The 56,414-nt window shown below is 60.9% G+C and carries 52 protein-coding genes, 1 tRNA gene and 3 pseudogenes (2 of these 56 cut by a window edge); 20 read left to right on the top strand and 36 right to left on the bottom strand.

The window, feature by feature from the left end; all coding sequences use genetic code 11:
* The 3 genes from NKH91_RS24945 to NKH91_RS24935 all read right to left on the bottom strand — a co-directional run.
* Window positions 1-166: the 5' portion of an MFS transporter gene (locus NKH91_RS24945; RefSeq protein WP_352848103.1), read on the bottom strand. Its footprint begins 1,016 nt before the window's first position; the window shows 166 of its 1,182 coding nt (coding positions 1-166); it begins with the start codon at window positions 164-166; the stop codon falls past the left edge of the window.
* A gap of 128 nt (window positions 167-294) precedes the next feature.
* Entirely contained in the window at window positions 295-504 is a 210-nt protein-coding gene (locus tag NKH91_RS24940) for a DUF2061 domain-containing protein (protein WP_023678301.1), read from the bottom strand.
* 123 nt (window positions 505-627) lie between these two features.
* Window positions 628-2,292: a Na/Pi cotransporter family protein gene (locus tag NKH91_RS24935; protein WP_023719342.1), complete on the bottom strand. Its 1,665-nt coding sequence runs from the start codon at window positions 2,290-2,292 to the stop codon at window positions 628-630.
* A gap of 378 nt (window positions 2,293-2,670) precedes the next feature.
* Here NKH91_RS24935 and NKH91_RS24930 point away from each other — a divergent pair, with 378 nt between their 5' ends.
* The 5 genes from NKH91_RS24930 (at window position 2,671) to NKH91_RS24910 (ending at window position 8,706) form a co-directional block, all read left to right on the top strand.
* Complete coding sequence (locus tag NKH91_RS24930; protein ID WP_023719341.1) at window positions 2,671-3,060, top strand: RcnB family protein; 390 nt, start codon at window positions 2,671-2,673, stop codon at window positions 3,058-3,060.
* A gap of 158 nt (window positions 3,061-3,218) precedes the next feature.
* Entirely contained in the window at window positions 3,219-5,195 is a 1,977-nt protein-coding gene (dnaG, locus tag NKH91_RS24925) for a DNA primase (RefSeq protein ID WP_352848106.1), read from the top strand.
* 373 nt (window positions 5,196-5,568) lie between these two features.
* Window positions 5,569-7,590 (top strand): RNA polymerase sigma factor RpoD, encoded by a 2,022-nt coding sequence (rpoD, locus tag NKH91_RS24920; RefSeq protein ID WP_023719339.1) that lies wholly within the window; start codon window positions 5,569-5,571, stop codon window positions 7,588-7,590.
* A 205-nt stretch (window positions 7,591-7,795) separates the two neighbouring features.
* Window positions 7,796-8,089 (top strand): GYD domain-containing protein, encoded by a 294-nt coding sequence (locus tag NKH91_RS24915; RefSeq protein ID WP_023719338.1) that lies wholly within the window; start codon window positions 7,796-7,798, stop codon window positions 8,087-8,089.
* A 236-nt stretch (window positions 8,090-8,325) separates the two neighbouring features.
* Complete coding sequence (locus tag NKH91_RS24910) at window positions 8,326-8,706, top strand: thiol-disulfide oxidoreductase DCC family protein (protein WP_352494943.1); 381 nt, start codon at window positions 8,326-8,328, stop codon at window positions 8,704-8,706.
* A 62-nt stretch (window positions 8,707-8,768) separates the two neighbouring features.
* Here the strand turns inward: NKH91_RS24910 and NKH91_RS24905 are convergent, their stop codons facing one another.
* Complete coding sequence (locus NKH91_RS24905; RefSeq protein ID WP_023719336.1) at window positions 8,769-9,026, bottom strand: DUF2798 domain-containing protein; 258 nt, start codon at window positions 9,024-9,026, stop codon at window positions 8,769-8,771.
* Between the two features lie 272 nt (window positions 9,027-9,298).
* Here NKH91_RS24905 and NKH91_RS24900 point away from each other — a divergent pair, with 272 nt between their 5' ends.
* Both NKH91_RS24900 and NKH91_RS24895 read left to right on the top strand, forming a co-directional pair.
* The gene (locus NKH91_RS24900) at window positions 9,299-9,982 is read left to right on the top strand and encodes a PadR family transcriptional regulator (protein WP_023719335.1); all 684 of its coding nucleotides are present in this window, start codon (window positions 9,299-9,301) and stop codon (window positions 9,980-9,982) included.
* 113 nt (window positions 9,983-10,095) lie between these two features.
* Complete coding sequence (locus NKH91_RS24895; RefSeq protein ID WP_023719334.1) at window positions 10,096-10,386, top strand: HlyU family transcriptional regulator; 291 nt, start codon at window positions 10,096-10,098, stop codon at window positions 10,384-10,386.
* A gap of 7 nt (window positions 10,387-10,393) precedes the next feature.
* Here NKH91_RS24895 and NKH91_RS24890 read toward each other — a convergent pair whose 3' ends face one another.
* From NKH91_RS24890 to NKH91_RS24880, 3 genes are all read right to left on the bottom strand, one after another.
* On the bottom strand, window positions 10,394-12,970 hold the full coding sequence (locus NKH91_RS24890) for a polynucleotide kinase-phosphatase (RefSeq protein ID WP_352848108.1): 2,577 nt from the start codon (window positions 12,968-12,970) through the stop codon (window positions 10,394-10,396).
* A complete protein-coding gene (locus tag NKH91_RS24885; protein WP_352848111.1) occupies window positions 12,967-14,349 on the bottom strand; it encodes a 3' terminal RNA ribose 2'-O-methyltransferase Hen1 in 1,383 nt (460 codons plus the stop codon). The genes NKH91_RS24890 and NKH91_RS24885 overlap by 4 nt, the downstream gene beginning before the upstream one ends.
* A gap of 129 nt (window positions 14,350-14,478) precedes the next feature.
* On the bottom strand, window positions 14,479-15,123 hold the full coding sequence (locus tag NKH91_RS24880) for an FMN-dependent NADH-azoreductase (RefSeq protein WP_023719333.1): 645 nt from the start codon (window positions 15,121-15,123) through the stop codon (window positions 14,479-14,481).
* Window positions 15,124-15,232: 109 nt separating this feature from the next.
* Here NKH91_RS24880 and NKH91_RS24875 point away from each other — a divergent pair, with 109 nt between their 5' ends.
* Window positions 15,233-16,189 (top strand): LysR family transcriptional regulator, encoded by a 957-nt coding sequence (locus NKH91_RS24875; protein WP_352639934.1) that lies wholly within the window; start codon window positions 15,233-15,235, stop codon window positions 16,187-16,189.
* On the opposite strand, the gene NKH91_RS24870 is transcribed toward NKH91_RS24875, so the two are convergent.
* Window positions 16,149-16,748: a TetR/AcrR family transcriptional regulator gene (locus NKH91_RS24870; RefSeq protein WP_352848113.1), complete on the bottom strand. Its 600-nt coding sequence runs from the start codon at window positions 16,746-16,748 to the stop codon at window positions 16,149-16,151. The two genes, NKH91_RS24875 and NKH91_RS24870, sit on opposite strands and share 41 nt — an antisense overlap.
* Before the next feature lie 66 nt (window positions 16,749-16,814).
* On the opposite strand from NKH91_RS24870, the gene NKH91_RS24865 reads away from it, so the two are divergent.
* Window positions 16,815-17,240 (top strand): VOC family protein, encoded by a 426-nt coding sequence (locus NKH91_RS24865; RefSeq protein ID WP_352483190.1) that lies wholly within the window; start codon window positions 16,815-16,817, stop codon window positions 17,238-17,240.
* Here the strand turns inward: NKH91_RS24865 and NKH91_RS24860 are convergent.
* Window positions 17,237-18,187 carry a S1C family serine protease gene (locus tag NKH91_RS24860; protein ID WP_352591321.1) on the bottom strand — a complete coding sequence of 317 codons (951 nt, stop codon included), beginning with the start codon at window positions 18,185-18,187 and terminating at the stop codon, window positions 17,237-17,239. The genes NKH91_RS24865 and NKH91_RS24860 overlap by 4 nt on opposite strands.
* A 175-nt stretch (window positions 18,188-18,362) precedes the next feature.
* Between NKH91_RS24860 and NKH91_RS24855 the strand changes: the two genes are divergently transcribed.
* The gene (locus tag NKH91_RS24855; RefSeq protein WP_023719328.1) at window positions 18,363-19,235 is read left to right on the top strand and encodes a S1C family serine protease; all 873 of its coding nucleotides are present in this window, start codon (window positions 18,363-18,365) and stop codon (window positions 19,233-19,235) included.
* A 7-nt stretch (window positions 19,236-19,242) separates the two neighbouring features.
* Window positions 19,243-19,875, top strand: a complete 633-nt coding sequence (locus tag NKH91_RS24850) for a helix-turn-helix transcriptional regulator (protein ID WP_023719327.1) — start codon at window positions 19,243-19,245, stop codon at window positions 19,873-19,875.
* Between the two features lie 7 nt (window positions 19,876-19,882).
* On the opposite strand, the gene NKH91_RS24845 is transcribed toward NKH91_RS24850, so the two are convergent.
* The gene (locus tag NKH91_RS24845) at window positions 19,883-20,272 is read right to left on the bottom strand and encodes a type II toxin-antitoxin system VapC family toxin (RefSeq protein ID WP_023719326.1); all 390 of its coding nucleotides are present in this window, start codon (window positions 20,270-20,272) and stop codon (window positions 19,883-19,885) included.
* The gene (locus NKH91_RS24840) at window positions 20,269-20,535 is read right to left on the bottom strand and encodes a type II toxin-antitoxin system VapB family antitoxin (protein ID WP_023719325.1); all 267 of its coding nucleotides are present in this window, start codon (window positions 20,533-20,535) and stop codon (window positions 20,269-20,271) included. Before NKH91_RS24840 ends, NKH91_RS24845 begins: the two co-directional genes overlap by 4 nt.
* A 198-nt stretch (window positions 20,536-20,733) precedes the next feature.
* Here NKH91_RS24840 and NKH91_RS24835 point away from each other — a divergent pair, with 198 nt between their 5' ends.
* Window positions 20,734-21,600 carry an SDR family oxidoreductase gene (locus NKH91_RS24835; protein ID WP_352494950.1) on the top strand — a complete coding sequence of 289 codons (867 nt, stop codon included), beginning with the start codon at window positions 20,734-20,736 and terminating at the stop codon, window positions 21,598-21,600.
* Window positions 21,601-21,702: 102 nt separating this feature from the next.
* Here NKH91_RS24835 and NKH91_RS24830 read toward each other — a convergent pair whose 3' ends face one another.
* Window positions 21,703-22,170, bottom strand: a complete 468-nt coding sequence (locus NKH91_RS24830) for a TIGR00645 family protein (RefSeq protein WP_352848116.1) — start codon at window positions 22,168-22,170, stop codon at window positions 21,703-21,705.
* A gap of 237 nt (window positions 22,171-22,407) precedes the next feature.
* Window positions 22,408-24,606 carry an OmpA family protein gene (locus NKH91_RS32425; protein ID WP_502895938.1) on the bottom strand — a complete coding sequence of 733 codons (2,199 nt, stop codon included), beginning with the start codon at window positions 24,604-24,606 and terminating at the stop codon, window positions 22,408-22,410.
* A 224-nt stretch (window positions 24,607-24,830) separates the two neighbouring features.
* Here NKH91_RS32425 and NKH91_RS24815 point away from each other — a divergent pair, with 224 nt between their 5' ends.
* Together NKH91_RS24815 and NKH91_RS24810 are read left to right on the top strand one after the other, a co-directional pair.
* The gene (locus tag NKH91_RS24815) at window positions 24,831-25,277 is read left to right on the top strand and encodes a YcgN family cysteine cluster protein (RefSeq protein ID WP_023719321.1); all 447 of its coding nucleotides are present in this window, start codon (window positions 24,831-24,833) and stop codon (window positions 25,275-25,277) included.
* A gap of 247 nt (window positions 25,278-25,524) precedes the next feature.
* Entirely contained in the window at window positions 25,525-25,884 is a 360-nt protein-coding gene (locus NKH91_RS24810; RefSeq protein WP_023719320.1) for a hypothetical protein, read from the top strand.
* A gap of 135 nt (window positions 25,885-26,019) precedes the next feature.
* On the opposite strand, the gene NKH91_RS24805 is transcribed toward NKH91_RS24810, so the two are convergent.
* Window positions 26,020-26,730: an SIMPL domain-containing protein gene (locus tag NKH91_RS24805; RefSeq protein ID WP_023719319.1), complete on the bottom strand. Its 711-nt coding sequence runs from the start codon at window positions 26,728-26,730 to the stop codon at window positions 26,020-26,022.
* 171 nt (window positions 26,731-26,901) lie between these two features.
* Between NKH91_RS24805 and NKH91_RS24800 the strand changes: the two genes are divergently transcribed.
* Window positions 26,902-26,977 (top strand) — tRNA-Ile (locus NKH91_RS24800).
* A 21-nt stretch (window positions 26,978-26,998) separates the two neighbouring features.
* Here NKH91_RS24800 and NKH91_RS24795 read toward each other — a convergent pair.
* The 5 genes from NKH91_RS24795 to NKH91_RS24775 form a co-directional block, all read right to left on the bottom strand.
* On the bottom strand, window positions 26,999-28,216 hold the full coding sequence (locus tag NKH91_RS24795) for a tyrosine-type recombinase/integrase (protein ID WP_352715572.1): 1,218 nt from the start codon (window positions 28,214-28,216) through the stop codon (window positions 26,999-27,001).
* A 669-nt stretch (window positions 28,217-28,885) separates the two neighbouring features.
* Window positions 28,886-30,199, bottom strand: a complete 1,314-nt coding sequence (locus NKH91_RS24790) for an HlyD family type I secretion periplasmic adaptor subunit (protein ID WP_352811371.1) — start codon at window positions 30,197-30,199, stop codon at window positions 28,886-28,888.
* A complete protein-coding gene (locus tag NKH91_RS24785) occupies window positions 30,174-31,943 on the bottom strand; it encodes a type I secretion system permease/ATPase (RefSeq protein ID WP_352715648.1) in 1,770 nt (589 codons plus the stop codon). Before NKH91_RS24785 ends, NKH91_RS24790 begins: the two co-directional genes overlap by 26 nt.
* A 397-nt stretch (window positions 31,944-32,340) precedes the next feature.
* A complete protein-coding gene (locus NKH91_RS24780; protein ID WP_352483785.1) occupies window positions 32,341-33,132 on the bottom strand; it encodes a calcium-binding protein in 792 nt (263 codons plus the stop codon).
* Between the two features lie 469 nt (window positions 33,133-33,601).
* The gene (locus tag NKH91_RS24775; protein WP_352811373.1) at window positions 33,602-33,811 is read right to left on the bottom strand and encodes a hypothetical protein; all 210 of its coding nucleotides are present in this window, start codon (window positions 33,809-33,811) and stop codon (window positions 33,602-33,604) included.
* A gap of 32 nt (window positions 33,812-33,843) precedes the next feature.
* Here NKH91_RS24775 and NKH91_RS24770 point away from each other — a divergent pair.
* Window positions 33,844-34,002: pseudogene (locus NKH91_RS24770) on the top strand (IS66 family transposase); the annotation flags it as partial.
* Between the two features lie 29 nt (window positions 34,003-34,031).
* Here NKH91_RS24770 and NKH91_RS24765 read toward each other — a convergent pair.
* From NKH91_RS24765 to NKH91_RS24725, 9 genes and pseudogenes are all read right to left on the bottom strand, one after another.
* Window positions 34,032-34,298 (bottom strand): annotated as a pseudogene (locus NKH91_RS24765) (hypothetical protein); the annotation flags it as partial.
* 8 nt (window positions 34,299-34,306) lie between these two features.
* Entirely contained in the window at window positions 34,307-35,269 is a 963-nt protein-coding gene (locus NKH91_RS24760) for a LysR family transcriptional regulator (RefSeq protein WP_352516375.1), read from the bottom strand.
* Between the two features lie 67 nt (window positions 35,270-35,336).
* The gene (locus tag NKH91_RS24755) at window positions 35,337-36,125 is read right to left on the bottom strand and encodes an ABC transporter permease (protein WP_023719312.1); all 789 of its coding nucleotides are present in this window, start codon (window positions 36,123-36,125) and stop codon (window positions 35,337-35,339) included.
* Between the two features lie 3 nt (window positions 36,126-36,128).
* Window positions 36,129-37,040, bottom strand: a complete 912-nt coding sequence (nodI, locus tag NKH91_RS24750; RefSeq protein WP_352710397.1) for a nodulation factor ABC transporter ATP-binding protein NodI — start codon at window positions 37,038-37,040, stop codon at window positions 36,129-36,131.
* A gap of 43 nt (window positions 37,041-37,083) precedes the next feature.
* Window positions 37,084-37,329 (bottom strand): annotated as a pseudogene (locus NKH91_RS24745) (carbamoyltransferase N-terminal domain-containing protein); the annotation flags it as partial.
* Between the two features lie 35 nt (window positions 37,330-37,364).
* Window positions 37,365-37,961: a nodulation methyltransferase NodS gene (gene nodS / locus NKH91_RS24740; protein WP_031194123.1), complete on the bottom strand. Its 597-nt coding sequence runs from the start codon at window positions 37,959-37,961 to the stop codon at window positions 37,365-37,367.
* An 80-nt stretch (window positions 37,962-38,041) separates the two neighbouring features.
* Window positions 38,042-39,367, bottom strand: a complete 1,326-nt coding sequence (gene nodC, locus NKH91_RS24735; RefSeq protein WP_352450740.1) for a chitooligosaccharide synthase NodC — start codon at window positions 39,365-39,367, stop codon at window positions 38,042-38,044.
* A gap of 14 nt (window positions 39,368-39,381) precedes the next feature.
* Entirely contained in the window at window positions 39,382-40,041 is a 660-nt protein-coding gene (gene nodB / locus NKH91_RS24730) for a chitooligosaccharide deacetylase NodB (RefSeq protein ID WP_352615317.1), read from the bottom strand.
* Complete coding sequence (locus tag NKH91_RS24725; RefSeq protein WP_352615318.1) at window positions 40,038-40,631, bottom strand: NodA family N-acyltransferase; 594 nt, start codon at window positions 40,629-40,631, stop codon at window positions 40,038-40,040. Before NKH91_RS24725 ends, nodB begins: the two co-directional genes overlap by 4 nt.
* 266 nt (window positions 40,632-40,897) lie before the next feature.
* On the opposite strand from NKH91_RS24725, the gene NKH91_RS24720 reads away from it, so the two are divergent.
* On the top strand, window positions 40,898-41,827 hold the full coding sequence (locus NKH91_RS24720; protein ID WP_352457033.1) for a LysR family transcriptional regulator: 930 nt from the start codon (window positions 40,898-40,900) through the stop codon (window positions 41,825-41,827).
* Between the two features lie 555 nt (window positions 41,828-42,382).
* On the opposite strand, the gene NKH91_RS24715 is transcribed toward NKH91_RS24720, so the two are convergent.
* The gene (locus NKH91_RS24715) at window positions 42,383-43,414 is read right to left on the bottom strand and encodes a LacI family DNA-binding transcriptional regulator (protein ID WP_352687758.1); all 1,032 of its coding nucleotides are present in this window, start codon (window positions 43,412-43,414) and stop codon (window positions 42,383-42,385) included.
* Between the two features lie 302 nt (window positions 43,415-43,716).
* Window positions 43,717-45,045: a dicarboxylate/amino acid:cation symporter gene (locus tag NKH91_RS24710; RefSeq protein ID WP_352715594.1), complete on the bottom strand. Its 1,329-nt coding sequence runs from the start codon at window positions 45,043-45,045 to the stop codon at window positions 43,717-43,719.
* A gap of 996 nt (window positions 45,046-46,041) precedes the next feature.
* Here NKH91_RS24710 and nifA point away from each other — a divergent pair.
* From nifA to NKH91_RS24695, 3 genes are all read left to right on the top strand, one after another.
* A complete protein-coding gene (nifA, locus tag NKH91_RS24705) occupies window positions 46,042-47,814 on the top strand; it encodes a nif-specific transcriptional activator NifA (RefSeq protein ID WP_352811380.1) in 1,773 nt (590 codons plus the stop codon).
* A gap of 235 nt (window positions 47,815-48,049) precedes the next feature.
* The gene (gene hisC / locus NKH91_RS24700; RefSeq protein ID WP_352705412.1) at window positions 48,050-49,189 is read left to right on the top strand and encodes a histidinol-phosphate transaminase; all 1,140 of its coding nucleotides are present in this window, start codon (window positions 48,050-48,052) and stop codon (window positions 49,187-49,189) included.
* 91 nt (window positions 49,190-49,280) lie between these two features.
* The gene (locus NKH91_RS24695; RefSeq protein WP_352811383.1) at window positions 49,281-50,321 is read left to right on the top strand and encodes an LLM class flavin-dependent oxidoreductase; all 1,041 of its coding nucleotides are present in this window, start codon (window positions 49,281-49,283) and stop codon (window positions 50,319-50,321) included.
* 600 nt (window positions 50,322-50,921) lie between these two features.
* Here the strand turns inward: NKH91_RS24695 and NKH91_RS24690 are convergent.
* The 6 genes from NKH91_RS24690 to NKH91_RS32420 all read right to left on the bottom strand — a co-directional run.
* Window positions 50,922-52,817, bottom strand: a complete 1,896-nt coding sequence (locus NKH91_RS24690; RefSeq protein ID WP_352811385.1) for an ABC transporter ATP-binding protein — start codon at window positions 52,815-52,817, stop codon at window positions 50,922-50,924.
* Window positions 52,817-54,685 carry an ABC transporter ATP-binding protein gene (locus NKH91_RS24685; protein ID WP_352811387.1) on the bottom strand — a complete coding sequence of 623 codons (1,869 nt, stop codon included), beginning with the start codon at window positions 54,683-54,685 and terminating at the stop codon, window positions 52,817-52,819. Before NKH91_RS24685 ends, NKH91_RS24690 begins: the two co-directional genes overlap by 1 nt.
* A 72-nt stretch (window positions 54,686-54,757) precedes the next feature.
* A complete protein-coding gene (locus tag NKH91_RS24680; RefSeq protein ID WP_352811389.1) occupies window positions 54,758-55,663 on the bottom strand; it encodes an SIR2 family NAD-dependent protein deacylase in 906 nt (301 codons plus the stop codon).
* 38 nt (window positions 55,664-55,701) lie between these two features.
* Entirely contained in the window at window positions 55,702-55,914 is a 213-nt protein-coding gene (nifT, locus tag NKH91_RS24675) for a putative nitrogen fixation protein NifT (protein WP_023678250.1), read from the bottom strand.
* Entirely contained in the window at window positions 55,911-56,231 is a 321-nt protein-coding gene (locus NKH91_RS24670; protein ID WP_352450751.1) for a nitrogen fixation protein NifZ, read from the bottom strand. The genes nifT and NKH91_RS24670 overlap by 4 nt, the downstream gene beginning before the upstream one ends.
* A gap of 99 nt (window positions 56,232-56,330) precedes the next feature.
* Window positions 56,331-56,414, bottom strand: the end of a protein-coding gene (locus tag NKH91_RS32420; RefSeq protein WP_023678248.1) for a 4Fe-4S dicluster domain-containing protein. 111 nt of this gene lie beyond the right edge of the window; only the last 84 of its 195 coding nucleotides appear in the window; its start codon lies off the right edge, out of view; its stop codon occupies window positions 56,331-56,333.

Below are 56,414 nucleotides of genomic sequence, written 5' to 3'. Positions count from 1 at the left end.
GCGGGCCGCCGACTGCAATGCCGCCGGCATAGCCGGAAACGAGATAGCCGGCGGTCGGGATCGCGACGCCAAGGCCATCCGCCACCTGCGGCAGCACGCCGGCGATGACGAATTCGGTGGTGCCGAAGGCGAAGGCGGCAATGAACAGGGCAATGAGGGGAAGCATGGCGGGAAGGCGATCCTCGGATAAGGTGACCTCAAACCACGGATAAGGGCACTGGGCAATTCAGAAATTGGCGACGCCGCTTTAGATTTTCTTTGTCACCGGTCAGGTGCCGGCCGCGGCGGCAAGAGCTACGCGGCCGCCTTCCTTCCGTAAGGAATTTTCAGCCACGCCCGCTCATGAAGGTAGTAGAGCAGCGACTTGGTGACGACCTCGGTCAGGCCGATGGCCGCGGCGAGCTTGATGCTTCCCGTCACGACGAGCGAAATGATCATCGTGTCGATGGTACCGGTGACACGCCAGGAAAGCGCCTTGGCGAAGCTGCGAGAATGGGTGTCCATCGACTTTCCTTCCGGTAGATCTGGCGATCTTTAGCCGACAGACAGGAGGTGGCGCAAAGGTAATTTTGCGCATTGGCTCACAGCATAGGCGAGCTTCTGAAGCTACCGGCCTGTGGACGCAATCTATCCGGCCTTCAGCCGCGAACCGGTTAGCAGGCCGCGTTCCTCAAGCACGGGATAGGCCATCGAGGCGAGCAGCGAGTTGATCTGCTTGAGGTCGCGAATGGTGTCGAGATGGATGGAGCTGGTCTCGACGCTCTTGGCGGTGCCGTCGCGCAGCCGCACGAAATGGCTCTGGCTGGTTTCCTTCTCGCGGTCGCGCAGCCGGTCCTTTTCCAGCACCAACTGGCGAGCGGTCTCCGGATCGCGGGACACCAGGACGTTGAAGGCTAGCCTGGCATTGGCAAGCACCAAGGCGTGGAAGGCGCAAAGCTCGCGCCAGCCTTCCGGCGTGAACTCCAGTCCGCGCTCGAATTTCTTCTTCACATGGACCAGCATGTTGCGCACGATGATGTCGCCGACCTGCTCCAGCTTGACGCAGGCGCCGATCAACTCCTGGCAACGCAGGGCCTCGTCCTCGCTCAGCGGGTTCTTGGTGACCTTGGCGAGATAGAGCTTGATCGCCGCGTGCTTCCTGTCGACACGGTCGTCGAGCGCGGCCAGCGCACTGATCTTGTCGGCGTCGGCGCTCTCATAGAGTTCGATGATCCGTTTCAGCATGATCTCGACCGTCTCGCAGACCCGCACTACCTCGCGGGTGGCATTGGCGAGTGCTTGGCTCGGCACGTCGAGCGCACTTTCGTTGAGCGCCGAAAGCTCGATGACGTCGAGCGCGTTGGCGGGCTGGGGCCTGGTGCCCAGCGCCACGATCTTTTCCGAGGCACGATAGACCAGGCGCGCCAGCGGCAGGCCGGCGATCAGGATCAGGATGTTGAAGACGATGTGGGCATTGACGATCTGCTCGGGCACGGTGCTGCCCAAGAAGGCGACTGGCGGCTTGAACGTCAGGAACAGGATCAGCATGATCAGAGAGCCCATGCCGCGCATCAGGAGATTGCCGATCGGCACGATGCGAACGCCGGGTTCTGCGTTGCGGGTTAGAAGCGGCGCGATGATCGAAGAGCCGAGATTGACACCGAGCACCAGCACGATGCCGAGTTCGGGCGGGATGAAACCGCGGCCGGCGAGCGTCACCATAAGCAGCACCGCGGCGATCGAGGAATGGAACAGCCAGGTGACCAACGCCGCCAGAAGGTAGGCGGTGACCGGATCGCCGGAGAAGTAATCGACGATGAGCGGCATCAGCGTGCTCTGGCGCAGCGGCTCCGACGCCTGGCCGATCATCTCCAGCGACAGAAGCAGCAGGCCGATGCCGACCAGGATGCGGCCGAACTGGCGCCAGTCGCGCCGCTCGGTGGCCATGAACATGACGGTGCCGGCGACCAGGCAGACCGGTACCAGCAGCGACAGATCGAAGGTAAGCAGCTTGACCACCAGCGCCGAGCCGATCTCGGCACCGCGCACCGCAAGCTGGCCCGACATGCCGCTGACAATGCCGGAGCCGGCGAATGAGCCGACCAGCAAGGTAACGGCGGTCGAGCTTTGCAGCGCGACCGCCAGGCCGCAGCCGGCCAGAACCGCCATGAAGGGATTGCGCATGGTGGCGCGCAGTTTGTGGCGCAGCACATCGCCATAGGCGCGCTCGACGCCGGTCTTCACCAAACGGGTGGCAAACAGCATCAGTGCGACTGCACCGGCAAGGTGCAGCAAAACGACCGAGCCGCTCATGCCCGACCCCGCAACGCGACAGGTGCCAGCGACGCGGGCGCCGTGACGTCACGAGGGCAAAAGTGGGCGCGAATCGTGGACATTGCAGAGGTTGATATTACTCCGATTTATTTTAGCCGAATAATAAATTTTGCCCGGTTCGGACGAGTGTTGCCCCGCGACGGGGCGTGTCGGAAATGGATGGCCGGCAAAATGGTTGCATTGCCCGCGGAGTTGCGGAGGGTCATGCGTCCGTGCTCGGACAGCCGCTTTAAAGGTAGTGCTGAATTAGGCGTGCTAAATGTAGGAAATCATTACGAAAACGTAATCTCTGCGTTCAGTTTCGGTTCATCCTTCCGGCTCTATTCCAGAGGCATCGACAACCAAGGAGTACCCGCTATGAAACGCATCGTTCTTTCCGCCATTGCCTTCTCGATGCTGGCTGCAACGGCCTTGCAGGGCCAGGCTGCACCATTGAACCCACCAAACGCACCGCAATCGAGTTATAGCCAGGTCGACTGGCAAAAGCCCGGCAGGCATGTCGACGTGAACAAGCATGTCGAGGTGAACAAGCGCGTCGTAGTGACGAAAAAGATCGTGGTGAAGCGCAGCCATTGGCGCAACGGCCAGAGATATTCCAGCTGGAAGCGTCACCAGCCGATCCGCGACTATCGCCACTACGGCTTGCGCCGTCCCGGTCCCGGCCAGGAGTGGATCCGGGTCGGCAACGACTATCTGCTGGTCAGCAACCTCTCGGGCCTGATCTTCGGCGCTATCGCCGCGCAGTAGGTGCGGAACGGCTGACCGGCGCTGCGCCGGATTAGATCGAGAAGGCGGCCCGCAGGCCGCCTTCTCTTTTTGGCCTGTGAAAACCGGGTATGGTTCCGCATTAGGAGTCGTCGGGCTTGGCCCGTGTGATTATATGGAGGCCAAACGAGCTGTCCCTCATGCGCTTTCCGCCTGCTTTCCTCGACGAGATCCGCGACCGCGTGCCGATTTCTTCGGTGATCGGCCAGCGCGTCGCGTGGGACAGGAAAAAGACAAACGCGCCGCGCGGTGATTATTGGGCGTGCTGTCCGTTCCATGGCGAGAAGAGCCCGTCCTTCCATTGCGAGGACAAGAAGGGCCGCTATCACTGTTTCGGCTGCTCGGTTTCGGGCGACCATTTCAAGTTCTTGACCGAACTCGACGGGATGAGCTTTCCCGAGGCCGTCGAGAAGATCGCCGACATGGCCGGCGTGCCGATGCCGGTTCGCGACGCCGATGAGGAACGGCGCGAAAAGGAACGCGCCAGCCTGACCGATGTCATGGAGATGGCGACGGTGTTCTTCCAGGGACGGCTGCAGGGACCGGAAGGCGCAAAGGCCCGCGCCTATCTGCGCGACCGGGGACTGACACCGGCGACGCAGCAGTCCTTCCGCCTCGGCTATGCGCCCGACAGCCGCAACGCGCTGAAGGAGCATCTTGCCGCCAAGGGCGTCCCCAAGGCCGACATCGAGGCGTGCGGGCTGGTGCGCCATGGCGACGACGTCCCGGTTTCCTACGATTGGTTCCGCGACCGCATTATGTTCCCGATCCCGGATTCCAGGGGCAAGATCATCGCCTTCGGCGGGCGGGCGCTAGCGCCGGATGCGCTGGCCAAATATATGAACTCGCCCGATACGGAGCTCTTCCACAAGGGCAACGTGCTCTACAATTTCGCTCGTGCGCGGCAAGTGCTGGGAAAGGGGGCGCTGGGAAAGGGGGCGCTGGCCAAGGGCGGCACGGTCATTGCCGTCGAAGGCTACATGGATGTGATCGCGCTGGCGCAGGCCGGCTTCGAAAACGTGGTGGCGCCGCTCGGCACCGCATTGACTGAAAACCAGCTCGAACTTCTATGGCGCATGGCCGGCGAGCCGGTGCTGTGCTTCGACGGCGACCAGGCCGGGTTGAAGGCAGCGTGGCGCGCCGCCGACATGGCGCTGCCGGCGGTCCAGGCGGGCCGCTCGGTTCGCTTCGCCCTGCTGCCGGAGGGCAAGGATCCCGACGATCTGGTCAAGGGTGACGGACCGGATGCGTTCCGCGCCGTGCTTTCCGAGGCGCGGCCGCTGGCCGACCTCTTGTGGATGCGCGAGACGGCCGGCGGCATCTTCGACACGCCGGAACGGCGAGCCGAGCTCGAAAAGACGCTGCGCGAACTGACCAGCCGTATCCGCGACGAGAGCCTTCGCTATCACTACCAACAGGAAATGCGCGAGCGGGTGCAGAGCTTCTTCGGTGCCCAGCGCGGACGCCAGGGGCGTCAGGACGGACGGCCCGGCGAACGTTTCCAGGGCAAGGGTTCAGCACCCGGCGGACAGTTTGCGCGCGGCGGCAATGCCGGTGGGCGCACCGCGATCACCGAAAGCCTCGGTCGCTCGGCGTTGGTCAAGCGCGGCGGCGAGGGCATGTCGGTACGCGAGGCGACGATCATTGCCGCCCTCGTCAACCATCCCGTGCTGATCGACGAGAATTTCGCCCATGTCGAGTTCCTCGATCTCGCCAACTCCGATCTGAAGCGGCTGCATGCGGCGATCCTCGACGCCATGGCGCATGATATGGCCAATGACCGCGACGCGGTGATCGCGACGATCGAGCGGGCCGGCTGCGGCGAGATCTGGCAGCGTGCGGTGGCGCTGATCAAACGTGCGCGGCAATGGCCGGCGCTGGAAACGGCGGCACTCGACGATGCCCGCGATGCGTTCAGCCAGGCCCTCCACTTGCAGCGCAGCGCGCGCACCTTACATAAGGAGCTGAAGCAGGCGGAAGCAGCGCTCGCCAGCGACCCCACGGACGAAAACTACCGGCACCTGGTCGAAATCCAGGCGCAATTTCGTGATGTGCAGGCAACGGAAGCGCTGATCGAAGGGTTTGGCGTATCGTCGGGCAGGGCTGGGCGCGTTTAGATCGAAGCCTCCAGAAGACTGAATGTAAGGACGTGCTTGCGCGTCGAATCAAGCGTGCGGCGCTCTAAGTCGGGTAATTGATTCGCTTTTTTCATGCGAATCATGCGAGAGGCGCTTGACCTTCCGGCAGAATGGCGGAATCAGGTCGATTCGAAACGTTAACCCGCCCCGGCATCGACGGGAATGCAGCGATGTAAGGTACTGATCACTGGACAGGCAGTCAGCTTGCCACAGATATCAGGGTTAATCTGGACTTAACGAGAGATGCAGTTACTGGCCCGGTAAAGCGCGTTCTGGAAAGAGCGCATCCAATTTGACCGGACCGGCAGCTTACGCGGCTTTGATACTCAGCCGCTTGGAGAAAATAAAGACTATGGCGACAAAAGAAAAGGAAGAAGTCGAGACCGAACGCGAGGCCGCGACCGATGGCCCTCTGCTCGACCTTTCCGACGATGCTGTCAAGAAGATGATCAAGGCCGCCAAGAAGCGCGGCTATGTCACCATGGACGAGCTGAATTCGGTGCTGCCCTCGGAGGAAGTGACCTCCGAGCAGATCGAGGACACGATGGCCATGCTTTCCGACATGGGCATCAACGTGGTCGAGGACGACGAGCAGGGCGAGGAGCCCGAAGCCGCCGATACCGCCGCTGACGCCGAGGAGGATGCCAACGAGCTGGCCGAGCAGACCGGCACCGCCGTCGCCGCCACCACGACCAAAAAAGAGCCGACCGACCGCACCGACGATCCGGTTCGCATGTATCTGCGCGAGATGGGCTCGGTGGAGCTTCTGTCGCGCGAGGGCGAAATCGCGATCGCCAAGCGCATCGAGGCCGGCCGCGAGACGATGATCGCGGGCCTCTGCGAAAGTCCGCTGACCTTCCAGGCCATCATCATCTGGCGCGACGAGCTCAACGAATCGAAGATCCTGCTGCGCGAGATCATCGACCTCGAGGCGACCTATGCCGGGCCGGAGGCCAAGCAGGCGCCGGTGGTCGAGCGTATCGAGGAAGCCAAGACCGAGGAAAAGCCGCGCCGTTCGCGCGAGGACGAGGACGACATCACCAATGTCGGCGGCGACACCCGTGGCCTGGTGGACGACGACGAGGAGGACGATGACGAGGCGAGCCTGTCGCTGGCGGCGATGGAAGCGGAACTGCGCCCGCAGGTGATGGAGACGCTCGACGTCATTGCCGACACCTATAAGAAGCTGCGCAAGCTGCAGGACCAGCAGGTCGAGAACCGGCTGGCCGCCGCCGGCACGCTGTCGCCAAGCCAGGACCGTCGGCTCAAGGAGCTGAAGGACCAGCTGATCAAGGCGGTGAAGTCGTTGTCCTTGAACACGGCGCGCATCGAGGCGCTAGTCGAGCAGCTCTACGACATCAACAAGCGCCTGGTGCAGAACGAGGGCAAGCTGTTGCGGCTGGCCGAAAGCTATGGCGTGCGCCGCGAGGAGTTCCTCAAGGAATATCAGGGCTCGGAGCTCGATCCGAACTGGACGCGTTCGATCGGCAATCTGACCTCGCGCGGCTGGAAGGAGTTCACCAAGAACGAGAAGGACGCCATCCGCGATCTGCGCGCCGAAATCCAGAACCTCGCCACCGAGACGGCGATTTCGATCCAGGAATTCCGCAAGATCGTCAACCAGGTGCAGAAGGGCGAGCGCGAAGCCGCGATCGCCAAGAAGGAAATGGTCGAGGCCAATCTGCGCCTCGTCATCTCCATCGCCAAGAAATATACCAATCGCGGCCTGCAATTCCTCGACCTGATCCAGGAAGGCAATATCGGCCTGATGAAGGCGGTCGACAAATTCGAATACCGCCGCGGCTACAAGTTCTCGACCTACGCGACATGGTGGATCCGGCAGGCGATCACCCGTTCGATCGCCGACCAGGCGCGCACCATCCGCATTCCGGTGCACATGATCGAAACGATCAACAAGATCGTACGCACCTCGCGTCAGATGCTGCATGAGATCGGCCGTGAGCCGACGCCGGAAGAACTGGCGGAAAAGCTCGCAATGCCGCTGGAAAAAGTGCGCAAGGTGCTGAAGATCGCCAAGGAGCCGATCTCGCTCGAAACGCCGGTCGGCGACGAGGAGGATTCGCATCTCGGCGATTTCATCGAGGACAAGATGGCGATCCTGCCGATCGACGCGGCGATCCAGGCCAATTTGCGCGAGACGACGACGCGCGTGCTGGCCTCGCTGACGCCGCGCGAAGAGCGCGTGCTCAGAATGCGCTTCGGCATCGGCATGAACACCGACCACACGCTTGAGGAGGTCGGCCAGCAGTTCTCGGTCACCCGCGAGCGCATCCGCCAGATCGAAGCCAAGGCGCTGCGCAAGCTCAAGCACCCGAGCCGGTCGCGCAAGCTCAGAAGCTTCCTCGACAGCTGAGTCTGGGTGACGGATAAGCAGTTTAAAGGGCGCCGGTGGCGTCCTTTTCCGTTTGGGCACAGGCGATCACGATTGGACGCGCCGCTCTTGCGGGTCGTGCCCTACGAGAGGATAATTCCGCGACGGATGCATTTTCTGGGCGACAAACCCGGATGCCCGCCCCGGCTGTGACGCCGTGCTCCGTGGCCCCGGAGGGAGGTGTGCCATGACAACTTACATCGTGCTGATCAACTGGACGGAGCAAGGCGCCAAAAACGTGCGCGAGTCGCCGAAGCGGCTCGATGCCGCCAAGAAGCTGTTGGGAGACATGGGCGGGTCCTTCAAGGCATTTTATCTCACCATGGGGGATTGCGACATGGTGGCGGTGGTCGAAGCCCCCGACGATGCCGTACTAGCTCGTTTCTCGCTGATGCTGGCGGCGGGCGGAAACGTCAGGACGCGGACACTCAAGGCTTTCCCGGAGGATGCCTATCGCGAGATCATTACCTCGCTCGGCTGAGTGCCGTGCCTGAAGCGCGTCGCGCTTGAACGGCCTCTTGCGACGCGCTTTACGCTCTTCTTTTTAAACAGGTCGGTATGGCAAACCGCCGCGCACCCTCGGGCCAGGCCCGAGGACATGTTTTTGGGGCGACGTGCATTAGCCGAAGCCGGGACATTCCGCGGTGTCGCGTCACGTTGCGGCGCAACGGCATTTGCTGGATAGTCGTCGCGCGTCCTCCGCTGGTGTTGCGAACCATGGCCAAGCCTCTGCTGACCGTCTGGTACAATACGCGCTGTCCGGTCTGCGATGCCGGCATCAGCCGGCAGAAGCGGCGGCTGATCGAGGCGGTCAAGGCGGGGCGGATCGAATTTCGCGACATCAATGCCGAACCGACGGCGCTGGCCCGCTACGGCATCGGGCTGGAGGATATCCGGCGCCGGCTGCATGCGACCGACGCCGGTGGCAAATTGCTGGTCGGCGCCGATGTTGCCGTTGCGGCTTGGCTGATAACGCCGGGCGAGGGCTGGTTGGCGACGCTGTTCGGCAATCCCGCCACGCTGCCGTTGACGCGCTATGCCTATGATCGCTTCGCCGATCTGCTCTATGCCTGGAACCGCCGCAAAGGCCGTTGGTGATAGTGTCCGTTCACTTCGCACTGAAAGACCCGTAAGTTGCTTCGGGCCCTTGGCGCAGCCTGCTATCGAGCCACGGGCTCGCAAAGCCAGCCAACGATGCGGCGCACCGCCGGCAGCAACAGCAGCAGCGTCGGAAAGGCCACCATCCAGGACAGGCCCCAAGCCGTCAGCCAGGTGGCCGGCAGATCGGGCTGGAAGCCAAGGCTTTTCAGTGTCGAGATGAACGACACGATGAACGTCATCAGCAACGACAGCACCAGCGGGCCGAGGACGGCGGCATAGCGCGCAGGCAGCTTCCTGCGCGGGGTTTTCATGGTCATTTGGATTTTTCCCTGAAGCATCCGGTCCGTCGCATTGGCATCCATTCGCCGGTCTTCCGGCGTAACTGCCCGGAAACGACCGGGGTGGATGCGTTGCTTCACGTCAGACGCTTACGGAGGGGTCTTCGACCCTCACGCGCTTCCTAGCTGCCCTTGCCGGCGAAATCAATCCTGCTGGCGCATTTTCAGATACATCGTAAGATATATCTTGACTCGATCGTGGCGAGCACCTAATTGAGATATATCGTAAGACATAACTCAACGAGCAGACAATGCACAAAGACAATCATTTCGGGCATCATCGTTTTGGCGAACACGCCGAGCGCGTTTTCATGCATATGGCCGGCAAGTTCGGCGGACGCGGCGGGTTCGGCCCGTTCGGGCATGGCATGAGAGGCGGCGGCGGACGCGGCGGACCAGGCGACATGTTCCGCGCCGGGCGTATGCTGGCTGACGGCGATCTCAAGCTGATCACGCTGTCGCTGCTGGCCGAGGCGCCGCGGCACGGCTACGACATCATCAAGGCGCTGGAGGAGCGCACCAGCGGCGTCTACAGCCCGAGCCCCGGCGTCGTCTATCCGACGCTGACCTTCCTGGAAGAGGCCGGCTATGCCGTTTCTGCGGCGGAAGGCAACAAGAAGGTGTTTTCGATCACCGAGGCAGGGCAGGCGCATCTCAACGAAAATCGCGAGATGATCGACCACGTGCTCGACCATCTCGAGCGCTTCGGCCGCAAGATGGCGAAGGCGCGCGAGTGGTTCGGCTGGAACGATGACGGCGACGGTGGCCGGCGCGGCCGCGGCCGCTCGGAAAAGCGCGACGAATTCCGCGCCGTGCGCCACCGGCTGCGCGCCGCGCTCGGCGAAATCGTAGATGCGCCTGAAGCAAAGCAGGCCGAGGCAATCAGCATATTGGAAGCTGCCGCAGAGGCCCTGGAAGCGCTGTCGCGCGACTGACCCCTGAGTGCCAAGCCAGCTGCGGCCCTTGCCCGCTCGGCCAAGGACCGGTACTGAAAATCATCCTGCACCACGCTATGTGGTGCAGGATGATTGCCGTTGGAGGATACCCCATGTCTTTTCTGAAGCGTCTTTTCGGCGGCGGCAACGAAGCCGCTGAGCCAAAGACAGCGGCGCCGGTAAAGCAAATCGAGCACAAGGGATTTTTGATCAGCGCCACGCCCTACAAGGCGGAGGGCCAGTACCAGACCTGCGGCGTGGTTTCGAAGGAGATCGACGGCGTGATGAAGGAGCACAAATTCATCCGCGCCGATCGCTTTGCCGGGCTTGATGACGCTGTCGACATCTCGATCAAGAAGGGCATCCAGCTGGTCGATGAGCAAGGCGAGAAGATCTTCGGGTAGATCGTTATTACAGCCTTGGGTCGATTGGCTCGCTTTCCAGCGCCAGCACGGCGAAGACACACTCGTGAACGCGGCGTAGCGGCTGCTTGGCGACAAATCGCGTCAGCGCCTCGTGACCGAGCGCGAACTCCCTGAGTGCCAGGCTGCGCTTGCCGCTCAGGCCGCGTTCTCGCAGGCGGATGAGATTGTCCGGCGCGTCATATTCGGGACCATAGATGATGCGCAAATATTCCGGGCCGCGGACCTTCAGCGCCGGCTGGATGAGTCCCTTCTTGCCACGGCTGACGAAGTCGCGTGGTTTGACCACCATGCCTTCGCCGCCCGAGCCAGTCAGCGCCTCCCACCAGGCAATAGCCTCCGCACACGCGCTGCCGTCGGCCAGATCAACCGTACGCCATCGGGTCGGCGTGACCACGCCAACATGGGCAGCCAGACGGTCCGCGAGCGACATGTGCCAGACATGATCCTGGTCAAACCAAACACGTCCCTCGCTGGCGAGCAGGTGGAAAGGCGCGACCTTAAGGTCGTCGACGCCGGAGACCGGCCACACGTAAGGCGCCCAGGCCGTGGCGTATTTAGCCGCACGGGCGGCCCGGTCTTCAAGGCGTGCGTTCAGGCCGGCCGCATCGACGCCGCGCGCCATCGCACGGGCTAGCGCCTCGCGGCTGACCTTGAAACCGGCGGCTGAGGATGTCGCCACCGGCGCATACTGGCTTTCGATCAGGCTGCCGGCCTTTGCCGACCAAGGCATTATCTCGGTGTCCAGCAGCAGCCAGTCGCTGTTCAATTCCGTCCACAGATCCGCCGCGTCGACCTCGACCCGGAGACGAGCGAGCAGGCCTTCCGTCATGGTGCCGTCGTTGAAAAAGGAACGTCCAGTGCGGGTCCAGATTGCGCCGGTCTCGTCGCCCGGGATCCCGAAGCGGCTGCGCGCCGCCTGCGCGTTCCGGCACAGCGCGACCACCGCCCGCGAACCCATATGCTTTTCCTCGCACACGACCTGGGCGACGTCGCGTTCGCGGAAATAAGCGAAGGCATCTTCCGGACGTTCCAGCCAGCCGTGTTGGCTGCTGGTCTCGGACGGCGACATGGTCGGCGGCAGATAGATCAGCCATTGCGGCGACAGCGCGAAGCGGCTCATCACTTCCAGTGCCGCCGAGGCGTTCTCCTCGGCCACCACAATCCGGCCCCTCAGCCCGGTCTCGATCCAGCGGCGACCGGAGACATCCTGGTAATCGAGCACGCCGTCGGCGTCGGCCTGTGCCGATTTGCCCAGACAGGACCCGCCCAGCGGACGTATCGGCTCCGACCATGTCTGGATTGCCGGCACCTCTACTAGTTCGCGTTCCGGCCAGCGTAAGGCCGTCAGCTTGCCGCCGAACACGCATCCAGTGTCGATACACAGGGTGTTGTTGACCCACTCGGCCGACAGCGTTGGCGTATGTCCATAAATTACGGCTGTCTTGCCACGGTAGGCTGCGGCCCAGTCCGCGCGGACGGGCAGCCCGAACTCGTCAGTCTCGCCTGTGGTCTCGCCGTACAGAGCGAACTCGCGCACGGCGCCGGAGCCGCGTCCGATCATTTCCTCCTTGAGACCGGCGTGGGCGACGGCGAGGTGTCCGCCGTCCAGCCAGACGTGGCTGCGCAGGCCGTCGAGAAAGGCCGGCAGCGCCTCTCGCAGGCCGCGGTCCTGCGTGTTCAACTGGTCTATCGTCTGCTCGAGGCCGTGGGCGACCGTGACCTTGCGACCTTCCAGCCAGCGGCCGAGTTTGCGTTCATGGTTGCCCTGGACACAATAGGCGGTCCCGGCCGCGACCATGCTCATGGCGATGCGCAGTACGTCGGGCGAGTTGGGGCCGCGATCGACGAGGTCGCCGACAAAGACGATCTTGCGGCCCTCCGGCGGGATCACAGTGGCCGTTCGGTCGCCCTGATGTTCAGACCAGGCGACGCTGTAGCCCAGTCGAGCGAGCAGCATCTGAAGTTCATCCGAACAGCCGTGGATGTCGCCAATGATATCGAACGGGCCGTGGTCGTCGCGCTTGTCGGTCCATAGCGGCTGCCGCGACACCTCGGCCGCGTCGATGCTGGCCTCGCTGGTAAGCGTCCAGACCTGGCGGAAGCCCTCGCGTTGCAGGCCGCCAAGACCCTTGCGGATCTCGGTTGTCATGCGCTGGGCGACCCCGGCGCCGATTGGCCGGTCGGCTCGCACCGCATTGCGTGCGACGCACACCTCGACGCCTGGATCGAGGACCACGGCGACGGGCAAAGCGTGCCACTTGCGCGCCAGCTCAATCCAGGCCTTGCGGTCGGCGGCTCGCACGTTGGTGGCGTCGATGACGGCCAGCCTGCGGTGTTTAAGCCGCTTGCCGGCTATTTCGCGCACCAGATCGAAGGCATCTGCAGAGACGTCCTGGTCGGTCTCATCGTCGGAGACCAGCGCCCGGCACTGATCCGAGGAGATGATCTCGGTCGGCAGAAAATGCCTGGCCGCGAAAGTCGACTTGCCCGATCCGGTCGAGCCGATCAGCACGACGAGGGCAAAGTCAGGAATGGCGAGATCGGTCTTGTCCAGTTCTCTCATCGGGTGAACACCGCCATCTGCGTGGGCGCGCCGAGGGTAGAATCCTGGGCTCCGATACCGCTGAAGGTGGCTGCATAGCCATAGATCTCACCGATTTTGGCCGCCCAGGTTTCGAACTGAGCCCGGCTCCATTCGAAACGGTGATCGGGATGGCGAAATGCGCCAGGGGCCAATCTGGGAAACAGAGCGTTGTAGTCCGCGTTCGGAGTGGTCACGATGACGGATTTAGGCGCCGTCTCGCCGAAAACGATGCGTTCGACCAGGGGCAGCCTGTCCTCGTCGAGATGCTCGATGACCTCGACCAGCACGGCGACGTCGGCTGCCGCCCAGCGGCCGTCCCGGTATGTCAGAGATCCGTGCAGCAGCGTAACCCGGCCCTCCGGCGGCCCGCCAAACTCGTTCAGCTTGAGACGCTTTGCAGCCCATTCCAGTTCGCGTGCCGCTGGATCCAACCCGAACAGCTTATGGACCCATCGCTCGCGCACGAGCCGATAAAGTAGCTTGCCTTCGCCGCATCCCAGGTCCGCAACCGTGGTTGCACCCGTTGCCTGGATGGCTCGGACAACAGCTTCCATGCGCAGATCGTTGAGCCGCATCGGCGTCTCCAGCGCTTCCTCAGGTGTGACACGCAGTTCGGGCGGCAAAGTCTCCCTGGCCGTTTCAGGAACCAGTCGTTCCAGAGCGATGCGGGCCAAGGCACCGCGGTTGCGCAAGTATCGGCGAACTATCAGGTCCTTGGCGGGATGTTTTTCCAGCCAGCCCTCTCCCTTGGACAGCAGCTTGTCGACCTCTGCTTCGCCGACCCAATAATGCTTGGCATCGTCCATCACCGGGATCAGCACGTAGAGGTGGTTCAACAAGGCGCTGAGCCGGCCCGTGCCGGTCAGCTTCAGATGGCCGTACCGGGACTCGCCTGCACCAGACCCGATTCCCTCGATTGGCGTCAGATCGACTGTCCAGCCCAAGGGTTCGAACAGGCTTCGAACCAGAGCCTCACCGCCGCGCATCGGCAGTGGAGTCACGACTGCCTCCAGCGGCAGTTCGCCGCTAGCCAGTTCCTGGCGCTCCTTTGACATTCCGGTCATCGCCGTCCGCAGCATTTTGTTTAGCGCCACGGACAGGAAAGACGATGCCGCGTAAGGCCGGTCGTTCACATATTGGTCCAGCAAGCCTTCCGCCCGCCCCTTGCCGCGCACTAGCCCTATCGGGTCGACATCGAGCAGGAGTGCTGCCTCGCAACGCTCTTCGGTCGCTTCGGGATAGAATAGCCACCCTTTGCCAAAGGAGAGGTCGGTCTCGTGCAAACGATCGGGATGCTTGTGCAGCAGGAAACCGAGATCGGTGGCCGGACGGTGCGTTGTGGCAACGGACAGGAACATCCGCGACCGATAGCGCAGACAAGCGGAATAACCAATGGCAGTTGTTGGCCCACCACAATAGGTTGTCGCCAACGACAGCAAGGGCAGGCACCGAGCGCCTGCCCTTGTTCAATTCAAACGATGCTGGCTTTACGCCGCGGCGGCGACGCGCTCGGCGCTTCCGGTTGCAGCCACAATGGCGTCGACCTTGGTCGAGGCCTTGGCCAGCGCTGCTGCTACCGCATCGGCGCCCATGCCGACTCCTTCGATGCGGATGACCTCCACATCGGTCATGCCGAGAAAGCCGAGCACGCTGCGCAGGTAGGGAATGGCATGATCGAACTGCACGGCTGCACCTTCGGAATAGATGCCGCCCGAGGCCAGCACGATATAGACTTTCTTGCCGGTGACGAGGCCTTTCGGGCCAGCATCGCCATAAGCAAAGGTTTTGCCGGAGCGGGCGACGTGGTCGACCCAGGATTTCAGCGTCGACGAGATGTTGAAGTTGATGAAGCCAGTGGCGAGAATGACGGTGTCGGCCGCAAACAGCTCGTCCAGTACAGTATCGGAAACGCCGACGACCTCAGCCTGGCGCTGGGTGCGCGCTTCGGCCGGCGTATAGATGCCGGTCGAATAGTCGGGGTCGATATGCGGCAGCGGGTTGGCGACGAGGTCGCGGGCGACAAGCTTGGCCGAAGGATCGGCGGCAAGCAGTTTGTCGGCGAGTTCGTTGGCGACGCGGGTCGAGTGCGAGGCGGCGCCGCGTGGGCTGGATGTGACAAGAAGGATGGACATGGTGGCTCTCCAGGGTTGGATTAAAATCTCCCGGCAAATATGTGTGCGCAGACCCATTTGAAAAACTGGTATATTTTGTATATGATCCATCTAAATTGTGGATTGAAAGATGCAGCCCAACCCGACGCTTGACCAACTGCAGATCCTGGTTGCGGTGGCCGACACCGGTTCCTTCTCGGCTGCCGGCCGTAAGCTCAACCGCGCGCAGTCGGTCATCAGCTACGCCATTGCCAACCTCGAAGCGCAGCTTGGGCTGAAGCTGTTTGAGCGTGAGGGCACGCGTGAGCCGCAACTGACCGATGTCGGCAAGGCGACGCTGGAAGATGCGCGGCGCATGGTCGGCGTGCTGCAACGCATCCGCTCGCGTATCGACGGATATCGGCAGGGATTGGAGGCGGAAGTTGCGCTGTCGGTCGACGTGACGCTACCGTCGCCGGTGCTGGTTCGGGTGCTAAAGGCATTCGAGGTGCAGTTTCCGGCCGTGACACTGCGTCTGCATATCGGCTCGCTTGGCCTTATCCTCGATCATGTTGTCGGCGGACAGGCCGATCTCGGCATCGGAGGGCTTCTGGGCGAGGCGGACGTGAATCTGCTGCGCATCGGTTTCTTCTCCCTGGTGCCGGCCGCAGCGCCTGATCACCCGCTGGCGCTGCTGCCCAGACCAGTGGCGCTGGAGGATGTCCGCGAACACATCCAACTGGTCGTCTCGGACCAGTCCGAGCGTACGCGCGGGCGCGACTATGGCGTCTTCGCCTACCGCACTTGGCGGCTGACGGATGTGCGCACCAAGCACGTGCTGATGCGCGAGGGGCTGGGCTGGGGCGGGCTGCCGCGATGGCTGATTGCCGATGATCTGGCGAACGGCCGGCTCGTCGAACTCGATCTCGAGCCTTACAGCGAAGTCCGCTCGCCGCTTTATGCCATGCACCGCGCCGATCGCAGCCCGAAACCGGCGGCCGCCTGGCTGATCGATCAGTTCAAGCGCCAGCTTGGTTGTTTCAACGAATTCGAGCCGGGTGAGGTGCCTAAGGAGGAGCCGGAGACAGACCGTCGATCAGCGCGATGAGAACGGCGCGATAGTCCTCGATCGATGCTCCAGCTTCAATGGCGAGCGCTGCGCGGTCGAAGGCAGCGGCGAGCAAAGCGGTCAGAGCTTCCACAGGCAATCTCGTCATAGAGTGCGAGCGCATCGCGGCAACAAGGCCCTCACGCAGCGAACGGTTGCCATGGCGATTGTCGATCGCATCCATGGCGGCGCGGCCGAGCACGGCGGGGCCATCAAGCAGCAAGAGCCGAGTTCGGCCGGGGGCGCGCATGGCAGCCAGATAGGCATCCGAGCCGGCAATCAGCGCATCGCGGGCAAATAGCGAAGGCGGCGACGCGCGTTCGATCTCTTCCGCCACGGCTTGCGCCTCCTGTTCGACCACAGCGGCAAACAGCGCCTGCTTGTCTGCAAAGTGATGATAAAGCGCGCCGCGCGTTACGCCGGCAGCGGCGACGATCTCGGGTGTGCTGGTCTCGGCATAGGATTTTTCGGTGAACAGTTTTCGCGCCGCGGCGATGAGCTCGGCGCGTCTCGCTTCGGTGCGATCACGGTTGGAGCGGCGAGCGGATCGCTGTTGCATACATTCAGCCTGTATGTTAGTTACATTTACATGCAGATTGTATGTTGTTCGCCGGGAGAAAGAAAGATGAGGACGACGAGCTATTATCCGGTGCTGATGACGGGCGATGTTGCCGGCACTGCAGCCTTTTATGTCGCGCATTTCGGCTTCAAGCCGCTGTTCGAGGCCGACTGGTACATCCATCTGCGCTCAGCCGAAGATCGCCGCGTCAACCTCGGCATCGTCCAGGGCGATCATGAGACGATCCCGGAGGAGGGGCGGGGCCGCGCGTCTGGCGTGCTGATCAATTTCGAGGTCAGGGACCCGGATGCCGTCTATGAGCGGATCACCGCCGCCGGCCTGCCGATCCTGCTAACGCTGCGCGACGAACCCTTCGGCCAGCGCCATTTCATCACCAAGGATCCCAACGGCGTGCTGATCGACGTGATCAGGCCGATCCCGCCGAGCCCGGAATTCCTGGCGCAATATGCGCAGGGTGCTGCAGCGAGCTAGCTTGCCCTCGCCAACGGCATCACCGTGACCTGGGCAATGCCGGAGCGGCGCACCACCGTGCACAGTGTCTCGCGGCCGATGCGCTCGGCGTCGAGCATGCGCACAAGATCGTCGACGCCGGTGACCGGGCGGCCGTCGATGGCGGCAATAATGTCGCCTTCCCTGAGACCGGCCTTGTCCGCCGGGCTGTTCTTCTCGACGCTGCGCAGGCGCACCGCCGTGATGCTCGACACTTGCGACAAGAGTGCTGCGCGGCGCGGCAGGTTGGTGGTGTCGGCGGAAACGCCGATGAAGGCGCGGCGCACGCGGCCGAAGCGGATGATCTCCGAGATGACGAAATTGGCGGTGTTGGAGGCAACCGCGAACGCGATGCCTTGCGCTCCGTGGATCATCGCGGTGTTGACGCCGATCACCTCGCCGGCCGAGGACACCAGCGGTCCGCCGGAATTGCCGGGGTTGAGCGCGGCGTCAGTCTGGATGACGTCGTCGATCAGCCGGCCGGTGGAGGCACGCATCGAGCGGCCGAGCGCCGAGACGACGCCGGTGGTGACGGTCCATTCGAAGCCGAGCGGGTTGCCGATGGCAATTGCAATCTGGCCGCGCCTCAAACGCTTGGAATCGCCAAGCGGCGCAACGTCGGCAAAGTTGCCGTCGGCGCGCACCAGCGCAATGTCGGTGTCGGGGTCGCGGCCGAGCACGCGGCCTTCCCTGGAGGCGCCGTCCGGCATCGACACGCGCACACTGCGCGCATCGCCGACGACGTGGAAGTTGGTGACGACCAGCCCGTCCGGCGCGATGACGAAGCCTGAGCCATGGCCGCCCGGGCCACCGACACGCTCGATGCGGCAGACGGCGGGCCCGATGCGGTCGACGGCATCGGCGACCGTCGCCGAATAGGCATCGAGAAGGGCATCGTCATATTGCAATTGCTGGGCGGGCAGGGCCATCTGCGGGGCTCCGTAGCTTTTGGAACAAGATGAACAATGCCTATATGTGCGGAGCGGCCGGACCGGCCGCGACCTGACCAGATGGCCAGTCAAACGCCCAACTAACCGTCAGGCGAGTATCCGCCAACGCCCTGCCGGGCGATATCTGGGTCACGAGGAACCCAGGAGACAAATCATGAGCGATTTCAATCTGAGCACATTTTCCGACGCCATTGCCGACATCGCCGCAGCCGCGGCTCCAGCGACGGCCAGCTTCGCGACGCACCACCACCGCACGTCTACCGCTTTCCACTGGCAGGACGGCTATTTCGTCACTGCCGAGGAGGCGGTCGAGGCCGGCGAGGAGATCGAGCTGACGTTTCCTTCGGGCGAAACCGTCAAGGCCGAGCTGGTCGGCCGCGACCCGTCCACCGGCACGGCCGTTTTGAAACCCACCGGCGCACCAAGCGTGCCGTCCCTGGTGAAGGCGGATGCAGTGCGGCCGGGCAATCTGGCGATCGTCGCGGGCAATAGCGACGGCACCTCGCTCGCTACCTTCGGCACGGTCGGCGAGGTCGGCCCAGCCTGGCGTTCAATGCGCGGCGGCACGATCGACCGGCGCATCAACCTTGCCGTCAATGCCGGCGGCCGTTTCGAGGGCGGCCCTGTGCTCGACGCCAAGGGCGGACTGATCGGCATGCTGCTGTTCGGGCCACGCCGGCGGGCGCTGGTCATGCCTTACGAAACGATCGAGCGGGCAGTCACGACGCTGCGCGAGAAGGGTCATGTGGCGAGGGGCTATCTTGGTGCCGGCCTGCATCCGGTCCGCAATGGTGATACACAGGGCGCCATGGTGATGAGCCTTGACGATAGCGGCCCGGCGAAAGCCGCCGGTCTCAGTCTCGGCGACATCATCGTATCGTGGAACGCAGAGACGGTGCATGGCCCGCGCGAGCTGATCCGCAAGCTCGGGCCGGACAGCGCCGGTGCCTTGGTGACACTCGGCGTGGTGCGCGGCGGCGAGAACCGTGAGGTCTCACTGACCATCGGTGAAAAACCACTGAGCTGAGGGATAGATGGTAAGCGGTGAGGTCGCTGGCAGACGGCTGACGGTGCTGATCGTGCTCCGTGACGTCGAGCGCGCGCGAAGTCTGTCCGCGGCTCTCGCTGCGACCGATGACCTGCAGCCTTTTCTGGCGGGCGAAGTCGACGGGCGTTGGGCGGCGGATGTCGCCATCGTCGATGATCATGGGGTGCAAGGCGGGCTCGTCGACGCCGCTATGCCTCGAGTGCTGCTATCGTCGCGAGCGGCCGGGGAGCGGCCGGCCGATACAGTGTTTGCCGTGCTGCCGGTGGCAGCGGACGACGTGCTGATCGCCGCTGCGGCGCGGCTGGCGGCGGCTGGCTACCGGATTTCGCGTGACAGCCACGCTCTGTCAGACGGGCACGATTTTACCTTTCATGACAGCGACCGGTTCGACGAGGAACCGAGTAACGAGCAAATCGTCCGGCCGACGCTTTCGCCGCGCGAAAGCGAGGTGCTGGCACTGCTCGCCGAAGGCGCGCCCAACAAGGTCATCGCGCGGCGGCTGAACATCTCCGTGCATACGGCGAAATTCCACGTCGCAGCGATCCTGACGAAGCTCGGTGCCGCCAACCGCACCGATGCGATCGCCATCGCCATGCGGCAGGGCCTGGTGCTGGTCTAGCCGTGGATCAAACAGCCGGTTCGATGTCGGTCAGCCGGAAATCGTCACCCTTGAACAGCAACGGCATGGCTTCGATACGTGCCGCAGCATAGGCAATGCAGTCGCCGAAGTTGAGGGCGGCCGGATGCCGGCCCTTGCCATAGCGCAGGAACGCCTGACGAGCGACCGCGGCGTGGTCGGCCGTGAAGGGGATCGTCTCGATCGAGGCGGTGCGCAAAAAAGTTTCGAAGCGATCGATAATCTGGTCCTGCCAGCGGCCGACGAGCACCATTGTCGTTTCAAGCAGTGTCGGTGCCGGAAGCAAACGTCTTTCAGCCTGGGTGATCGCCAAAACGAAGCGGTCGTAGCCCGGCTCCGTGCGTAAAATGGCGACCAGCGCCGAGGAATCGATGATCATCGCGTCGGGATACCCAGTTCGTCATAACCGAGAATTTCATCGTCGCTCATCGCGTCTTTGCGCTCCGGTATTCGTGCAGCTCGTTCCGCAATCGCCATCAGACGTTGAAAAAGGTCACCGGTCTCGTCGCGCGGCACAAGCCGCTCGCGCGCAACCTCGCGCTCGAGGCTTTGACGGATGGCCTCCGTCACCGATACCTGGCGCCGGCGGGCGAGCTCACGTGCCAGTTGCTCGACCGCCATATTCTTGATCGATAAGGCCATTTATATATTCTCCCTTTTCGTATAGAATATATACCAACTTGCCCGACAGATTCAACGCGCGCTCCCGCGAAATCCACGACCCTCCGTAGCGTCACACCACCGCTGCGGGTTAAGGGCGCTTGTATCCGCCGGCGGTGCAGGCAAGGATCGCAAGGAGAAAAGATGGTAGAAAAGAGAGTAGCACAGGGAGGGGCGAGGATGTCGCTCAAGGGAAAGACGCTGTTCATCTCTGGCGGGTCACGCGGCATCGGGCTGGCGATTGCGCTGCGCGCCGCGCGCGACGGCGCCAATGTGACGATCGCGGCCAAGACCGCCGAGCCGCATCCGAAGCTGCCGGGGACGATCTACACAGCGGCGCAAGAGATCGAGCGGGCCGGCGGCAAGGCGCTGCCGGCGCTGTGCGACATCCGCGATGAAGCGCAGGTCGCCGAAGCCGTCGCCAAGACCGTGGAGACGTTCGGCGGCATCGATATCTGCATCAACAATGCCAGCGCCATCCAACTCACCGGCACGCTGGAGACCGACATGAAACGCTACGACCTGATGCACCAGATCAACACGCGCGGTACTTTTCTCGTCTCCAAAATGTGCATTCCACACTTGAGGTTGGCGGAAAATCCTCACATTTTGAATCTGGCGCCGCCGCTCGACATGAAGGCCAAATGGTTCAAGAACCATGTCGCCTACACGATGGCGAAGTTCGGCATGTCAATGTGCACGCTGGGCATGAGCGCCGAGTTCGCCAGGGACGGCATTGCGGTCAATTCGCTATGGCCGATCTCGACCATCGACACGGCGGCGGTGCGCAACCTCCTGGGCGGGGCGACGGTGGCGGCGATGAGCCGTTCGCCCGACATCATGGCCGATGCCGCACACGCCATCCTGGTCAGGCCGTCGCGCGGGGCAACCGGTAATTTCTACATCGACGAAGAAGTGCTGCGCGCCGAAGGCGTCAGCGATTTCTCAGCCTATGCGCCGGGCGCGACAGGCCCGCTCGCCGGCGACTTTTTTGTGCCGGACGAGGTGTTCGAGCGGACTGATACCAAAATCAAAGGTATTTACTGACGGAAAGCATCTAGCTGACAGGCGTATCTCTTAAAGACCGGCACAGACGCGTGCTCAGCCTTCGGCTTTCTTGGCTTTGCCAAGACCCATCAGCCGGTCGATCTAGGCAAGCATCAGTGCCGACAGAACGAAGGCCAGATGAATGATGGTCAGCCACATCAGCTGGTCGGTCGTGTAGGAGACCGAGTTCAGGAAAACCTGCAAGAGGTGGATCGAGGAGATGGCGACGATTGTCGAGGCGACCTTGACCTTCAGCGAGCCGACATCGATCGTGCCCAGCCAATGCACCTTGCCGTCATTTTCATCGAAGCGGCTTACGAAGTTTTCGTAGCCCGAGATGATCACCATCACCACCAGTGAGGCGACCAGCGCGGCGTCGATGAGGCCGAGGATCTTCAGGATGGTATCGGTGTCGTCGAGCGTGAAGGCCACGGAGACGAACTCGAACAGCTTCTTGCCGAAGGACACGGCATAGATGGCAAGCGCCGCGCCCAGTCCGAGATAGAAGACGACCAGCAGCCAGCGCGAGGCGAGAATGATCGATTCGATGGCGAGTTCGAGGCGCTTCATGCGGCGATTCCGGGCTCCGTTGTCGGAGTGCCGTATTTCGGGCAGGCTGCGGCGGTTTGCAAGGTTCTAAAAAACGAAACCCCGCCGGGGAGGGGAACCGGCGGGGCTCGTGTGTCCCGCTGGAGTCGGGACGGGGCAGGGACGCCCTTTCCAAAATTTGGGATTGGTGACCTCGCGTTTCAAGATTGGTGACCGCGCGATTCAATGGTTGATCGGATCGCGCGGTTCACATTCCGCTTATTGGGCGCTGGCCACCGGCGCCACCAGCGAGGTGATGCGGCGGATGGCGACGCGGCGGTTCTCACGGTTGGGTCCCGACGTGTCTACCTTGAGATACTCCTCGCCATAGCCCTGTGTCGTCAGGTTCTCCGGCGGGATGCCGAAGGCATTGGTCAAGGCTTCGGCGACTGCCTCGGCGCGGCGGTCGGACAATGCAAGGTTCGCTTCCGGCTTGCCGACTGCATCCGTGTGGCCTTCGATCAGGAAGGTCTCGGCCGGGTTTTTCTTCAGCAGCTTGTCCATGGCGTTGGCAACACCCTCCAGCTTCTGGACCTCGGTGTCGGAAATCGAAGCCGAACCGAATTCGAAGTTGAGCGTATCGAGGTCGATGCGGCGGGCAATGTCGCGCACGCGGGCCGAGCGTTTGACCTCGTCGATCGAATAGAGGCGCTGGACCTTCTCCACCGGCGGTCGTTCGAGGAAGGTGTAGTAGTCGTCCGGATCCTCGACCTCTTCGGAATCCAGAATGTATTCCTCTTGCGGGATGGTAAGGCGCATCGGCGGCAGGTCGTCGCCCGGGTCGCGCCAGTCTGCATCATCGTCATAGTTCCGCTCGTCGACATAGCTCAGCACATATTCGCGTCCGTCAGGCGCGATGCGTGAACGCTGGATCACGTCGCCGTAGCGGTTGCGGATGGTGACGATCCGGAAACCGTTGTCACGCTCCACGATTTCCCGGGTGCGATCGCCCGACAGGTCCTCATAATAGACATTCCTGGCGCCGCGGTGCATACGCGGGGCGTCGCTGCTTTCGACGAACGTCTGGTTGTTGAACTGGAGGATGACGCGGTCGCCGAATTCCCTGAGGACATTGGTGCCTTGCGGGCGCCGCCGACGACGAACATCCTCGAAATCGGCTGAGCGCTCGACGCGCTTGCCTTTTTCCTCGGTCACGGGAGCGATCTTTTCAGGTTTGATCTCCTGCTGCGCTGCCCGGTCGTCGGTCGGGGGCGGCCCCTGGTCGACCGGAGCCGGTTTCGAGACTTCCGCCTGGTTGCCGTTCTCCTCGACGGGCTGGTTGCCTTCCTGACCACCCGTTTTGCCGCCATTTTGGCGACCCGCGTTTTGGCCGCCTTGGTCCTTGCCGTGCCTGCGCCTGACATCCTTCTGACTGTCCAGTATGGGCGCCTCGTTCGGGTTGGCCGCGGCTTCGCCCGAAGCAGGGGGCCCACCCTCGGCGGGTGCTGCCTGTTCGCCGGTGGCGGGTTGCTCACCGGTTGCGGGCTGCTGTTCGCCTGTCACCGGCTCTTCCCCAACGGGCTTCTTGCCGCGTTTCTTCGTCTGGTCCTGGGGCTGTTCGGCTTGAGCAGGAGCGGCTTGCTTGTCGGTTGGAAGTGGCTCGGCCTGTGGGAGAGCCGGCGCCGCCTGCTGGTCCTGCTTATTCTTCCTCTTGCGCGGATTGCCCTGCTCGTTGTCGTTTGCAGGGGCAACCTGCTCGGCCGGCTGTTCAGCAGGTGCGGCTTCCTGCTGTTGCTGGTCGCGCTTCTTCCTGCGCTGCTTGAGCTGCTGCTGAACGTCGTTCGCGGGCGCAGCCTGCTCGGCCGGCTGTTCAGCAGGTGCGGCTTCCTGCTGTTGCTGGTCGCGCTTCTTCCTGCGCGGCTTGAGCTGCTGCTGATCGTCGCTCGCGGGCGCAGCTTGCTCGGCCGGCTGTTCAGCAGGTGCGGCTTCCCGCTGTTGCTGGTCGCGCTTCTTCCTGCGCGGCTTGATCTGCTGATCGTCATTCACGGGTGCAGCCTGCTCGGCCGGCTGTTCGGCTTCGATCTGCTGTTGCTGCCTCTTTTTCCTGCGTTGATTGCCCTGCTCCTCTCCGCCCGAGGGCGCGAGTTGTTCGGCGGGCGCGGATTCGGTCTGTTGCTGCTCGCGCTTGTTCCGGCGCGGCTTTTGCTCGGACTCGCCCGATTGTTCGGCGGGTGCTTCGGTTCGCTCCTGCCGTTCGCGCCTCTTGCCGGGCTTCTGTTCCGGCTCCGCCTGCCCGCCTTGGGCACAGGCTTCGGCCGACTCGCCTTCGGCGCAATTCGACTGCGCCGGGATAAGCACTGCGCTGTTCCGAGCGGGGCCGAATGCGGCGCTGCCTTGCAGCGGGAACGCGCCTAACGGCGCGGACGCCATCAACAGGCCAAGCGCCGTGCCTGCCAGAATCCGTGGTTGGCGTTTCATCATAAACACTCCTTGTGGCGTCCCATCCCTGCCCAAACTTTCAGCAACCATGTTTGGTTCCTGTTTGTAGGTCTTAGCGGTGGCACAGGGCGATTGACCGGCGTTTTGAAGGCGACTTCATGTCATTCGTATGGTCTTGGCGTATGGTCCCGGCGTATTGTTCGGACGAGGGTGCATGGGTTGCTGCGCTTGACCTTGACGCCTCCGAGGTCCACATGCCGACGATGGAAAAGCCGTTCTGGAAAACCAAGACGCTGGAGGCGATGACCCCGGCCGAGTGGGAATCGCTCTGCGACGGCTGTGGCAAATGCTGCCTGTCCAAACTCGAAGACGAGGACACCGGAGATATCTACTGGACCAGCGTCGGCTGCCGGCTGTTCGACGCTGGAAGCTGCCGCTGCTCCGATTATACCAACCGGCTGGCGCGTGTTCCGGATTGCGTCGGGCTGACGCCGCAGAATGTGCGCACCATCAGCTGGCTGCCCAAGACCTGCGCTTACCGGTTGGTTGCCGAGGGCCGCGATCTTTATTGGTGGCACAGGCTGGTGTCGGGAAGCGACGAGACTGTGCACGAGGCCGGCATCTCGATGCGCGGCCGGGTCAGCGCCAGCGAGACGGAGCTTGCCGAGCCGGAGGATTATTTCGACCATATGCTTGCAGACGAGCCTTAGGATTTACTCCGGAATCGAGGACCCAGAACCGACAGCAAAACGGACGTTGCCTATCCGCCCATGCCGGTCCACCCTATGTAGGACCGCCGTCCATAGCACCGGTTCCGGAAGCGAGAGACTATCCCGGTTCTGCCGCATGAACCGGAGATGAACGGCCGGTTCGCAAAAAATTCAGACAGGCGGGTGCATTCTCCTCCCATCGGTTCGACGAAAACGGGTGGAAACCCTCAAACAAGGAGAGAAGACAATGTTCAACACCATCAAGACGGCGGCTCTTTCGGCTCTTGTCGGCCTTGGCACGCTTGCTGCCATCCCAGCCCATGCAGACAGTATCTATCTCGGCTTCGGCAACAACCAAGATCCGCGCGTCGGCGTCTATACCGGCGACGAAGATGATGGTTACTATCGCGAACACCGCCGTGAGCGCAACTGGCGCCGCTCCTGTTCGCCGGAGCGTGCCCTCGACAAGGCCGAACGTATGGGCCTGCGCCGCGCCCGCATCGTCGACATCAACCGCCGCACGGTCAAGGTCGCTGGCCGCCAGTACGGCGACCGCGTGGTGATCGTATTCGCCAACGAGCGCGGTTGTCCGATTATCTATCGCTAAGCCCGTCGAAGCTTTGCGGCCGGCGTCTTTCAGCCGGTAAAGTAGCGGAGCCTCTTTCCGCCAGGACGGAAAGGTGCGGCTCGAAAACCCCGGAGGATCGGTCCTCCGGGGTTTTTTATGCGCTGCGATCGACGATCACTTCAGTTCGAAAGTCACCGTCACCTGCGCGGTATAGGAATTCTCGCCGGCCTGCACGGGGACCGATGCGCCGGCCGCATCGAAAGCCTTGGCGTTGATTGGCATCGGCGGCGGTGCGAAATTCTGGTCGGTGATTTCCAGAACCCGGCCGATGCCGACGCCGGCCGCTTCGGCCAGCGTCTTGGCCTTGGCCATGGCATTGGCGACGGCCTTCTTGCGCGCTTCAGTGACGGCTGCCGCCGGATCGTCGTTGGAGAAGGAGATGCCGCCGCCCTGGTTGACGCCGAGCGACACCGCCTTGTCGAGAATGTCGCCGGTCTTGTCGATGTCGCGGATGCGCACCGAAAGCGTGTTGGTCACCTGATAGGCGACAAGTTCGGCCTCCTGGCTGCCGTCGGGCTTGTTGGTGTAGTTATAGCGCGGGTTGATCTGGATGCCCGCGGTCTGCAGGTCGCGCTCCTTGATGCCGGACGATTTCATTGCCGCGATCACCGCGGCCATGGCGTCGTTATTGGCATCGAGCGCGGCACGCGCCGTCTTGGCCTCGCGCATGACGCTGAGCGTCAGCAGAGCCAGATCGGGTGCTATCGCCGCCTCGCCTTCGCCGGTGACGACGATGCGCGGCGGCGGCGGCGAATCGGCGGCGCCGGCGATCGCCGGAAATGCGATTGCGGCGGCAATCGCCAGTGGCAAAATACGTCTGGTCATGAAATCTCCTCGATCTGCGATCCCAAGACTGCCGAGTGTCGAGCGGCTCCAATGGGGGACGTGCAATAGGTTATCAATATGGGCTGATTTGGGCGGTCTCGGCCAGCCCCCTCGGAAAGCCGCTCTGAAAGCCTTGTGCGGCTCAGGGAAAAACACTAATCCAACGCCGTGGGGCCTGTAGCTCAATGGTTAGAGCCGGCGGCTCATAACCGCTTGGTTGGGGGTTCGAGTCCCTCCGGGCCCACCATTGGCTTTTGTGGCCGTTGATTTAATTGGATTTTTTGGCCATTTTTGTCCCACCTCTTTCAACCCCCTCAGAAAGTGGGACAATTTTGTTCTCTTTTCGATCGATAACCAGCAGGTATTTCGCCGCTCTCGCTACCTTCCGGCGACGCGCTTTCTTGATGTAGTGGTCGGGCTGCTGGTAGGTAGTCCACCCATATATCGCCTTCAGCTGCTCGTGCGTCGCGCCGTTCTCAGCGGCGATCGTCGCGCCGGCCTTGCGAATTCCATGAGCACTGCAGTGCGGCAGCTCAGCTTGATCACACCACTGGCGCATCTTGTTGCCCAGACCGTTCTCCGAGAACGGGCGACCATACTCATTGACCAGGAAGGTCATCTGGTCGGAGGGCGTGTGCTCAAGTTCCGCCTCTAGTTCGGGCAGAAGCGGGAGCTCCACCAACACCGCATCCTTGTTACGACTGGTCTTCCCAGGCTTAATTCTGATCCACTTCTCCCACTGCTCGGTCTCCTCGTTGTAGACGAGCGTGATGTGCTGTCGACCGAAGATCGCGACGTCGGACAACCGCAGGCCAGTAAACATGAAGATCGAGAGCGCACGTCTGGCTGCGGTACCCAGCGGATGCCGCTTCTCATATTGAACGATCTCCGACACGTCCCATGGGTGCCAGCCGTCGCCGCTCTTTAGCCGTCTGATGCCGCGGGCGGGATTGGAGTCGACGCCCGGAATCTCTGTGTCCTTTGCCCACTCAAACATCGCGCTGATGGCTTTTACGATATTGTTTGCCGCGCCAAGGGCGTCGAGCCTGGTGTCCCTGATCTCCTTAACATGAGACCGTTTCATACCGGCGAATGGCAGAGATCCCTTGGTGGGATACTGAGGATCCGGGTCACCTTCGAGGGGGTGAGGTAATTCGCATACGCGCTCCAGAATTGCTCGTCGGCGCGCCATAGTGTCTTGGGTGATTTCCGTGCCGCCCCGACGGTAATACTCCTGGCAAAGCCACAGCAACGTGCCTTTCTTCGCTGGCTCGGAAGGCTTGGGGAGGCGCCGGCAAATCTCGGGAAGAGTGCCGGGCCGAACATAAGTGACCTCGGCGCGCGCGCACCGCAGTTCCTCGAGGAACTCGTCGCTGCCGGTCGGTTCACGGAGCCGGACCTTCTTCCGACCCGGTGCGCGAAAATAGTACCGATCATTGCCGTGGCGATCAGTGTCCTTCACTACGCCCTTAAGATCGACCTTCACGGGCTCATCCGTCATGTTCGTGGTTTTCGATCCCAAGGATTGTCTAGTGGCGGCGAATCTTCGTCAAGCTTTGGTGCTCCTCCGATTTGGCGGTGAGGGAGCTTTCGAAACGCCAATACAAGTTCCTCGACGTCCCAAACAATGCGCCCCTTGCTCGGCATTCGTGGCTGCGGCATCCGGCCGTCCTGGACCATTTCATCAAAGGTCGTTGAGCTTACGCCGATGAACGTCGCAGCCTGCTCGCGATTGATTCCTACCGGCGGGAGCGAGGGCGGCAAGACGCTCGGGGTGCGCAGCATCGGTTTAGTGCGTTGAAAGCGCGTCTTTGGCGCCTGCCTGTCTTTCTATGCACCTGTCCGAATATTGCAGACGCTCAATCATGTCCTGGCCCTGTGCTTGCAGGCTCACCTAGGTCTCCAGACCTAGGATCGCTCAAGACACCGGACTCTTTTCCAGCCTTTGTGTACGATGATGGGTATCTTAATGCGCTCGAGGCCAAGAACTGAATGGGCAGCGACTTGCAAGGGCAAAATGACCGCGGAACCACGTATCTGAGTCAGAGGCGCAATCCAACTGAGGAACGCATGGTTGTGTTTTCAGACGGTTATGACTCTCATGCATGCGTAACAACCAACAAGAATACCAACAAAATATTTCTGTGGATCACTTTCATTCCTCATGGAATGCGCGACTGATTTGGTCCGACAGCGGCTTCACAAAATAAGAAAGCGCCGTACGCTCGCCCGTCTGGATCATCGCTTCGGCCGGCATGCCGGGCACGAGCGTCAGGTCCTTGAGCTTCGTCAGTTCCGCATGCGGAACTGACAGACGCACCAGGTAATACGAAACGCCGTTTTTTTCGTCCGTCGCCAGATCGGCTGCGATCCGGCTGACATATCCGTTCAATACCGGCGTGGTCCTCAGATTGAAGGCTGACATCCGCAGCACGGCCTTGTGACCAAGCTGGATTTGGTCGATGTCCTTCGGGGTGATTCGTGCTTCAAGCGCAAGATCGTCGCCTTCCGGCACGATTAGCATAATCGGATCGGCGGGCGTGATCACTCCTCCGACAGTATGAACTGCGAGTTGTTGAATGGCGCCTGACTGCGGCGCGACAATATCGATCCGTCGCAGTTCCTGTTCAGCCGCCACCTTGCGCTCAACATACTCCCCAACCTGCGCCTGAACCTCTCTGAGCTCTTGGCCGACTTCCGTCTTGAAATCCGGATCGATCTGCAGGATCTGCAGGCGCGTTTCGGCTATGCGGGCTGCCCTCTGTGCCTGTTGTGCAATCTTCTCACCGCGTTCGCCGCCGAAAGTGGCAACCTGCGTCTTCAGACTGTTCAAGCGTTGGTCCGAGACAATGCCTTGGACGCGCAGCCCACTCAGGGCAGCAATTTCCTTTTGGAGGATCTCGGTGCTTTTCTCACAAGCGATTTCTTGCGCCTTGAGCCCCTCGATCTCGTGCTCATATTGAGTGATGCGTTCCGCTAGCTGCGCCTGCCTTCCGTCGCGGGATTGTCTGCGGAATTCGAACAGCCGCGTCTCGCCATGTACTGCCGAAGCTACGTCCGGAACATCTCTGCGGGCGAGCAGCCAGTCCGGGAAGGCGATCTCCGCCAGATCGTCACGCTCAGCTTCGAGTCGTGCCAGGTTGGCGGCCAGCTCATCGAGCCGCTTGGTGACTACAGCGAGAGTGGCGCGCGTCTGGGTGGCGTCGAGCCGCATGAGGATGTCGCCGGCTTTTACTTTATCACCTTCGCTCACCAGGATTTCTCCCACCACCCCGCCGGTCGGGTGCTGCACCTTCTTCACATAGGAATCGACGACAAAGTGTCCGGACGCGACAACCGCGCCGGACAGATTTGTGAAGGCCGCCCAGGCTCCGGCTCCTCCCACAAAGATCACGCTCGCCAGCAGGCCCGCCACCAGATGCCGGCGAATGGACCTGGAAACGTCATTGTTCTGATGAATGCCGGACACCGGGATCCTCCATGTCAGCGCGCTCGTTATCCTGTGTAGACTCGATGGCCTTGACCCCAGCGCCTGATGCCATCGCTGCCCCCTTAAGGACTTTGGAAAGCGCTTCATCACGCGCACCGAATGCTCGCTGCCGTCCACCTTCCATCACCAACACCAAATCCACGGCGCGGATGGCGCTCGGCCGATGGGCAACGACAACCGCAATGCCCTTGCGCTCGCGCACGGAGGCGATCGCCTTAACGACCGCAGCCTCGCCTTCCGCATCGAGATTGGCATTGGGTTCATCGAGCACAACAAGGAAAGGGTCTCGATAAAGGGCACGGGCAAGACCGACACGCTGGCGCTGCCCGGCGGAAAGTGCCGATCCGGCCTCACCAATCGGGGTTTCGTAGCCGTGCTCAAATCGGAGGATCAGTTCGTGCGTGCCCGCTGCCTTCGCCGCGGCGACAATAGCCTCAGGGTCAGGATCGTCTTCAAAACGAGCGATGTTTTCGGCAATGGTGCCGTCGAATAGTTCAACACCTTGCGGCAGATAGCCGATATGACGGCCTAGCGCTTCCCGGTCCCATTGATCGAGGCTTGCGCTGTCGATGCGAACCTTTCCGGCGACCGGCGTCCATGCGCCGACGATGGCGCGCGAGAGTGTCGACTTGCCCGAACCCGATGCACCGATGATCCCGAGTGCGCTTCCCGCCTGAACGGCAAACGCAAGGCCGGTCACGGTCGGCTTCCTTTCGCCGGGCGGAACGATTGTCACGCCTTCGAGGCGGAGTTCGCGTTCAGGTGCAGGCATTGGCATAACAGGAGCGGTTTCAGGAACCTTTCCCAGGAGGTCCTCCAGCCGCGCCCAACCCTGGCGCGCCATGAGGAAGGGTTTCCAGCTTGAAATGGCCAGATCGACCGGAGCCAGCGCACGCCCCATCATGATCGAACTTGCAATCATGACCCCGGCCGTAGCCTCCTGACTGATCACAAGGTACGCGCCGACGGCAAGAATGGCCGATTGCAGCAGCACGCGCAGCGACTTTGAAATGGCACCCAGCCCACCTGCCACGTCCCCGGCTTTCCGGCTGGCGGCCAGATACTTGGCATTGGCCGTGTGCCATCGGGCAGCGATCCGCCTTCCGAGACCGAGAGCTTGCACGACCTCGGCATTGCAACGCGCTGCTTGCAGTAGACCATTTCGTGCCATGTTGTGGGCAATGGTATCGCGTATCGGTTGTTGCGAGAGAGTGTTGGCAAGAAGTGTCAGAGATGTGAGACCGATCGCCCCGATAAGGGCCGTCATGCCGATCCAGAAATGAAAGAGGAAGCAAATGGCAAGATAAAGCAGCATCCATGGCAGATCGAAGAACGCTGTCGGACCGTTTCCACCTAAGAATCCGCGAATATTGTCGAGATCGCGAAGCGGCTGCAAGCCGTCGCCCGGCATGCGCGTTAAAAGCGGAAGGCGAACGATCGCATCGTGAACGCGTCCGGAAAACTGTTCATCGAAACGCTCGCCAATCCGCAGCAGCACGCGGGCGCGCAAAACGTCGAGCAGGCATTGGAACGCATAAAGCCCTGCAGCAAGCACGACGAGCCCCACTAGCGTCGATACGCTGCCACTTGCCAGAACGCGGTCGTAGACCTGAAGCATGAACAGCGGCGAGATCAGCGCAAGCACGTTGACCACGCCGCTGATCAACAGAATTCCCCAAATAGCGGAACTCAGAGGGAAAGGTCTCAAAGCTGAATCCTTCAAGGAATGGTTACTCACGTAGGTCTCCGTGAGGATCTGGCGACCCAGCTCCCTATATTGCTCCCCGAGCGGCAACCGACTGCATCCGCGCGCTGATTCAGGATCAGTGCTCCCGCCGAATGTGTTTGGTTTGGCATCTAATGGAGCGGGTCAACAACAACACCGTCCGGCTGAAGGTTTGGAAGGGCAACGTCATCGTGGCCGGCCGCAAGGGCCCGAACAGGCTTCCGCCTCCACGCCTTCAGGGAGATTTCGGTGTACGAACAGCGCGACGTGCAGGGCTTCGTCAAGCTGTACACGCTGCGACTGCTCCCGGGCGCCCCGGCCCATCGCAAGTAGCGGAAACGGAAAGCGCCCGCCCCCGGGGGGGCGGGGCGCTGTTCCGTATGGGTTTTCTGGATCAAACGAAGGTGAAGTCCGACGCGGTCAGGCCTAGGTCGGCCACGGTGACCACACCGCCCAGGTGGACGAATTCATGCGCGTTGTTGTCGGCGGTGACATAGGCCAGAGTTGCGACTCTGTCGGTGTAGCTGCTTTGGTAGACAATGATGTCGCCGGCGTGCTCGCCGGAGATCGCACTCGCGGCTTCAGAAGCAGAGTTGAAAGATTCGCCAGTGATTACCACGACGTGTTCGCCGTTCGCACCTGAGGCCGCACCACTGTAGAAGCTGCTCACCGGGTAGCCGGACTGTATGCTGGCGTTGTTGACGAAGTTCGCGCCAAAACCGTCATTGTAGAGGCCCACCGCATCGAAGGCGAACTTGTCCTCCGCCGGGTTGAAATCGGTGATAGTGGTAATGTCCGACTTCGACCCGACAACCCCAGGCACCGGATTGTGGAACTGGAACACGAACGTGTCACTGTCGGTGCCCCCGGTCAACGTGTCCTGGCCGTCACCCACGTAGAGGACATCCTGGCCGGGACCGCCGCTGAGCCTGTCATTGTCCTCACCGGAGACGCGCGGGTTGAAGCGGCCGTTGTCGCCGGAGAGATCGTCCCAGCCATCTCCGCCGAAGATGCGGTCGTTACCCTTGCCGCCGATGAGTCGGTCACTGTCCGGGCCACCCGAGATCTCGTCGTTGCCGCCACGACCGTCAATCCAGTCACCGCCCTGGAAACCCTCCATCCAATCGTCAAGCTCGGTGCCGATGAGTGTTTCGGCACCCGGGCCACCCTCGATAATCTTTGCCATCGAAAATACTCCTAATGATGCACCCTGCCTGACGCGTTCATATTGCTCATCGGATAATTAGAGAAATCGATTGCTTGGATAGGCACACATTTACGAAATGGATGCACTCACGTTCACTTCCTTCTGCTGAGCAGTTGCGGGCTCGCTGGCGGCGGGGACGCTGGTCGCCCAAGCAATCGATCTGAAGATTCGACACTCAAACCACCAGGACAACACTTCGTAACGGGGCCGACCTGGTTCGGCCCCAAACTTCTCTCTGTTTGCTCGACGCCGGCATACCCGCACCGTAAGCGCTGGACGAGGACAAGTTCCGCTGGCCGCGGGTGGAGAACGGCGTGATCCGGCTTGCCGCGCGGAACTGATGGCGCTCGTCGAAGGCATGGACTGGCGCGTTTGAGCCGAACGGAGACGGCGTCCGACGTCGGCCGGATAGGCCGTGGCGAAGTGACTCAGGCGCAAAAGGCGGGCCTCAGGCCGTGCAAAATAAGCTCCTGTCGGCGTCATGACGAGAAGCGCTTCGGCCCGTCCCCACGAAATCGATCCGCTCAAGGCGATGTTCGTCGCCATGGCGGCGGAGAAGGCCGAACTGCAACAACTCCGGAGCGAAACACTCAAGGCCGAGATCGTCCGGATGGCGACACTCAACGAGCGTGCCCAGGAGAAGATCGCCGACCTTCATGGGATCATCAAGCAGCTGGAGCGCGCCGCTTCGGTCGCAGCTCCGAGAAGCTCGAACGTGCCCAGCAGGCCTTCGCCTTCGAAATCCAGACCGGGCTCGGCGCGATTGAGTCCGAGCTCGAGGCCGCAAGACCGACAGGCGAGCCGCGACGTGCTGCGCGACCGCGCAAGGCGTTCCCGGCGCATCTGGAGCGGGTCGAGATCGTCATCCAGCCCGAGCCATGGGGGAAGAAGCGCTCCCGCAGCCAATTGTCCGGTCCGTCAAACGCGGTCGGCCGCACAGGCTTGCGAAACGGAACAGTCCCGCCCTCGCTTAGATACCGAGGCACCGTGTTGCGCGCGCACCCGAATTCCTTCGCCCGTCGGTTCATTCCCCAGCCAAGCTCATGCAGCCGCAGCATCGTTGCCACCTCTTCAGGCTGAAGGATCTGCTCTCCCTGCATCGTTCTCGACAATGCAGGAATCGCCCAATCCCAATCGCCATCCATGCCTCCTCTCATAACCGAGGGGTCGTCGGCCGACAACTGAGACGTCCGGTGCTCTTAGGCGGGGTAATCATACGAGATGCCTCCTGCAACATCATTTCCCGCATCCATAGGCTTGCCGGATCATTATTGTGAAGCGCAGGCCATTGGACGGCCTCCGTGAATGCGGCAGGAAGTGGCGGCGGAAGTTCGACAATCCGCAGGGGTGTTAATTTTGCGAAATGCTGCGCCAGCCGTAAGGGCATTGTCCCGATGCGGTTGGTGCCTGATAGAAGGGGCGGGATCATGCTAAAGCCCTGTACGACGACCTCGATACGTCTCTCGAAACCGTTCTCGAGCAAATACCATTCCTCGATGGAGGGCTGCCGGGTGTCCCCGAATTTAAGCACAACCTGCCCCATCGACAAGTATCGGTCGAATGTAAGTGGCTCTGACAGCTGCTTGTTCGTGCCGCAGCCTACGCACACGAGCATATCTTCGAACAGGGCTGCGCGAGGATGTTTCGACATGAACACTTCCGGCATAATCAGAAAATCAACGTCGCCGCGCCGGAGAAGCTCCTCGGGGTCGTCGGAAATAAGCAGACATTCGAAGCGGACGGCGGGAGCTTCCCGCGCAGCACGCTTTACGATCTTCTTAAAAAATACGAGCGTGAGGTAATCGGAAAGGATGATGCGGAAGCGACGATCCGATCGGGCCGGGTTAAAGGCGTCCCAGGAAATAATCGACAGCTGGATGTGCAGCAATGCCTCCCGGACTGCTGTGGCGAGCCCCTCCGCGCGCGGTGTCAAAATGAGTTCGCGGCCGTTCATCGTAAATAGCTCATCGCTGAAATAGGCGCGTAACCGACCGACGGCGGCGCTCATGGCCGGCTGACTCAGGTTAATACTGCGGGCCGCGGCGGTGACTTTACGCTCCCTGATCAAAGCGTCCAGCACAACGAGGAGATTTAGATCGAGTCCCTTAAAACGCATGTATTGACCTATCCGACGCGTGGATGGGTATCGCCCAAAAAATCAATTTTACGAATGGTGAGTAGCGTCAACGCATCAGCCGACGACGAAATAGAGCAACCGATAGGAAGAACGGTAAAACCGTGTATATGCAAAGCGCGCCGATATGCAGGCCCATGCTGCCGGCCGGACGGCCAAGCATCGCCGGACGAATGAGGTCAATTGCATGTGCGAGCGGCAACAAGGAGGCGACGTCCTGAAAAGCGCCGGGCAATTGGTTGACCGGAAACATCGCGCCGCAAAGGAACAGCATGGGTGTTATAACAAGCGTATTATAAAATATGAAATATTCATAACTGGGCGCAAGCGCCGTGACGACCATCGCTAGACTCGCGAAGGCGAGGCCACTGAGAGCGATGACTGGCAGCAAGCAGAGGATGGATGGCCACGATGTGTAGCCGAGCGTGGTGGCAACAACAGTGATTGCTGTGCCCGCCATCAGGGCCTTCGTGGCTGCCCACGCCAATTCGCCGAGTAAGATATCGCCGAGCGTCAGCTGAGTGCATAGCATTCCTTCCCAGGTGCGCTGGTTGTCCATGCGGCCGAAACTCCCGTAAACCGTTTCAGCAGTCGCCGATGCCATCGCGCTTGTGGCAACCATGCCAGCCGCGAGAAACGCAATGTACGAAGTGCCCTCAACAGGACCTATCATTGTTCCGATGCCAAAGCCGAGACCGAACAGATAGATCATCGGATCGGCGAGGTTGCCGAGAACCGATGCAAGCCCGATTTTCTTCCATCCAAGATAGTTGCGGCGCCAAACCGCGACCCAATTCCACGCATTGGCGGGCATGGCCGCCGCATAACGTTCGCCCATTGTTCAGTCCTCCATCTCGCGCCCGGTTAGCCGCAAGAACACATCCTCGAGATTGGGGGGACGCTGCAGAAGGCGCAGACCCGCGCGCCCGCGTAGCTGCACCAGCACCTGCTCCGGATCGGGTGCATAGCAAAAAAGCGTCTCACCGCTCACCTCGATGCGGTGTGCGTACGGCCGGATCAGCGCACCCAGTTCATGCGGATTGCCGCCGTAGACCTCGACCACGTCACAGCCGATCTGCTCGTCAATGAGTGCGGACGGGCGGCCTTCGGCGATCTTGCGCCCCTCCTCCATAACGCACAGCCGATCGCACAGCCGCTCGGCCTCTTCCATGAAATGGGTAGTCAAAAGAATAGTCTTGCCCCGCGCCAGCAGCGATCGCAGCCGTTCCCAGATCAGGTGACGGGCCTGCGGATCGAGGCCGGTGGTCGGCTCGTCCATCACCAGCAAGTGCGGGTCATTGATCAGCGCACGCGCGAGCGTCAGGCGCCGCTTCATGCCGCCGGACAGTTCGGCGACGCGCGCATCCGCTTTGTTCTCGAGGCGGGCGAACTCAAGCAGCGATGGTATGACCGCTTCGATCTGGCGTCTGCTCATCCGGAAGTAGCGACCGAACACCAACAGGTTCTCGCGTACAGTGAACGCGGTATCAAGATTGTCGAACTGCGGAACCACGCCGATGCGCATACGTGCCAAACGCGCGCGCGCCGGCACTGGAGCGCCGAGCACAGTAATCTTGCCGGCATCAGGCGATGTCATGCCGAGGACCATACGCGCAATCGTGCTTTTGCCCGCACCGTTCGGTCCCAAGAGCCCGAAGCATTCCCCCGCCGCAACGCGGAACGACAGTCTGTCGACAACGAGCTTGTCATAAGTTTTGCTTACGTCAGTAAGATCGATCGCTACCATGGACATGGGTTCATTTTACCGAGAGGGACGCCAAGACTGGCGGTTGCTTGGTTGCCTGCCGGACCTGAAACTGTGACTCGTCTTCGCCATCCCAGCCGTCGATAACGAACTGATCGACATCACAAGGATTTAGCCCCTGTTCCGCCAAAGCGGCGACAATTGCGTCGAGATTATCGATGGTGTGATAACGCGGATTGTTGTGCCGCTTTTCCTGCTCAACGCAGAAGACGAGCCGTCCATCCTCGACAAGGGCGATCGCCCCATCATGGGTCAGCTTGGTACCACAGATGCGCATAGTGTCTCCACGTTAACGGCGATAGATTCGATTCATCAGGAAGCGGAAAGCGGGTTCCGGAAACGGACGAGCAAGCAGTCTTCGTTGACCGACTCGCCCCGACACTCAAGACGCTCTACCTCGATCAATGTTTCGTTCAGCATGGCGATGACCGGCTCAGCACCAGCGGCGTGACCCCAGCGACGGCAATTAGCATCCCTTGCCGATCCGAAGATCAGATGCCCGCCTGGCGCAAGCACCCGCACCAGGTTTTTGACGGCCGCGCGCATCTCGGCTATGTCTTCGAGGTAGTATAGGACCTCCGCCACAACGATCAGGTCAAACAACTCGTCGGTCGAAAACTGTTGAACATCGGAGACTATCCAGTTGATGCGCGACGGCTCCTTTATCCGTTGACGTGCTCGAGCAATCGCTTGCGCCACGACATCGATGACGGTGAGCCCTTGGCAGTTGGGAGCTAATTTTTCCGTGAATGCGCCGGCAGCGCACCCGACTTCGAGGGCATTTGTAATGGAGCCTTGGGCAAGCGCCAGCTGGAGCATTTGCGTGTGGCGCTCCCGCTCGAACGGATTGCCGTCGAGGCGCCACGGATCGTCTGCGGCCAATTCCCGATCGAGCAACTGATGATTCATGTTCTGGGTCAAACTCGTCCACCTCTCGTCCACCTAGGTAATTAGCGATCACTCGTCGCCGCAGATGTTGCTCGACAGCGCTAATCCCGAAGAATCCGCGCAAGATTGAGCCTGCGAAGCGGAGCCGCATGCGGTGAGAATTCTGCCCTGCTTGATCCAGTGATCGGAGTTTGGGTGGGGGCCTGTTTTCCCCCAGTGTTCGATGTAGCGACAGCAGAGCTTCGCGACAGCCAATCGCTATTGCTCAATGTACACAGCGCGTAGGCCTTCAAGGGAAGTAAGAGAAAGATGTTGATGAACGTGTGCAGGGAAAAGCCCAGAAATCGAAACTGTCGAGCACGAAATGCTACCACGCTGCATCGGACCATGGTCATGGACACAATCATCAGTCCTGTCCACCAAGGCACAGTGCCTGTCAGTGCGAAATGTGCGAGGCCCGTTAGTACCGATAGGGCGAGGAGTAGCGGCCCGAGATTCTGTCCGACCACGTCCAACGTGAGATAGCTATTGAGGCCGGGCAGCAAGCGCAGCCCAAGCAGCGTGTCCCGGAATGTGCTTCGTGCCCAACGGAGTTGTTGGCGCAGATACGGTCCGAGTCTGTTCGGAACGACTGTGGCCGCGATGGCGCCCGGAACGTACTCGGTTCGAAAGCCTGCTTTCAGCATGAGGATAGTGAGATGGCGATCCTCCCCGAAGTCGCTTGGCTTGCCCCGAAAAAATTGCGACTCGTACTGGTCCAGTAACAAAAGGAGCGCAGACCGGCGGTACATGGCACATGGGCCGCAACAGCACATAACGGCACCGAAGCGAGCCTGTGCCGCGCGCTCCTCGTTGCAAGCCAGCCAGTACTCCATGTCTATCAGCCTTGTCAGCCAGCTCTCGCTCCGGTTACTGGCAATCAACTGACCCATGACTGCGCCGACCGCTGGATCTCGCATCTTCGGTACAAGCTTGGTGATGACGTCGGGCGCGAGTATCGTGTCTGAATCAACGTTAAGCACCAAATCCCCGGATGAGCGGCGTATCGCGGCGATCTGCGCCTTGCGCTTTCCAACATTCTCGGGAAGCAAAATGATGTCGAACCTAGGGTCGCGCGCGTAGGTTTCGTGGACAGTTCCTACGGCTTCGCGATTTCCAGAACCGTCATCAACCACATAGACCCGAAGTCTTCCGGCGTATTCTTGGTCTGCAATGGACGCCAGGCACTCTGAAAGCGTGCGCGGATCCTCGTTGAAGCAGGGGACGATGACATCCACGCTGGGCAGTTGATCGGAGCCGACGAGATCCTCCAACGCCGATGAGTCGTTTGTCGGCAGAGCATAAATCCCCTGCATGCTCTTATAAGCAGTCGAGAGCAGTGCATAAAGCGAAATGGCCACAGTGCTGGTTGTACCAAGAAGAGTCATGGGATCTCGTTTGTTCAGTGATGTTGAGGAAGTGAGCGGATTACAAATCCGCGCTCATGAAGTGCTGGAATCAGCCGGGACAGCGCCGTGACCGTCTGGTCGCGCAGACCGGCGTGAGCGCCCTGGCTCAACTCGCCGGGAGGGCATCCGTCGTGCAAGAGTACGATTGCGCCCGGCCGGACAGAGGCGAGCACGGTATCGATAATCGCGTCGGCCCCAGGGCGAGACCAATCTCGAGGGTCGACGGACCAATGGAGGGCCGTCAGCCCGGCGATCTGTGACGCTGTGAAGACTTCTTCGCTCCAGGCCCCGTAGGGCGCGCGAATATAGCGCACCGAGGCCTGAGGGCACGCCCTCATGATGGCGCCGTTCGCTTCAAAGATCTCACGTTGCACTTCGCCGAAGCCGCATTTGTACAGATCCGGATGAGTCATCGTGTGGTTGCCTAGCTCGTGCCCTTCTGCAAACATTCGTTGGATTAGATCCGGGTGCTCTAAGGCGTAGGCGCCGATGACGAAGAAAGTCGCCGGCACCCGCTGCTCTGCCAACACATCCAGAATCTCCGGTGTGAAAAGTGGATTGGGACCGTCGTCAAACGTCAGATAAACGCTGCGACGGCCGGTGCCGTCAGAGCACTCACGGCGCACTTCGTACAAGCAATCGGGACGGCTCATAGCTCTGGTCCGTTCCGATCGATCATCGTGCCCGTGGGCCATTCGCTGATCGGCCGTCCAACTGGCAGAACAATGGTGAGTGCGTCATCGATGCGTGTGGGCGGCAGGTCGAGGCGCGCCTCTGGTCGGGTGGAGCGCACGCGAATTCCCGACAAAACGGCCATAGGGCTGTATCGCCGCCCGAACCTCTCAACATGATTCCGCAGCGCGTCCCGGACGGTTCCGAAAGCGAATGGAACGCCAAGCTCCTGCAGTATTGGAAGCATGACATGGATTGAATGGGCGATTCCGAGACCCTCAAGATCCGGACGTACCCCGTACAGGCCCAGCTCAGCCACCAACAGATCGACCGCGTCAACCTTGATGAAACGGCGCAGTATGCCCATGTGAGCCGCTACACCGCTCGAATCATAGGCGATTGCGCGGAGTTCAGGCCTGGCTCCGGCCCAGCTTCGACTACCTTCGAACGGTTCTGCGTTGGACGCCCCAGTCGGCCCGTAGGTATTACGAAAGAACTGGGCGAGCTCGACGTGGTCCGAGAGCTGCAACTCGTTTTCCCAGCACAATTTCCACTGCACCTGAGGGCGCATTCAGGACCTCTCTTCAAAATAGTTTCTTGCGGGCCGCATTACCCGGCCAAAGCGGCGGCGTTGTTGGCTGCACTCAACCGTTGTCGTTAGCGAAGGTGAGCCAGCCGGTGGGGCTCGCCAATGAGCTCTCTCGATGTTCCCGCCCGTCGCGGCGCCGTCGATTTGAGCTTGACGTCGGTCATTTACGTTCCTCTAATGCATGGTTCGTAAATTCGTAAAATTGATTGTTTAGATGATGCCCATCCACACGCTGGATAGATCAGGATATGCGGTTTAAGGGGCTGGATCTGAATCTCCTCGTTGTGCTGGACGCTCTGATCAGGGAGCGTAAAGTCACTGCCGCGGCCAACAGTATTAACCTGAGCCAGCCGGCCATGAGCGCCGCCGTCGCTCGGTTACGCGCCTACTTCAGCAATGAGCTATTTACGATGAACGGCCGCGAGCTCATTTTGACACCGCGCGCGGAGGGGCTTGCCCCAGCAGTCCGGGATGCATTGCTGCACATCCAGCTATCGATTATTTCCTCCGACGCCTTTAACCCAGCCCAATCGGATCGTCTCTTCCGAATCATGCTTTCCGATTACCTCACGCTCGTGCTTTTTAAGAGGATCGTAGAGCGTACTGCGCGGGAAGCTCCCGCCGTCCGCTTCGAATGCCTGCCTATTTGCGACGACCCCGAGGAGCTTCTCCGGCGCGGCGACGTTGATTTTCTGATTATGCCGGAAGTGTTCATGTCGAAACATCCTCGCGCAGCCCTGTTCGAAGATATGCTCGTATGCGTAGGCTGCGGCACGAACAAGCAGCTGTCAGAGCCACTTACATTCGAGCGATACTTGTCGATGGGGCATGTCGTGCTCAAATTCAGGCACACCCGGCAGCCCACCATGGAGGAGTGGTATTTGCTCGAGCACGGTTTCGAGAGACGTATCGAGGTCGTCGTACAGGGCTTTAGCCTGATCGCGCCCGTCCTATCAGGCACCAACCGCATCGGGACCATGCCCTTACGGCTGGCGCAGCATTTCGCAAAAACAACACCCCTGCGGATTGTCGGACTTCCGCCGCCACTTCCTCATCCCGCATTCACGGAGGCCGTCCAATGGCCCGCGCTTCACAATACTGATCCGGCAAGCCTGTGGATGCGGGAAATGATGTTGCAGGAGGCATCTCGCCTGGCGCCTTTGCTTGAAAGCTATTGAGCGTCTCGGGCTTCCTGGAGGCGGTCGCGATCGCGTAGGAGCGGTTGCCATTCGGGCGTCAGGCCTTTGGCTCGGCAGAGCGGCGCAGTTCCTTGCTGAGTACGAGGGCCAGGAACGAGCAGAACACATGCCCGGGTTGGTGCTGAGTTGACTGCCGCCTCCGATTTCGCGTGCGAAGTCCCAGAAGATGTCTAGCCCCACTCAAATGCCAACTTTGCCGGCCTTGCCGCGGCTTTTCACGCGCGGCCAGGCGAGGAGATGCCGGTCGACGAGGTCAATCCCAATGGACTGTGCCGGCCTCGCTCGGCTACTGGCGTGAGGCATCCTTGACGACACCGCCCTGGACCGACAACGTCGAGATGTTGGCAATGAAGCCGGTCGCGACCTCGCGCTTCCGCCTGAACGCGTGGCCGATCCGTTCACCCAATTGGCGCTTCATCCTGGGCCGCGGCTGAGGCCTGTGGGGTGCGGCTACCCCGCGTGGATGGGATCATCAATCAACTTTCTCTCATTTATGAAAGGAAACTTCCCCGCTTACGATAGAAGCCATCAGTTTCATATATTTTCCGGCAGATGAATGTCGAACGGCAGAAATGTCTGTCCTGGTGTTTCAGCAGTGCCGGTCTCGATAGCCCGCGTCATCAGCGTTATCAGCTCCTGGGAAAGCCGGCGCATTGGCGTGGCGACCGCCATCGTGATGATGTTATCAGCGAGTGCCGCCCGAGATTCCGGCGTGATTTCATTCACGATCGCGACGAGATCGCGACTTTTACCCTCTTCCCGGACCGCGGAGATGGCGCCCTCCATGCCGCCCCCGGCGACATAGAAGCCGACGAGCTCGGGTTCCCGCTGCATGAGATCAAGCGTTGCCTCGTAGGTGACCTGCCGTTTCTCCAGGTTCACAAGCGGATCGAGCACCTCGAACGTCGGCGCGTTCTCACGGCAATAGGAGCGAAAGCCGACGTCACGGAGCTCGTGCCCCTGGAAACGATGGCTACCGACAAACACCGCCACCTTGCCGGGCCGTTTTGCGACCTTGGACACCATCCAAGCGGCCGTGCGCCCCACCTTGCGGTTGTTGAGGCCGATATAGCCCTGTCGCACGCCGGCGGCGAAGTCGGAAAGCAGCGAGAAAACCGGAATGCCTTTGGCCTTGAGGTCCTCAACCGCTGCTGTAATTTTCGGGTGGTCCGGTGCCACCATCGCGATCGCATGGCAGCGTGCGCCCAAATCCTTGAGCGGTGCGATTAGGTCGCTCGGCATATGTGACGGGGCGAATTGGATGAGCGGAATGCCGTGGAAGGACTGGGCCAAATTGACCGACGCTTCGACCTCGCGCGCAAAGTCTTGGTAGAAATGCTGGGCCGGTTTTCTCAAGATGAAGCCCAGACGGTAGCACGGTAGGTCTCGCCGCAAGCGCTGCTTGATGAGCCCGGCAGCATGATAGCCGATCGCGTGGGCGGCGTCGTGGACCCGCCGCGCGGTCTCCTCGCGCACCGGATGGCGGGCGTTCAGAACCCGATCGACCGTTGCTACGCTGACTCGGGATTCGCGGGCGAGATCGGCAATTGTGGGGCGCTTGGTCATGGGTCCTATTCTGATTGGTTTTTGACGCAGGCTGGCTCTCTGTCACCTAGCGCGATTCGACAATGGTTTCGGGTGGGCAAAGTGAAGACGCCCGCATACTGAATGATCGACAGCGTATTGGACTACTCCAGACGTAGACCGGCCGGGTATAACGGAAGGTTCATTCGCTTAGGGGGGCGATGATTTGCACTCACACATTTAGCGCTTCTGATACATGGTTCGTGAGGCGCCGTTTAGAGCCTGCGAGTCGATCGTTCAGGTCATGTGACCAGCTTGCCGAAACCGGTCGCGGTGCGTCGACCTTACTCGGCGGAGGATAGCCGGTTTGATGCCTCGGCAAGCTGATTACCGCAGAAGGCGGCTTTCATCTGCGCTTGGTCCAATTCTCCTTCCCAGCGGGCGACGACGAGGGATGCCACTGCGTTACCAACGCAATTAGTCAACGCCCGGCATTCGGACATGAAGCGGTCGATGCCGAGTATCAGTGCCATCCCAGCAACGGGAACACTCGGAACTACGGCGAGCGTAGCAGCCAGGGTGATGAAGCCCGCACCTGTGACACCTGCAGCGCCCTTGGAGGAAAGCATCGCAACGAGCAGCAGCAGCACCTGATCGCCGATTGACAGGTCCGTGTTCGTCGCCTGCGCGATGAAGAGGGCCGCCAGGGTCATGTAGATATTCGTGCCGTCCAGATTGAAGGAATATCCGGCCGGGATGACGAGACCCACAACCGAACGCCTGGCGCCCGCCTTCTCCATCTTCTGCATGAGCGAGGGGAGCGCGGCCTCCGAGGAGGACGTTGCGAGCACAAGCAGCAGCTCTTCCTTGATGTAGCGAATGAGAGAAAAGATCGAAAAGCCGTTGTAGCGGCAGACCGCGCCGAGAATCCCGAACACGAAAAGAAAGGCGGTGAAATAGAACGTCGCGACCAGCATCGCGAGGTTCACGACCGAACCGATGCCATATTTGCCGATCGTGAAGGCCATTGCGCCGAAAGCGCCGATCGGCGCGGCCTTCATCAGAATGCCAACGAGCTTGAAGACAGGCGCGATGAGCGCCTGAAGGAAGGAGACGACAGGCTTGCCCGTCTCTCCGGCCGTTGCCAGCGCCATGCCGAACAGAACCGAGAAGAACAGGACCTGCAGGATGTCGCCTTCCGCGAAGGCACCGACAATCGTTGGCGGGATGATGTTCATCAGGAAGCCGGTGACCGACTGCTCGTGGGCCTTTGCGGCATAGGTATTCACGGCCTGGACATCGAGCGAGGTCGGATCGATGTTGAGGCCGGTGCCAGGCTGGACGACATTGGCGACGATGAGGCCGACGATCAGCGCGAGCGTCGAGAAGGTGAGGAAATAGACCATTGCCTTGCCGGCGACCCGGCCGACCTTGTGAAGATCGTTCATGCCGGCAATGCCGGTCGCAATTGTCAGGAAGATGACAGGCGCGATGATCATCTTGACCAGCTTGATGAAGGCATCACCCAGCGGCTTCAGGCTCTCGCCGGTCCCCGGATAGAAATAGCCAATTGCGACGCCGAGGGCGATGGCGGCAAGCACCTGCGCGTAAAGCTTGGCATAGAAGGGTTTGCGGGGCGCGGGACTCGCGCCGCGGACTTGTGCAGCTGACACTGTTTCTCTCTCCCTGATCGAGGTGGCGTGACTTCTCCCGGGCTTCTCCCTATCGCGGCGCTGCGGTCGAACGCTGCACCAACGCCGCCGCAATACCCATGCCAAATGGATCCGCATGACCTGAACTGACGTTGGGCTCGCCAATGATCGGATGCGGTGGCACAAGACGGGAATGACAAGGCCGCCGTCCAGCACGCGCTTGATGTTCTCCGGCAGATTGCCGGTCGATCTCCCTGGCTTGCGGTTTTGCTGCACATCGTGGTGGGCTCCTCGGTTTGCCGACTTTGGGAAGGGCCGCATCGCTGGCACCAGAGCGGAGAATTGCCGTGTTCTTTGCCGCGCTCCCGCTGCAGCGACAGCTTGAAAGCGACGTCGAGACGTAGGGATTGACGCCGCTGGTGCTGACCGCGACGATGCGGTTCAGAAGTTCCGAGCACCGCCGAGAAAGCCGCGCTCGACCGCCAGCTTCGCGCCTTCACACGCGACGCCGCCGCCTTATCTGCGTCATCAATATCGAGGAAATGGCGGTTGCCGCGACCGACCAGTGTCGTCGGCAGTGATTATCGCTCCCGCCCCTGGTTCGCAGGCGCTGGTGAATGGCACGGCCCGGCAATTTATACTCGGCGCGGTCAGCCGCTCGGGCACCGCATCGCCGGCGCCGTATTTCTGTCGTTCAACATCGCCGACAAAAATTAGAACTGATGAATTCTATCATAGGCCGCGAGGTTTCCTTTCACGAATGAAAGAAAGCTCGATTGACTATCCCGCCTCGCTCCAGTCTTTTGAAAATCAACGTGTGGTTGCCCCCGTGCAAGCCGAGAACGTGGCCAAGCTTCGTGGAGGGAGAGCCAAGCGATGCGTCAGGGGTCGACCCGCTTTGCACTCGACCACACGGCGGTGGCACGAGTTCACGTCAGAGCATTTTCGCGCTTGCCCCCGACGTCGCGGGCGCACATGCCGCCGGCATGCATTTCATGGCGCGAGATCGAGGATCATATGCACCACAACATTCCCAAATCAGAACAAAATGCCAGCGAGTGCCGCATTTCGCTTCCGGATGCGAAAAGGGCTTACCCAAAGTCCGAGATGAACACCGCGGTCCCTTTTGTGCCATCGCATGAGCACGCGCTTACCGGCATCTTCGAAATATCGAAAGTACTCACCGACCCCGCCCGGCTCGAAGTCACGTTGGCCAAGGTCGTCGATCTCCTGCCCTCGTTTGTGCAGATGCGGCACGGCATCATCGCTCTCTTCGACGCTGAGGGCGTACTGGACATCACCGTAGTCACCGGCTGCGACGAGAACAGCGATGAGCGCTCCCGGATGCGCCTGCCGCGCAAGGCAATCGATCTGATTGTGACGACGGACACGCCGCTCGTCGCCGAGAACATAGCGGTGCATTCGGCCTTCACTGCCGCTGACGTAGAGGTGCTTGGGGCCTCCGACACCGTGTCCTTCATCGGCGTTCCCATTCGTATTGATGGGAACGCCGTAGGCACGCTGACTATCGACCGCGCCTTGGACAGCAGGTCAACGTATCGGCTCGATTATGATGTCCGGCTGCTCACCATGATAGCCAACATGGTGGGACAGACAGTCAAGTTGCACCGCTTCTCCGCGGGCGACCGCGAACGACCGACGGAGGTGGAAGATCGGCTGCAAACGCAATTCTCTGATGTCAAGCACCCTGCACCGCAGCGCAAGAAGGTTCACGTCAAGGGCATGATTGGCGATAGTCCGGCGCTAAGCGCGCTGCTCGAGAAGATCGCAGTGGTAGCTAAGGCAAAGACCACGGTTCTGTTGCGAGGCGAATCCGGTACCGGGAAGGAGCTGGTCGCCAAGGCAATTCACGAGTTGTCGCCGCGCGCCAAGCGGCCCTTCATCAAACTCAATTGTGCAGCGCTGCCAGAGACAGTCCTGGAATCCGAATTGTTCGGTCATGAGAAGGGTGCCTTCACAAGCGCGTTCAATTCCCGCAAGGGCCGCTTTGAGCTCGCCGACAAGGGGACGTTGTTTCTGGATGAGATCGGCGAGATCTCGGCCTCGTTCCAGGCAAAGCTACTGCGCGTACTGCAGGAGCAGGAGTTTGAGCGCGTCGGCAGCAACCAGACCATCAAGGTCGACGTTCGCGTGATTGCCGCCACGAACAGGAACCTTGAAGAGGCGGTTGCAAGGAATGAGTTCCGCGCCGACCTATATTATCGCATCAACGTGGTTCCCTTGCTGGTGCCGGCGTTACGCCAAAGGCGCAGCGATATTCCGCTCCTCGCAGCTGAGTTTCTCAAGAATTTCAACGATGAGAACGGCCGTACGCTGACCTTCGATCCGCGTGCGATTGAAGTACTGATGAAATGTGAATTTCCCGGCAACATTCGCGAGCTTGAAAATTGCGTGCACCGGACAGCGATCCTGGCGGAGGGACTATCAATCGGGAGAAACGACTTTGCGTGCTCCCACGACCAGTGCTTTGCCGAGGCGCTGCGGAAGAGCAGATCGGGCAAGGCCGCGCTGCAACCAGCGCCAATCCTGCCAGAGGCAGTGAATCCGGCCACGCCTCCGGATGCGGCCGCTCGTTCGGCCGCCACCACAGTCCCGCCTGCCGGAGCAACCCACTCATTGGGCGCGAGGACCACCGACGCCGAGCGCGTCATTGCTGCCATGGAAAGATGTGGCTGGGTGCAGGCAAAGGCGGCGCGCCTGCTTGGACTGACCCCGCGCCAGATTGGCTACGTGCTGAGGAAATACGGCATCGAGGTCAAGCGTCTGTGAAAGCATGACTCAGGCGGATTAGCTGAGACCGCTTAGCGGCTTGGCCCGCGCAGGGATGCAGATCCGCGTCCGCGTCAAGTCGATCCGACCGAGGACAGCCTGGCCGAATTCCCGTGGCAGCCGGCGTTGCGACCATCTTGTGAAAGGCGACGCTGCCATCGTCAATCCGTCCGCCATGTTGCTCTCGTTGCGAGCTCATACGGATGAACCTGTGCGACTGAAACGGAGATAAAATATGTCCGATGCAAAACTGCAAGCTGTGCTTTCGTCTCTTCCGCAAGGGACGCGACAGTTAGATGCTCTGCCGTCCAACGGACCAGCGCCGGACAGAAGTTTTGTCAAGCTGAATACGAATGAGAACCCGTTTCCGTTGCCGCCAATCATAATGCAAAGTGCAGTGGCGGCCCTCAATCGCCAGTATCTGTATCCGGACGACGATAACATCAGCTTGCGGGAAGCAGCGTCCAATACCTATGGCGTATCCACGGATCAGGTCATCGCAGGCAACGGGTCGTCTGAACTGCTCGGACTCATCTACAGAGCTTTCCTCGCCCCTGGCGACAAGGTGGCGATGATATCGCCAGGGTTTTCGTTCAACCGCAAACTTGCCATGTTGCATGGTGCTGAGTTTCTCGAGATCGGATGTCAAACTCATTCGCTGCCAATGGAGCAATTGCTCTCCGGTCCGGCAAAAGACGCCAAGTTCATTCTAGTGGCCAATCCAAACAATCCGACCGGAACATTCCTCTCGATAAGCAATATCGAACGCCTCGTGTCACAATCGGATCGCCTGGTCGTCCTTGATGAGGCCTACGTCGACTTTGCACCCGATCACGGGCTGCGCCTCATCAACCGTTATTCGAACCTTCTGATCTTGAGAACATTTTCGAAGAGCTATGCCGCCGCCGGCATTCGCGTCGGTTTCGGTCTCGGTCACCCTGAGATTATTGGCAGGCTGCGCAACATCCAGAACGTCTTCAACATGAACGTGATCGGGCATGCGGTTGGTATCAGCGTGCTTGCGCATCGCGGCGCCTACGCAGAGAACCACAAGCACATCAGACATGAACGACAGCGAGTGACAGCCGCACTGTCGCAACTTGGATTTTCCGTAACGCCCTCCCACGCAAATTTCTTGCTAGCCCGTGTGCCAGCGGGACAGGACGGCTCATGGTGGCAAGCAGCCTTGGAAAGGCAAAAGATACTCGTTGCCTACTTTCCGGACAATGGTTTGGAACATTGCATCCGCGTCAGCATCGGCACAAAAGAGCAATTGGATGCATTTCTTGCTGCCGCTCGCGATATAGTTGGAAGCTTAAACATACCAAGCACTACGGGCAGGGGAGCGTCAGGCTCTGCGTGTTCGGTACGCTGACGCTAATCCGAGATCACACACTGCTATCTTTCGACTTGCTTGGTCATCCCAGCAAGAGAACAGCCTGCCTTAAAATCGGGGACAATATCGAGTGACAAACGTCTTTCCTTCAAACCTAGCCTTCGGCATATTCGATCATCTGGACGAGGACGGCCGCGATATCGCCCGGCAGTACGAAGATCGCCTGATATTAGCAGAGGCGTGCGATCAGCTAGGGTTCTATGCCTATCATCTCGCAGAGCACCACTGTACCCCCCATGGGAGAGGTCCATCGCCGAATCTGTTCTTATCGAGCGTCGCCCAGCGCACCCGGCGCCTGCGTCTCGGACCCTTGGTGATGCTGCTTGCGCTTTATCATCCGCTGCGTGCGTTCGAAGAGATCTGTATGCTGGACCAGTTGAGCGGTGGCAGGCTCGAACTGGGCATAGGGCGCGGTGCTCTCCCGATCGAATTGGGTTACTTCGGGATTGGTGCGGACGCGGTGCCGGGCCGCTATGCGGAAGCCAGCGAAATTCTTGTTGAAATACTTGTTAATGCCATGAAGGTTGGCACGCTGTGCTATCAAGGCCGCCATTTTGAGCTCAAAGACGTTCCTTTGACGCTAAGACCTCATCAGCGTCCACATCCGCCGACATGGGTCGCCGCCAATCGACCCGAGTCCGCAGCCTGGGCCGCTGCGAATGGAGCAAATATCGCGTGTGTAGGACCTTCCTCTTCTGTTCGCAAAACTACTGATGCGTTCCGCGGCTATCGAGAGGACAACGCTGGCGCGGGCGATCAAGCGCCATTTATTGGATTGCTCCGCATGGTCGTGGTTGGGCGTTCTGAAACAGACGCGTATTCGATGGCGGCACCTGCTTACGATCGATGGCTCAAGAGCTTCCAATTCCTTTACGACCTTAATGCCATCCCGACTCCACCAAACCTGCCGCTGACCTTCGATGCGGCAATAGAGCGTGAATTGTGTGTGGTAGGATCAGCAGAATCTGTGCGAAAAGCTCTGTTAGATCAGTTGGAAGAGGCAGGTGCCAACTACCTGCTTTGTCAACTGGCATTTGGAAATCTGCCGCTAGATGCTTCCCTGTACACCGCGACGACCATTCAATGCGAAATCATGGCTCGAGTTGGCTGACCAGGCAATTTTCGGAAGGTAAAAATAGCAGCGCTCCCTGGCATCCACGTGCTCGAGCGTGCACGTGGTGGAGACGGCAAGATCGGGACGGAGGCCAAACTGACGCACGAGCGGCAGCACAGATTGCCGTGTTTGTGCGTTGGCTGGCGTCTAGGCTCCGTGTGAGCCTGCACGATCCTAAGGGGATGATGGCCGAGCGCGTCACGGTGCCGGCACGCGTCTGCTCGTCGCGCTCGCGCTAGTCGTTGCACATAGCCCGCCGCAGAGGTTCTTCTCGCCCGGGGCGGCGCCGGTGCGGCGCCCAGATCCAGCTTCATCAGCGGCTCGGCGGTAGCAAAGCCGTCACTCGCTACGGCGCTGTTGAGGGCGCGCTCGCGAGCGGGTTTGCTACGCCGAGGGACACCACCTGGAGCGAGTTCGCCCGATGCCGCGGGGTGCACCGCGGTCGGGATAACGATGCTGAAGGAAATCGTTCGCAGCCGGTCTTCACGATCTGCGCTAGTGCTTTGCATGAATGCTGCCTGCTTCCTCGTCTTCGGCGGCCTGAGTGTCCGCCGGCACGCCCGAAGTCAATGCCAGTACCACAAGGCCGCCAAGACGTCAGGTCTCGGAGCCGGCTTGTACGGTCGTATCGTGTTCGGGAATATCGTCGAAGGAGGCGTAGTTGAGATTGTAGAGTTTGGAATACAGGCCCCCCACGGCTATTAGCTGATCGTGGTTGCCAGTCGCAACAACTTGGCCATTCTGAAGCACGATGATGCGGTCCGCACCCCGGATCGTGGCAAGACGGTGGGCGATGACGAGGCCAGTGCGCCCTTCAAGCAGCTTTATCAGAGCCTTCTGAATCTGCATTTCCGTGTAGCTGTCGATGTTGGCGGTAGCTTCGTCGAGCACGAGGATCTTGGCGTCGGCGACGAGGGCGCGGGCGAAACTGATAAGCTGGCGCTGTCCGAGAGATAAGTTGTCGCCGCGTTCGCCAAGTTGGGTCTCATACCCGTCGGCGAGGCTCATGATGAAGTCGTGGGCGCCGACCGCCTTGGCCGCCTCGATCACCTTGTCGCGCGTGGCCTCTGTCTTGTGGTATCGAATGTTCTCGAAGACCGTCCCGGTGAACAGGAACGGCTCCTGCAGCACCATGGCGACCTGGCGGCCGAGCGATTTCTGGGTGAGATCGCGCACATCATGTCCGCCGACCAGCACTTGGCCCTGCTGAACATCATAGAAGCGGTGGACCAGGGCCATCGCACTCGATTTGCCAGAACCGCTCGGCCCGACCAGTGCGACCGTCTCGCCGGGATTGACCCGGAAGGAAACATTTTTCAGCACCGAACGGTTCGGATTGTAGCCGAAGGTGACGTCCCTGAACTCGACCGAGCCGTCCATTTCGGGCGAAAGCACCTCGGCATTGGGTTTGTCCTGAACATCGATCTTGACGTCGAGCACATCGGTCAGGCGCTTGCCTGAGGCCATGGCGCGCTGCATGACCGAATATTGCAGGGAGAGTGAGCGGATCGGGTCAAAGAAGCGCTGGATGTAAAATAGGAAGGCAACCAATATGCCCACATCTATGCGGCCATTCATGACCATCGAGCCGCCGACCACAATAACGGCGGCCATGGCGAGGCCGGTGAGGCCATCGACGATAGGCACCATGACCAGTGCATATTTGGCAGCGATCAGGTGGGTCCTGAGGTTGGCATGGGCCTTGTCGTCAAAAAGAATGGAATTCACCTGCTGGCGGTCCATGGACTGGACGGTGCGCACGCCGTGAATGGCTTCGGCCAGCGCGCCGTTGACCACGGAATTAGTCTCGTGTGCAGCCATGAAGGCGTCGCGGGCACGCGGCAGCCAGACAATGCGGACGATCACCAGGACCGGCAGGCCCGAGAGCGTCAGGAGGCCGAGGCGGAAGTCGAGCCACAGCATTACGAAAACGATGCCGAAGAGAAGCGCAACATCGCCTACGGAATATACCGAGGTTTCGAGGAATTCCTGTATGGAGTTGACGTCGCCTTGCAGGCGCGACATCAGGCGTCCGACCTCGGTCTTGTCCATGAAGGAGAGCGAAACCTTCTGCAGATGGCCGAACATGGCGCGGCGGATGTCGAACAGGACAGTTTCGGCCACTTTCCCAACCACCGTCTCCTGTATGTAGCCGGCGGTGAAATTGACCAAAATCGCCAAAACGAACGCGCCGACGGCCGCAAGCTGGGCTGAGCGATCGGTCCTTGCCGGGTTCATGCCCTGGTCGATCGCGGAGCGGATGATCAACGGGACGAGAAGCTGCGTCCCGGTGAAGATCAGCATTGCGGCAATCGTGATGACTACCCTGGCACGATAGGGACGGACGAAGGCCCAGATGCGCCGGAGGATGCTCTTGTCGAAAGCCCGGCCGAACATCTCCTCCTCGATACGGTGCGAGCCGACAACCGCGCGCGGAGGGCGTCTGCCGTCGTCACGTTCGGCTTCGAGTTCGCCGGCGCGGCCCTGGGCCATCAGCGGGCACCCCCATACTGGGTCATGATGTCATCACCCGGGCGCGTCTGGAGATCGTAAAGGGCCCTGTAGCGTCCCCGCTTCGCCAAAAGCTCTTGATGCGTCCCGCGTTCTACTATTTCGCCCTTATCGACAAAAAGGATCTGGTCGGCGTGCATAAGCGCACTCAGCCGGTGCGCGATGATGATCGTCACCCGATCCTTGGCGAAGCGCCGCATCGCCGCGCGGATGCGCTGCTCGGTGCCGGCATCGATCGCGGCCGTTGAGTCGTCGAAAACGACGACGGAGGGGCGCAGCATCATGGTGCGAGCAATCGTGAGACGCTGGCGCTGGCCGCCAGAGAGAGAGACGCCGCGTTCGCCCACGACCGTCTCGTAGCCTGCTGGGAGCCCGAGTACGTAGTTGTGGAGCTGGGCGAATTCGCCAGCGCGTTCTATTCGCTCTCTCTTCGCCCAGGGATCGCCATAAGCGATGTTGTTCTCGATCGTGGTGGTGAATAGGAATGCATCCTGCTGTACGACGGCGACCGCCTTGCGAAGCGTCCCGAGGGTGACATTGCGTATGTCCTGGCCGTCCAGCGTGATGGCGCCACCGCTCACGTCGTAAAAGCGGGGGACCAGATGAGCCATCGTCGATTTGCCGGAACCCGGCGGACCGACGATCGCGATCGTCTCGCCTCTACAGGCCTCAAAGCTGAGGTTCTTCAGAATGGCGCGGTTTTCGGCGCTGGGGTACGCAAACGAGACATTGTGGAAGCGCAGAGTGCCGTCGCTTATCTCAAGCGGTCTGGCCTCGAGAGCATCCCTGATTGTGATCTCCTGATCGAGGAGACCGAAAAGCCGCGAACCGCAGCTAGAAGCGCGGGCAAAGGCATTGACCATGAGGCCGATCTGGCGGACTGGCATTTGCAGGATGGTCATGAAGGTCAGGAAGGTCGCCATGGTTCCGACGCTGATCTCGCCAGCGACGAGCTTGTTGCCACCGATCCAAAGCACCAATCCCATTGCGAAAAAGAAGGACAAGGTCATCGCCGACGTGCTGGGTACGTAGATGTCAACGAGATCGTTGGCGAGGCCGAGCGCGTTCTTGGAAGCGCGGTCGAACTTCAGCATCTCATAGGATTGAGCCGCAAAAGCGCGGACCACGCGGATGCCTGCGAGATTTTCCTTCATCACGCGGCTTAGTACCGAAAGGCGCTCATAGAGGTCGAGCCAGGTTGCGCGCAGCCTAAGCTGTGTGGTCGATGAGCGCCAGGCGACAAAAGGCACGAAGCTCAGCGCGACCAGGCCGAGCATGGGATCGGTCGAGATCATCATGTAGGCGCCGATCCCGATCAGCATGGTGAGCAGGACCACGCGAACGAGCGCGGTGGAAAAATACATCCGCACGCCTTGGAGATCGAGCATTCCGATGGTGATCAGATCGCCTGAATGGACCCGGTCGTGAAAGGAAAAGCTGAGACGCTGGATCTTGTCGTAGTAGGCGAGCCGCAGTTCGTACGCGACATGATGCCCGACGGCTTCGGCAAAATAGTTCTGCGCCATCGTGAAAAGGCCGCGTAGCGCGCTGACGGCGAGCAGCAGGAGAGCCGGGGTCCAGAGCGTTTGTCCTGCCGCGTTCCCCGCGACACCGCCCCCGATGGCTGCCTGGGTCTGGTCGACAGCCCGGCCGAGAAGCTGGGGAATGAGCAACTGGAGGATTGCCGCCATGATCGTCGAGCCCATAGCGAAGGCGACCTGCCAGGGATGCCGCAAATTCATACGCGTGATGCGCAACAGCGTACTCAAATCCCGGCCCCAGCGCGCCGCTTCCACATCGGTCAACGAATTCAGAGCGTTCGTTGCGCTGCCGATAGCATCACTGCTCACGGGTGTATTCCCGACTGCATTTTGCGCCTCGAGGCAAGCCGAAGGACCAATCATCAAAGGGGCCCGCCATTGTTAATCCTGTCCACCACCTGCAGCAGTGCCCGTTCCTATAAGCCGAGCCGCGGCTGCACTTACTGGCATGTCGATCACCGTGATTCCGCTTGCCGCAAGGAAACGCGCTTCGTTTCTGGTCAGCGTTTCCGCGTCCATTACCGCGCAATGTGGACCTCGGGAGCGCTTCATGATCTGCCTGGCGTAGGTGCGCAGCATCTGATCGTTGAAGCGGCAGCCAACGAAGAAAAATCCACGGGTGATGCGCCGTTCCTTCACCACGTCTGGGATCGGTGACTGGATATCGATTTCGGTCAGGACTTCGACATAGTCGGAATCTGCGACGAGAAAGTTTTGCGCCGGCCCAATACTCCCGTGAGGTGTATAGAGAACCGTCTTTGCCCCCGATCGGGGGTCGAGTTCCCTCCCGGACAAATCGTAGGTTTTCGTCCAAATGTTACCGATTTCGTTCGCCCGCGTGACGCCTTGTATCTCAACGACGTCCGTTCGGCCGGTCTCTACGAGAGCCGTGCGCATCGCGCCGTCGTACCAGCTGTCGACGATGAGGGAGAGCGGCAGCCTTGCGAGCCAGGCGTGGAGGAGGGTAGGCGCCACCGGCGCTGCGAATATGTCGGTCATCCAAGCTTGAAGCGTCCGGCGATGCCGGCGCTGTTCGATGAACTGCGCAACCGACCACATATTGGTGCGGATCCTGGAAGGGGCTGGCGCCCGTGCATTGAGTGCCGCGGCAACGACCTCGGGCGTATGCGGCACAGGCGGTTCCGCACAGTTGAACCCAAGAAGACCCGGACCGAGATAGGGGATCACCTGATCGGCGGCGAGCGCTTCCTTCGCCAGGTCAAGCAGCTTTTCGGCAAAACTGTCCCGCACGATGACCAGGTGGCCCGATGTCAGGATCGTGTTCATGCTCGTTTCCTCGCGACGCACCTTATGAACGGGCAGCATCAGTCCTCTTCGGAAACCTTCCTTGCCTCGACGGTGATCGGCAGACGCGTATCCCGTGGAAGATCGGGTAGGAGGAGCCGCCACCCGTTCCTGAGCGTCACAGTTCCGCCCCACAACTCTTCCTTCTCGAGCTTGATGATCGGCTCTTCGAGGTCCTTCTTCGGGACATACGCCGACAAGCCAGCATCGGTCCTGCGGATCATGACTTTCATCTGGCCGTCCCTTCATTGGTATTGCTATCAGCACTGCAGGGCACCTCGGCTTTGTCGAGGCTCATCAGTTCACGCGCTCGCATGCCGACGACTGTGCCACGGTCGATCCATTCGACCGCATAGATGAAGAACTGCTGGAGAAAGGTGCCAATGTCGCGCACATATCCCTCGTCGCCCTTCCGCACGAGATTTTCGCCGATCTCCCTGCCAGGATAGGTGCCGTCATTCTTTATGTGGCGAGTGGCACGTACCCGCTCTCCCGGCATGAATCGTGGAGGCCTGCGGATTTCGACCTCCTCTTCGCGTCCGAGCGACATGTCCGTTCCCTGATTTCTCTTGAGGCTGCAGATTGTGAACAAAGGCGTTCCAGGCGTCCTGCGAAGGCATCCCCGACCATGTCGGCGGCCCAATGTCCGTCACGCAGGAACGCAGGTCTTCGGCACCGGGCATACCGAGGCACATTGCTGCGCATCGAAGACCCCCTCGCATTCGGTGCACTT

Origin of the sequence: Mesorhizobium sp. M0894 (assembly GCF_040319725.1) — a bacterium.
GTDB lineage: Bacteria > Pseudomonadota > Alphaproteobacteria > Rhizobiales > Rhizobiaceae > Mesorhizobium.
This window is presented reverse-complemented; position numbering and strand designations above follow the sequence as displayed.

Excerpts from the sequence above, each read along its gene's own strand:
- NKH91_RS24940 (WP_023678301.1), bottom strand. The coding sequence starts at position 504 with ATGGACACCCATTCTCGCAGCTTCGCCAAGGCGCTTTCCTGGCGTGTC.
- NKH91_RS24935 (WP_023719342.1), bottom strand. The coding sequence starts at position 2,292 with ATGAGCGGCTCGGTCGTTTTGCTGCACCTTGCCGGTGCAGTCGCACTG.
- NKH91_RS24930 (WP_023719341.1), top strand. The coding sequence starts at position 2,671 with ATGAAACGCATCGTTCTTTCCGCCATTGCCTTCTCGATGCTGGCTGCA.
- dnaG (WP_352848106.1), top strand. The coding sequence starts at position 3,219 with ATGCGCTTTCCGCCTGCTTTCCTCGACGAGATCCGCGACCGCGTGCCG.
- rpoD (WP_023719339.1), top strand. The coding sequence starts at position 5,569 with ATGGCGACAAAAGAAAAGGAAGAAGTCGAGACCGAACGCGAGGCCGCG.
- NKH91_RS24915 (WP_023719338.1), top strand. The coding sequence starts at position 7,796 with ATGACAACTTACATCGTGCTGATCAACTGGACGGAGCAAGGCGCCAAA.
- NKH91_RS24910 (WP_352494943.1), top strand. The coding sequence starts at position 8,326 with ATGGCCAAGCCTCTGCTGACCGTCTGGTACAATACGCGCTGTCCGGTC.
- NKH91_RS24905 (WP_023719336.1), bottom strand. The coding sequence starts at position 9,026 with ATGACCATGAAAACCCCGCGCAGGAAGCTGCCTGCGCGCTATGCCGCC.
- NKH91_RS24900 (WP_023719335.1), top strand. The coding sequence starts at position 9,299 with ATGCACAAAGACAATCATTTCGGGCATCATCGTTTTGGCGAACACGCC.
- NKH91_RS24895 (WP_023719334.1), top strand. The coding sequence starts at position 10,096 with ATGTCTTTTCTGAAGCGTCTTTTCGGCGGCGGCAACGAAGCCGCTGAG.
- NKH91_RS24890 (WP_352848108.1), bottom strand. The coding sequence starts at position 12,970 with ATGAGAGAACTGGACAAGACCGATCTCGCCATTCCTGACTTTGCCCTC.
- NKH91_RS24885 (WP_352848111.1), bottom strand. The coding sequence starts at position 14,349 with ATGTTCCTGTCCGTTGCCACAACGCACCGTCCGGCCACCGATCTCGGT.
- NKH91_RS24880 (WP_023719333.1), bottom strand. The coding sequence starts at position 15,123 with ATGTCCATCCTTCTTGTCACATCCAGCCCACGCGGCGCCGCCTCGCAC.
- NKH91_RS24875 (WP_352639934.1), top strand. The coding sequence starts at position 15,233 with ATGCAGCCCAACCCGACGCTTGACCAACTGCAGATCCTGGTTGCGGTG.
- NKH91_RS24870 (WP_352848113.1), bottom strand. The coding sequence starts at position 16,748 with ATGCAACAGCGATCCGCTCGCCGCTCCAACCGTGATCGCACCGAAGCG.
- NKH91_RS24865 (WP_352483190.1), top strand. The coding sequence starts at position 16,815 with ATGAGGACGACGAGCTATTATCCGGTGCTGATGACGGGCGATGTTGCC.
- NKH91_RS24860 (WP_352591321.1), bottom strand. The coding sequence starts at position 18,187 with ATGGCCCTGCCCGCCCAGCAATTGCAATATGACGATGCCCTTCTCGAT.
- NKH91_RS24855 (WP_023719328.1), top strand. The coding sequence starts at position 18,363 with ATGAGCGATTTCAATCTGAGCACATTTTCCGACGCCATTGCCGACATC.
- NKH91_RS24850 (WP_023719327.1), top strand. The coding sequence starts at position 19,243 with ATGGTAAGCGGTGAGGTCGCTGGCAGACGGCTGACGGTGCTGATCGTG.
- NKH91_RS24845 (WP_023719326.1), bottom strand. The coding sequence starts at position 20,272 with ATGATCATCGATTCCTCGGCGCTGGTCGCCATTTTACGCACGGAGCCG.
- NKH91_RS24840 (WP_023719325.1), bottom strand. The coding sequence starts at position 20,535 with ATGGCCTTATCGATCAAGAATATGGCGGTCGAGCAACTGGCACGTGAG.
- NKH91_RS24835 (WP_352494950.1), top strand. The coding sequence starts at position 20,734 with ATGTCGCTCAAGGGAAAGACGCTGTTCATCTCTGGCGGGTCACGCGGC.
- NKH91_RS24830 (WP_352848116.1), bottom strand. The coding sequence starts at position 22,170 with ATGAAGCGCCTCGAACTCGCCATCGAATCGATCATTCTCGCCTCGCGC.
- NKH91_RS32425 (WP_502895938.1), bottom strand. The coding sequence starts at position 24,606 with ATGAAACGCCAACCACGGATTCTGGCAGGCACGGCGCTTGGCCTGTTG.
- NKH91_RS24815 (WP_023719321.1), top strand. The coding sequence starts at position 24,831 with ATGGAAAAGCCGTTCTGGAAAACCAAGACGCTGGAGGCGATGACCCCG.
- NKH91_RS24810 (WP_023719320.1), top strand. The coding sequence starts at position 25,525 with ATGTTCAACACCATCAAGACGGCGGCTCTTTCGGCTCTTGTCGGCCTT.
- NKH91_RS24805 (WP_023719319.1), bottom strand. The coding sequence starts at position 26,730 with ATGACCAGACGTATTTTGCCACTGGCGATTGCCGCCGCAATCGCATTT.
- NKH91_RS24780 (WP_352483785.1), bottom strand. The coding sequence starts at position 33,132 with ATGGCAAAGATTATCGAGGGTGGCCCGGGTGCCGAAACACTCATCGGC.
- NKH91_RS24775 (WP_352811373.1), bottom strand. The coding sequence starts at position 33,811 with ATGAAGGTCGGCGATCTTCTCCTGGGCACGCTCGTTGAGTGTCGCCAT.
- NKH91_RS24760 (WP_352516375.1), bottom strand. The coding sequence starts at position 35,269 with ATGCGTTTTAAGGGACTCGATCTAAATCTCCTCGTTGTGCTGGACGCT.
- NKH91_RS24755 (WP_023719312.1), bottom strand. The coding sequence starts at position 36,125 with ATGGGCGAACGTTATGCGGCGGCCATGCCCGCCAATGCGTGGAATTGG.
- nodI (WP_352710397.1), bottom strand. The coding sequence starts at position 37,040 with ATGTCCATGGTAGCGATCGATCTTACTGACGTAAGCAAAACTTATGAC.
- nodS (WP_031194123.1), bottom strand. The coding sequence starts at position 37,961 with ATGAATCATCAGTTGCTCGATCGGGAATTGGCCGCAGACGATCCGTGG.
- nodC (WP_352450740.1), bottom strand. The coding sequence starts at position 39,367 with ATGACTCTTCTTGGTACAACCAGCACTGTGGCCATTTCGCTTTATGCA.
- nodB (WP_352615317.1), bottom strand. The coding sequence starts at position 40,041 with ATGAGCCGTCCCGATTGCTTGTACGAAGTGCGCCGTGAGTGCTCTGAC.
- NKH91_RS24725 (WP_352615318.1), bottom strand. The coding sequence starts at position 40,631 with ATGCGCCCTCAGGTGCAGTGGAAATTGTGCTGGGAAAACGAGTTGCAG.
- NKH91_RS24720 (WP_352457033.1), top strand. The coding sequence starts at position 40,898 with ATGCGGTTTAAGGGGCTGGATCTGAATCTCCTCGTTGTGCTGGACGCT.
- NKH91_RS24715 (WP_352687758.1), bottom strand. The coding sequence starts at position 43,414 with ATGACCAAGCGCCCCACAATTGCCGATCTCGCCCGCGAATCCCGAGTC.
- nifA (WP_352811380.1), top strand. The coding sequence starts at position 46,042 with ATGCACCACAACATTCCCAAATCAGAACAAAATGCCAGCGAGTGCCGC.
- hisC (WP_352705412.1), top strand. The coding sequence starts at position 48,050 with ATGTCCGATGCAAAACTGCAAGCTGTGCTTTCGTCTCTTCCGCAAGGG.
- NKH91_RS24690 (WP_352811385.1), bottom strand. The coding sequence starts at position 52,817 with ATGGCCCAGGGCCGCGCCGGCGAACTCGAAGCCGAACGTGACGACGGC.
- NKH91_RS24680 (WP_352811389.1), bottom strand. The coding sequence starts at position 55,663 with ATGAACACGATCCTGACATCGGGCCACCTGGTCATCGTGCGGGACAGT.
- nifT (WP_023678250.1), bottom strand. The coding sequence starts at position 55,914 with ATGAAAGTCATGATCCGCAGGACCGATGCTGGCTTGTCGGCGTATGTC.
- NKH91_RS24670 (WP_352450751.1), bottom strand. The coding sequence starts at position 56,231 with ATGTCGCTCGGACGCGAAGAGGAGGTCGAAATCCGCAGGCCTCCACGA.